Genomic DNA, 57,671 nt, shown 5'->3' with positions numbered 1-57,671 from the left:
AGTATCACGAGATGCTCAGGACCGTTGAGAGCTCAAAGCCTGATTACTCTCCCTGGCAACAGGGCCTTGCGGCAGCCTGTGCTTGCGGCGCCTTCGTCTTTTTGCTCGGCGGCGGCCCTATCGAGATGGCCTGCGCGTTCGTGGGCGCGGGTGTCGGCAACTTTGCCCGCTCCCATATTCTCAAGCAAGGCCTTGGTCAGTTCAGCGCGCTGACGACCGGCGTTGCGCTCGCTTGCGTTTCGTATCTGCTGGCATTGCTCGGCCTTGGCCAGGTCATACCGGGGGCAATGTCGCACCAAGAAGGCTATATCGGCGCCATGCTCTTTGTGATTCCCGGCTTTCCACTCATTACGGCAGGCCTCGACATCGCTAAGCTCGACATGCGAAGCGGTATCGAGCGCCTTTCATATGCCGTATCGATTATTGTGATGGCGACCCTCGTAGGTTGGATGGTTGCCGAGTGTGTTGGCCTGGCGCCGGACGACTTTGCCCCACTGGGCCTTTCGCCGCTTGCCCTTACGCTCCTGCGCGTGGTGATGAGCTTCGTTGGCGTATTCGGCTTCTCGGTGATGTTCAACAGCCCGGTAAAGATGGCCGCGGCAGCTGGGTTGATCGGCGCCGTGTCCAATACCCTGCGTCTGACCCTTGTCGATGCGCCGACGATGATTCCCTTCCTGGGCCTCAGCACGGGAATGCCTCCCGAGGCAGCAGCGTTTATCGGCGCGCTGGTATCGGGGCTGCTCGCAAGCTTGGCTGAAGTCAAGCTCACCTACCCGCGCATCGCCCTCACGGTGCCTTCGATTGTCATTATGGTGCCGGGCTTGTATCTGTATCGCTCGATGTATTACATGTGCACCTTCGACACGGTCAATATGCTCGGCTGGTTTGTGCGCGCAGTGCTCATCGTAGCGTTTCTGCCCGTTGGACTGGGTGTGGCGCGTACGCTCACCGACCCTCGCTGGCGCCACACCAGCTAATTGGTGCAAAGGGGACAGGTTACTTTGCACCCCCAATGAGTTGCGGTGAAATAGGGACTGAATTGCTGCTTAAAGGGTCAAAACAGTCCGTATTCCACCGCAACTTATGGGGTCGGGGGGGGGGGGATTATTGGTGCCCTGCATCTCCATAAACTCAACGCTTACGAAGCGCGCGCCGTTCGTGTTAGGGTAGTTCCACCACATAAGTAGTCGCAGACGCACGTACCACGGGCGGGCGAGATGAAGTCCCAACAGCTCCATCTTGCCCGCCCGTTTTTGTTGCGTGGTGCCGCGGCGTAACACAGAAAGGACAATGCCCTTTATGCCTATCAACAAACGAGAGAGCCTGCTGTTCACCTTTATCATGTGCTTTTGCATGGTGCTCTGGATGAGCATCTACAACGTTGCCCTGCAGCATGGGGCCATCAACGGCGAGGTTGTTGCCGCCGCGTGGCTCGGCTTCCCCGTTGCCTACATTTTTGCCATGTGCTGCGACTGGTTTGTTGCCAGCCCCCTTGCCAAGGGTTTCGCCTTTAAATTCCTGGTCACGCCGGGCAAGAGTTCGCCGCTTGCCATGACGCTGCCGTCAGCTCCTGCATGGTCGTTCCCATGGTCATCATCATGTCGCTGTACGGTGCCTGTGAGGGTCTGACGCACATGCCCGGCGGCATCCTTGCGAACCTGTATTCCGTGCCCGCGATCTGGATGATCAACATCCCGCATAATTTTGTGATGGCGCTGCCGTGGAACCTTTTGGTAGCCGGTCCGATTTCCCGCTTCGTCTTCCGTCGCGCCTTCCCTGTGGGGACGGTTTTCGAGGAGGAGCATGCCGAGCTCTTGGAGCAGGCTATGGCTCCTGAGTGCGAGTAGCTCGCTTAGGGATCTGCTGAGCGCGGGCGACTTGCTTGGTTGGAGCCCAAAGCGTGGATAGCTCTCTCGGCGACATCGCGGGCGTGAGCGGTGCGCATGACCGGAGGGCCCGTGCTGCTCCGTTGCCCGACGTGCTAGCGCGCAGAACAATCTGTTGGTGCATTCGGCGGCTGCTGAAGCGTTTCGGCAGCCGCTTTTTATACGGAGTTTAAATACAACAGTCTGTTGTATTACGTAGAGTGGTATATCTCTAGCGGGAAAAATGCGAGAGACGGAGCATTATGGCGTTGCTAGTAGGACTGGACGTAGGGTCGACGACGACCAAAGTTTACGCGATGCACGAGGATATGACCGAGGCGTGGTGGGGATATCGCCGCCACGGGGCGTGTCAGACAGCGAGCGTGCGCGCCATGCTCGGCGAGCTCGCCGAGCGCTTTCCCCATGAGTCGCTGCGCGTTGCGGTGACCGGCTCGGGTGCGCGCGATATCGCGACCGCGCTGGGCGCCTCGTACGTTCAGGAGGTGGTCGCCAACGCGCTCGCGATCAGCAGGTTCTATCCGCAGACGCGCTGCGCCATCGAGCTGGGCGGCCAAGACGCCAAGATGATCTTCTTCCGCACCAACGATAAGGGAGACATCGAGGTTGCCGACATGCGCATGAACGGCTCGTGCGCAGGCGGTACCGGTGCATTTATCGACGAGATGGCAAAGCTCATGGGGGTCGGCACCGAATCGGGCGAGTTCGAGCAGCTCGCAAGCCGGGGAACGACCGTCCACGAGGTCTCGGGCCGCTGCGGCGTGTACGCAAAGACCGATATCCAGCCGCTGCTCAACGAGGGCATTCCTGCCACCGACCTGGCGCTTTCGGCGCTTCACGCGGTCGCCCGCCAAACGATCGGCGGTCTGGCCCAGGGTATCGACATCGAGCCGCCGGTAATCTTCGAGGGCGGTACGCTCGCCTACAACCCCACACTGGTCCGCGTGTTCCGGGAGCAACTGAATCTATCGGACGATCAGGTTATCGTCCCGCGCGATCCGCAGATCATGGTCGCGCGCGGTGCCGCCCTGTCGCTGACTGACATGTTCGCATCGTCCCAACCGATCGACCTTCCCGACGCTTTTGTCCGGCTGGATAAGCTCGAGACGGTCGCGCCCGCAAGCGGGGAGGGACGTCTTGCCCAGCCCTTTTTTGCCACACCTGCCGAGCAGGCGGATTTTACGGCACGCCATGGCAAAGAGACGCCGGCAAAGGGTCCGGATGCGTATGCGCCCGGAGAGACGGTGCGTGTGGCGCTCGGTATCGATTCGGGGAGCACGACGACCAAGTTCGCCCTGGTCGATGAGGCGGGTGAGCTTGTCGATTCGTTCTACGCGTCTAATAACGGCAGACCGCTCGACGTCGCCCAACAGGGTCTTGTCAGCTTGAAGAACCGCTGGGAGACAGCGGGAGTCACGCTTGCGATCGATGCCGTGGGCACCACGGGATACGGCGAGGAGCTTTTCGCGCGCGCGTTCCACGCCGACTACCATACGGTCGAGACGGTCGCGCACGCCCGCGCCGCGTGCGCATGCGTTCCCGATGCGACCTTCGTGCTCGACATCGGCGGACAGGATATGAAGGCCATCTGGCTCAACCACGGCGTGCTGACCGATATCGTCGTCAACGAGGCGTGCTCTGCGGGCTGCGGCTCGTTCCTCGAGGGTTTTGCCAAAAACCTCGGAATAGCCGTTGAGGATATCGCGACCGAGGCATTTTCGTCCAAAGCCCCCGCCGTTCTCGGCAGCCGCTGCACGGTGTTCATGAACAGCAGCGTCGTTTCCGAGCAGCGGCGCGGTAAGGGTCCGGGCGACATCATGGCCGGTCTCTGCCGTTCGATTATCGAGAACGTGTTCACCAAGGTCATTCGCGTTTCAAATCTCAACCGTCTGGGCGACAAAGTCGTCGTCCAGGGCGGCACGTTCCGAAACGACGCGGTGCTGCGCGCATTCGAGCAGTATCTGGGCAAACCCGTCACGCGTGCGCCCCACCCGGGGCTGATGGGCGCTATCGGTATCGCCCTGCTCGCGCGCGAGGAATGCCGCAAGGGCGACGCCGGCACGTCGTTTATCGGGCTCGATGCCGTGGAGCGCTTCGAGCATCGCGAGTTCGGCGGCGTTACCTGCCGTCGGTGCAACAACCGCTGCCAGCGCGCGGTCGTGGCATTTGGCGACGGCTCGCTTTACGTCACGGGCAATCGCTGCCCGCGCGGCGGCGCCATCTCATGGGATGAGCTCGTGCGCGAGGTTCCCGCGGCGGAGGAGCTGCGTCCGCAGGGTGCTTGCGAGGCACAGGCACCCGGCACGGGGCGCGACCGGACCGCGGCTGCCCCCAATCTCTTTGTCGACCGCGAGAAGCTGCTGTTCGAGTCGTACCCCACGGTTCCCGTCTGCGGGGGGCGCGATGTCACGATCGGCATTCCCCGTGTGCTCGAGTTCTGGGACGCCATGCCGTTCTGGTCGACGTTCTTCAGCACGCTCGGCTTTAAGGTGCGCGTCTCGGGACGCAGCACCAAGGCGATGTACGAGCGCGGTCTGGCGCACGTCACATCCGACACCGTGTGCTTCCCGGCCAAGCTCGTCCACGGGCACATCCGCAATCTCGTCGACGCCGGCGTCGACCGCATCTTCATGCCCATCATCACGACGGTGCCCACCGAAAACACCGCCTCTACCAGCGAGTGGATGTGCGCCGTCGTAAAGGGATACCCCTACGTGATGCGCAATTCCGATAACCCGGAGGAGCGTTTCGGCGTTCCGTTCGATACGCCGCTGTTCCACTGGTACGACGAGGGCGACCGAAACCGCCAGCTCAAGGCGTGGTGCAAGGAGACCTTCGATATCGATGCCGACCTGGTTGCCAAGGCGACCGAGCAGGCGGACCGCGCGCAGGAGACGTTTGAGAACCAGCTGCAGCTGCGCGGCAGGCAGGTGCTCGAGAACGTGCGCGAGGACGGCGGCTACGCGGTGGTGATCGCTTCGCGCCCGTACCACAACGACCCGCTGGTCAACCACGGGCTGCCCAAGCTCTTCTCTGAGCGCGGCATCCCCGTGCTGACGCCCGATGCGGTGCCGGGGGTCTGCAACGTCGATCTTTCCAACAGCCGCATCGACATCGTGAACAACTACCATGCGCGCATGCTGTCGTGCGCGGTCATCGTCGCATCGACGCCCGAGCTCGAGCTCGTGCAGATGGGCAGCTTCGGCTGCGGCCACGATGCGTATCTCACCGACGAGATCGCGCGCATGATGGGTGAGATGGGCTCCAAGGTTCCGATGATGATCAAGCTCGATGAGAGCGACGTCGCCGGTCCCATGGGCATTCGCGTGCGTTCGTTTATCGAGTCGGTCAACCGTCGTCGCGCGGAGGAGCGTGCCGAGGGCGCCCGGGTGCACGCGGTCCATCCGCTCGACGACCCGTATAAGGTCAAGTACACCAAGCGCGACCGGCACGACAAGATCGCGCTGGTCCCCAACACCTCCCATGCGTTCTGCAGGCTCATGACCGCGGCGATGCGCAATCAGGGCGTGCGCGCCGAGGCCCTTGATATCGGGCGCGAGGATGCCATCCGCCTGGGCAAACGCTATGTGCACAACGACATCTGCTTCCCCGCGCAAATCGTGATCGGCGAGGCGCTCGCGGCACTCGAGAGCGGTAAGTACGACCCGCACGACGTCGCCGTGGTGACTGGCAAGTATATCGGCGACTGCCGCCTGACGCACTACATGCCCCTGCTGCGCCGCGCGCTCGACGACGCGGGATACGACTATGTCCCGGTGCTCACCAACGACGACGTCGATGCCCACAATGCGCATCCGGGCTTCAAGCTCGGCCTTGGCCCGAGCATCCAGATCGCCTACGGTCTTCCCATGATCGATGCCCTCGAGGCCATGCTTAGGCGCATCCGTCCCTACGAGCTCGAGAAGGGCGCGGCGGACGCTGCGTTCGACCGCGCGCTCGATGAGGTTATCGAGGGCATGGAGCGCTCCGGGCTGAGAGGCCAGGCGACGGGCTTCAAACGCGCGCTTGCGATCATGGACGCCGTTCCGTACGACCGCTCGAACCCGCATCCGACCGTTCTCATCGTGGGCGAGTACCTGCTCAATTTCCATCTCGGCGCCAACCACGAGATCGAGCGCTACCTCGAGGACAACGGGCTCGAGGTCATCGAGGCGCGCATGACCGACGTGATCCGCAAGACCTATTTCTACAAGCATGCGCAGTCGCGCGAGTTCCACGTCGACCTGTCGCTGCCCGAAAAGGCCTGGTACGCCACAGCGGACAACCTGTTCGAGCTCGCGCACGACCGTTGCGACCGCCTGGGCGCGGCGAGCCCGCTCTACGAGCCGCCGACGCGCATGCCCGAGCTCGTGCGCGCGAGCGATAAGATCCTGCACCATACGTTCGATGCGGGCGAGGGCGTGCTGATTCCGGCGGAGATCCTCGAGCACGCCAAGCGCGGCTGCCGCAACTTCGTGATCCTACAGCCGTTCGGGTGTCTGCCCAACCATGTCGTGGGGCGCGGGCTCATCCATGCGCTCAAGGAGCAGTATCCCACGGCGCAGTTCCTGCCGCTCGACTACGATCCCGACGTGAGCTTCGCCAACGTGGAGAACCGTCTTCAGATGCTCATCATGAACGCCAAGGCGCAGGGGTGCGGTGAGGCGCATGGCGAGACCGCGTAAGGACGCCGATGCGCCCGATGCACGCACCCGTATCATCGAGGCGTTTTGGGAGCTCATCGAGAACAACAGCATCTTCGAGCTGTCGGTTGGCGAGGTGACCCGCGCCGCCCAGTGCAATCGCGGAACGTTTTACTACTATTTTCACGATTTCGATGAACTCGTCGCCATCGCCATAGCCCAGCTGCTGCAGGATAACGAGCTCATCACCGATGCCCTCTGGCATTTTTCGAGCAAGGGCGACCTTTCGGCGTTCGACCGGCGCGACGTCCGCTGCCTGCTGCGGCGCATCGTCATCACCATGAGGGCGGGTGCCGCCGAGCAGGTCGTGCAGGGCATCCATACGATCATCATCGACCGCGTGAGAGAGATCGTCCACCCCGACGGAGAAGAGCTCAAGGCAGATTCGAGCTTTGCGGTGGGCTTTCTGGTCTCGGGCATCATGGGCTTTGTGATGGCGGTCGGCTTTGCCCGGGAGGGCGGCGAGGAGATAGACCTCGAGCGGCTGGGGGACAGCGCGTGCGCGTACCTGAGGGCGGTCGCCATGCAGACGGTGGAAACGGTCGCGCAAGTCGAGGGCGTCGATACATCCGAACTGCTCGAACGCGTCTCCAAGGAGGCCGATGCCTATCGCGCATCGCGTGCGACGAGTCCCGACGTGGTGAAAGACGCCTAGGGTTTCTCTTGCGGGGCGCCTGTCGCGCATCGCGCGGTGAGTCCCGCGATGCGGTCATAACCTGCATTCATGTGAGCCGGGTTTATAGATATTCCTCCAGCTGTTAACATAGACAACCTGTGGGTAAAGAGACAAAAGCGCCGCCGACGGGCGGGCTTTTGATTTCGATGAACTCATGTAAGGAAACGAGCATGTTAGATAGATTTACCGATCGCGCGCGTAAGGTCATGTCCATGGCCAAGCAAGAGGCGCTTGATCTTCATTCAAATAAGGTGGGCACCGAGCACCTGCTGCTCGCGCTTGCCAAGGAGGACGAGGGCATTGCCGCCGAGGCACTGCGTTCGCTCGACATCTCCTACGATGACATCATGGATACTCTCAAAGAGGTCCAGACCACGGTTCCCGAGCCCAGCGAGGAGACCGAGGCGGCCAAGCTCGCCTTTACGCCGCTCGTCATTAGCGTGATGGAGCGTTCGTTCCGCGTGGCGCGTGAGAACAACCAGACCTACGTGTCGACCGAGCACTTGCTGATCGGCATCGTCGAAGAGGGCAACGGCATGGCCATGGACATCCTCATGCGCCTGGGTGTGTCGTCCGCCTCCATCAAAAAGGCTATCGAGAAACTCACCGCCAAGGACCAGGACAAGAAGCGTCCGCTCGCCGGCGCCGGTGCCGGTCGTCCCGGTGCGGGCCTGCCGTTCTTTAGCGGCTCGGATGCCTCTCAGCAAAAGGGGAGTGGCACCGATACACTTAAGCAGTTCGCGACCAACCTCACGCAGAAGGCGCGCGACGGCGAGCTCGACCCTGTAATCGGTCGCGAAAAGGAAGTCCAGCGTATGATGGAAATTCTTTCGCGCCGCACCAAGAACAACCCGCTCATTCTGGGCGACCCCGGCGTGGGCAAGACGGCCATCGTCGAGGGCCTGGCTCAGCAGATTGCAGCCGGCAACGTGCCCGAGAACCTCATGAACCAGAATATTTGGACGCTCGACCTGCCGGGCCTCGTGGCGGGTGCCAAGTATCGCGGCGAGTTTGAGGAGCGCCTCAAGAACGTGATCCAGGAGGCCACCGAAGCCGACGACGTCATCCTGTTTATCGACGAGATGCACACCATCATCGGTGCCGGTTCTGCCGAGGGCTCCATCGACGCGAGCTCCATGCTCAAGCCCGTGCTCGCGCGCGGTGCCTTCCAGATTATCGGCGCCACCACGGCCGAGGAATTCCGCAAGTACCTCACCAAGGACCCGGCCTTCGAGCGTCGCTTCCAGACCATCGATGTCGAGGAGCCGAGCGTCGAGGACACGGTCAAGATCCTGACCGCGCTCAAGCCGCGCTACGAGGAGCACCACCATGTGCGCTATACGCAAGGTGCTATCGAGGCCGCCGCGAACCTTTCCAACCGCTACATCCAGGATCGCTTCCTGCCCGATAAGGCCATCGACCTCATCGACGAGGCCGGCGCCCGCGCTCGCATCGCCGCGAATCGCGCGCCCGAGCCGGTGCGTGAGGCCGAGCATCGCGTGGAGGAGCTTAAGGCCGCCGCGCAGGAGGCCACCGAGAGCGACGACATGAACAAGGCCGCCGAGATCACCGAGCAGCAGAAGGCCGCCGAGATTGAGCTCGCCGAGGCCAAGGCCGCCTGGACCGCCGAGCTCGACGCCAGCCCGCTCACCATCGATGTCTCCCAGATCGCCGACATCGTGTCCGTGACTTCGGGCGTGCCGGTGTCTTCGCTTACCGAGAGCGAGAGCCGTCGCCTGCTGCAGGCCGAAAGCGTGCTCAAGACGCGCATCATCGGTCAGGATGAGGCTGTCGAGGCAGTTGCCAAGGCCGTGCGCCGCAGCCGCTCGCCGCTCAAGGACCCGCGTCGCCCCGGCGGCAGCTTTATCTTCCTGGGTCCCACCGGCACGGGCAAGACCGAGCTCGCCAAGACGCTCGCCGAGTACCTCTTTGGCAGCAAGGATGCGCTCATCAGCTTCGACATGTCCGAGTTCGGTAGCGAGTTCGAGGTCTCCAAGCTCATCGGTAGCCCTCCGGGTTACGTCGGTCACGACGAGGGCGGCCAGCTCACCAAGGCCGTTCGTCGTCACCCGTACTCGGTCGTGCTGTTCGACGAGATCGAGAAGGCGCACCCCGATATCTTCAACATCTTGCTGCAGGTGCTGGAGGAGGGCCGCCTGACCGATAGCCAGGGCAAGACGGTCGACTTCCGCAACACCGTGATCATCATGACGTCCAACGTGGGCGCTCGCGAGATTGCGCAGGATGCGAGCGTGGGCTTTGGCACCACCGGCGAGCAGGGCCTCACGTCGAGTGAGATCCGCGGCCGCGCGATGGGCGAGCTCAAGCGCCTGTTCCGCCCCGAGCTGCTCAACCGTATCGACGACATTGTGGTGTTCCAGAAGCTCTCGGGTGAGAATCTCACCAAGATCGCGCACCTGCTGGTGGACGACCTGCGTCAGCGTTTGATTGCCAACTGCATGAACATCAAGCTCACCGATGCGGCCTATGACAAGATCGTGGCCGAGGGCACCGACCTCACCAACGGTGCGCGTCCGCTGCGCCGTGCTATTCAAAAGCTCATCGAGGACCCGCTGTCCGAGGAGCTTCTGGCCGGCGAGTGGGGCGAGGGCGATACCGTCCTGTGCGACGTGGCCGATGGCAAGTTTGTCTTTAGCCACGGCACGGGCGAGATCCCGGCACCGCGTCCGGCGGGCACGCTCGGTGGCGATACCGCCCCGGCGGCACCGCACACCGGCAACGCCGCGTCCGTGAGCGGCGGCGTGACCTCGGGCCCCGGCGGCATGATGCAAGCCGGTTCCGGCGCGCTGTAGGGCGTGGCGACAATTTGATACGCGCAATCGAGGCGCTCTGGCAAGGGCGCCTCGATTTGTAGAACTGCGAAGTTGTGACCGTTACGCTATGCGGTCCACCGTTAGCCGATGATGCGAGGGCGCTCGGCGTTTTCGACTGGTTTATGCACGTAAAGTCTGGGAATATACAAGTCGCATGTCTTACTGTCTAACCAGTTGCGCCAAGGAGGCACCATGGACTACAAGATTACCGGCTACGAGCCCGCCCAGCTGTTCCATTTCTTTGAGGAGGTCAGCGCGATCCCCCGTGGGTCTGGCAACGAGAAGGGCATCAGCGATTTCCTGGTCGCGTTTGCCAAGGAGCGCGGTCTCGATGTGTATCAGGATGAGGTCTACAACGTCATCATTCGCAAGCCCGCATCTGCCGGCGCCGAGAATGCCCCGACCGTGATGCTGCAGGGCCACATCGATATGGTGTGCGACAAGTTGGGCTCCGTTGAGCACGACTTTACGACCGATGGTATCGACCTGGTCGTCAAGGACGGCGTCCTCACCGCTAACGGTACCACTCTGGGCGCCGACAACGGTATTGCCGTCGCTCTGATGCTCACTGTTCTCGATGACGATTCGATCGTTCACCCCGCCCTCGAGTGCGTATTCACCACCGACGAGGAGACTGGCCTGGTCGGCGCCGAGACGCTCGACAAGTCCCAGATTAGCGCCCGCACCATGATTAACCTTGACTCCGAGGAAGAGGGCGTTGCTACCGTCAGCTGCGCCGGCGGTGTCGTCGTTACCTACACCTGCCCGATCGCGCGCGAGCACAAGACCGGTAGCACCCTCACGCTCGACATCTCCGGCCTGCTGGGCGGCCACTCCGGCAGCGATATCAACCTGGAGCGCGGCAACGGCAACCTCATCATGGCCCGCATCATCGACCGCCTGATGGTTGCCGGCGAGCCCGCCATCGTTAGCTTTAACGGCGGCACCAAGGACAACGCCATCAACCGTGAGTGCAAGGCTGTTCTGGTCTACGCCGACCACGCTGCCGCCGAGGCCGCGGCCCAGATCGCAAAGGGCATCATCGCCGACGTTACTGCCGAGCTCGAGGTCTTCGACCCCGGCTTTACCTGCACGGTTGAGATTGCCGACAACACTGAGGTCGAGGCCATGGACGAGAAGTCCGCACTTGCCCTTATTCGCGCTCTGCGTCTTGCCCCCAACGGTGTGATCCGCCGCAACGTCGCCACCGACGGCTCCGTCGAGGTTTCCTCCAACATCGGCGTGGTTGCCACCTCTGACGACCAGGTCAAGATCATGCTGTCCCCGCGCTCCTCGATCACCTCGCTGCAGAACGAGTTCAAGGACCGCCTGCAGACGCTGGCCGATGTCCTGGGCTTCGACGCCAAGTTTGAGTTCGAGTATCCCGGCTGGAGCTATGCTGAGCATTCGCCGGTCCGCGACGTCTTTGTCGAGAGCTATCGCGAGCTCTTTGGCTCCGAGCTGCGAATCGAGTCCATTCACGCCGGCCTTGAGTGCGGCCTGTTTGCCGAGGCCCTGCACGGCCTGGACGCCATCGCCGTGGGCCCGACGCTCTCCGATGTCCACACCCCGGACGAGAGCATGGAGCTCGCTTCTGCCGAGCGCTTCTACGAGCTGCTCATCGACGTCCTCAAGCGCCTCGCTGCGTAAAGGTTGCGCTAGCAGCAGTCCGAGCCACGTGCTAGCGGATTGCAAATGACATTACGAGAGGGGGCACCCGGTCTTTGCGACAGGTGCCCCCTCTCTCTTCTTTTGGGAAATGGGAGATTACAGACACCTAGCCCATATCCGCCTTGATGAGGTCGAGGGTGCGCTGGCAGTTTTCGCAGACGGGGCCGAGCATATGCTCGCGCAGGTCCGCCATGCCGGGCAGGTCGGCGTATTCGTTCATGACCTCTTCCATGCAAATGGGTACCTCGTAGGCGAGGTCCATCATGGTCGCAAAGCAAAACTTCTCGGATAGCCCGGCATCGGTGAGCGCCGCCTCCAGCGCGGGGTCGCCCATACCGTGGTATCGGCGGATAGCACCTGGACCGATGCGCCCCACACGATTTTCGCCGCCAACGCTCATGGCGAGGCGCGCTCGGCGGCGCATGCGCTCATACGCTAAACCCGACGCGACATCGTACATACGAGCCATCATGGCTGCGCCGTCGTTTCCAAGGAGCAGGGAATAGTTTTTCGCGTGCGCATCCGGTGCGCCGATAATGGCGTTGAAGAACAGTACCTGCGTAAACAGATACAGGTTAAGTTGATGGTGGCTCGTATTTACGAGGAGCTCTTGAATGTCGCGTGTGGTCGGGCCGCCGTCTGCCGTGTACTTTTGGGCGGGCATCACCCCAAGTGCCTGACAGAGGTCTTCTTGATGTAGGCGCCTGATCGTTCCGTCTTTGACTTTCACGCGGTCATAGCGCTCAACAATGAGGGCAGGTTCGTCCTCAAACATACGATATTCGACGTTTGCCGTTGCGATACCGGCGCGCTGGGCGCTTTTCATGCAGACAAACTCATTAAGAGCCTCAAGTTTAAATCCGATAACGCCATTTTTGAAAATATGCGTCGTGGGCGAGGAACCCACGCATTCGCACCAGCGACCGTCTATGAGGGCGAGAGCGAACTTGCCCTGATTGCCCCCAAGTGACCAACTTTCATCTAGACCCATCCACGATGCCTCGTGGTCATCTCTGATCGACTTGAGACGGAGAGCAATATCGTGGTCGTCTATAGGGCGGTATTCGCCGTCGCGATGCAGGACGGCGTCGACGTCTTCTTCGGCACAAAACTGTACTCCGCCCGGACAGTCGAGTCCGATATGGCTGAGCAGAGCAACGGAATTGTTGGGCCTGGTGTCGAATTCGACGGCGATCGCTTTTCGCTGGTCCTCGCTGTCGGGCAGAAGACCAAACAAGTACGGATTCATGACCTGTTGGCCGTATATGCGATTTGATACGGGTATGTTTGTCGATAGAGCTGGCCCGTCATAGTCTCGATCGTAGACAAAGTTGACAAGACCGTTCTCATCTTGTGTGAGCGTTCCCGCAGGTACGCCGCAAATAATGGTCCGAAGCGTTTTGCTGGCCACTTGCTACCTCCCTTTGGGTCTGGTTTGGGCAGATGGGTTTGCGGCAATCGAGACTCCGAGATTGGACATGGCGAAATCGGCGAAGGCCTTGTCGTAGAGCTCGGACGTAAAGGGGACATCTGCGAGAGCCGGAATGGCTGCGTTGCGACGGTTGCGATGGTGAAAACGTTGAGCGTGATGGCGCCTGGGGGTGCTACGAGGTTGCAAATCAGCATGCGGGGCGTCGACTGGTTGCTCGTTTTTCGATTCGTCGATATCCCCTTGAGCGGCGAGTGCCAGTCCAAGAGCACCGAAAACCGCCAGCAGCTTGTCGAGCCGAATGCCCGTGGCATCTCCCAGCTCGAGCGATGCGAGCAGGCGCTCCGAAACACCGGCCTTTTTAGCGAGGGCGGCACGGGTGAGACCCTGAGCCTCGCGTGCCTGGCGCACGTAGATGCCAGCTTGGCGCGGTGTGGTGATGGGAAGGGTATCCACGGTGATCTCCTAACGTGCAGACTTTTGCATATCAGTATGACATGCAAAAGTCTGCACGAAAAGGCCTCATACAAAACTCTGCATGAGGCCTTGTGCTGGCGTTGAGTTTTGAGCGATTGTGTTTGGCACTACAGCGCCAAAATCCCCAGATGCTCAAGCAAGATCTTAAGCCCGATGAGGACGAGTACGACGCCACCCACGATGGCGGCGGGTTTTTCGTAGCGCGCGCCAAAGGTGTGGCCGATCGCTACGCCGGCAACGGAGAAGAGAAAGGTCGTGATGCCAATGAGCGACACGGCAGGAACGATATCGACCGAGAGCGCGGCATACGAGATACCCACGGCGAGCGCGTCAATCGAGGTGGCGATGGCAAGGATTAGGTACTCGCCCAGGTCGATCTTTTCGGCATCCTTGACGTCGCCTTCGTCCTCATCCTCGTCTTCGGTAAAGGCCTCCCACAGCATTTTGCCGCCGATGAAGGACAAAAGGATAAAGGCAATCCAATGGTCGATGGGTCCGATGATGCCCATGAATTGACTGCCGAGCGCCCATCCGATTATGGGCATGCCGGCCTGAAAACCGCCAAAGAACAGGCCGAGCACCACGGCGACTTTAAGGTTGGTTTTCTTCATGCCAAGGCCTTTGCAGATGGAAACGGCAAAGGCGTCCATCGAAAGGCCAACGGCGAGCAACACGAGCTCTGCGAGTCCCATAGTCTGGCTCCCTCTCTGCGGGCGGGCCCGCGTGTACCTCTTGGGAGAGTAACAAAAAAGACCCGTGGCGTACGCGTTGCGCGCACAGCCACGAGTCTCGTTCATTAAGGCAAGCCAGGCCGCATCGGCCAGTGTGTTGACTTGCCGCGCCACCGGAGGCGAACCCGATCACGCGACTACTCCCTCATTTATGCGAATCCCGATGCTACCACATAAGCAGCCCATTTGGGTTGGGCTCTCAGCTGTGTTCGCTCATTCTGTAAGCATCGGATTTCGCAAGCGCCGCAGGGACAAACCGTGAGAAACTATTTAGCGTTTATGGAGCGTATACGATGGGAGCGATGCCTTGGATAAGAACGAGCTGCAAAAGCGTATGGAACAGGCTATTCGCCTGACGGCACCTGGCCAGCCGATCCGCACCGCCCTCGACATGATCATCGCCGGTCACCTGGGCGCCCTTATCTGCGTCGGCGACACCGAAAACGTGCTCGCCGCCGGCAACGACGGCTTCCCGCTCAACATTTCGTTCACCTCGAACCGTCTATTCGAGCTCTCCAAGATGGACGGCGCCATCGTCATCGATGGCGACCTCACCCAGATCCTGCGCGCCAACTTCCACCTCAATCCCGATCCCTCGCTCGCCACGAGTGAGACGGGCATGCGTCACCGTACTGCCGCTCGCATGTCGGTGCTCACCGATGCCATCGTGATCTCGGTCTCGGCCCGTCGTGCCGTCGTTAACGTGTACGTCCACGGTAAGAGCTACGAGATTCAGCCTGTCACCACCATCATGAGCTCGGTCAACCAGCTCGTCGCCACGCTTCAGACCACCCGTCAGTCGCTCGACCGCTCCCTGCTGCGTCTGACGGCCCTCGAGCTCGATGACTACGTTACGCTCGCCGACATCACCGGCATTTTCTCGAGTTTCGAGATCATGCAACAGGCAAAGACCGAGCTTAAGGATTGTATCGTCAAGCTGGGCAACCAGGGCAAGCTCGTGCAGATGCAGCTCGAGCAGCTCGCTGGCTCCAGCATGGATACCGAATACGACCTGATGATCCGCGACTATGCGAGCGATTCCTCCGAGGCAAACGCCGAGAAGATTCGCGCCGAGCTTAGCCGCATGACGCCTAAGGACTTGTCCGACCCACAGCATGTGGCGGCGGTTCTGGGTTACGACGACCTGGACGAGGACTCCGTCATGACGCCGCTGGGCCTGCGCACGCTTTCGCGCGTGTCCGTCGTGCGCGACGGCGTGGCCGAGAAGATCGTCGACGAGTACGGCTCGCTGCAGGAACTCATGGACGACATCAGCGAGGATCCGGAGCGCTTGGGCGACTTTGGCGTCAACAACCCTGCCATTCTTGCGGACTCGCTGTACCGCATGAAGGGCACCAAACAGGGGAACGCATAATGGCGCCCGTATGCGCCGTGGTCGTTGCCGGCGGCAGCGGCCAGCGCTTTGGAAATCCCGGCGGCAAGCAGCTCATTAACGTGGCGGGCCGTCCGCTCATGAGCTGGTCCATCCGCGCGTTCGATCGTAGCGATAAGGTCGGCCAAATCGTCGTGGTTTGCCCTGCCGAGCGCCGTGCCGAGATGCGCCGCCTGGCCATCGACCCGTTTGACTATGACACGCCCATCAGCTTTGCCGATGCCGGCGATACTCGTCAGGATTCCACCCGCGCCGGCGTGCACGCGGTGCCGGCGGGTTTCGAATATGTCGCTATCCACGACGGCGCCCGTCCGCTCATTACCACCGAGGCTATCGACCACGCTATCGACGTGCTCGTGAACGACCGTGCTCTCGACGGTGTCGTGTGCGGTCAGCCCGCGATCGACACGCTCAAGATCGTCGACGGCGATAATATCGTCGAGACGCCGCCACGTGAGCTCTACTGGGCAGCGCAGACGCCGCAGATCTTTAGCGTCGATGCTATGAAGCGCGCTCACGCCGCTGCTATCGCCGAGGGCTTTATCGGTACCGACGATTCATCGCTGGTCGAGCGCATGGGCGGACGCGTCCGCTGCGTCCAGAGCCCGCGCGACAACCTTAAGGTTACGGTGCCCGAGGACCTACGTCCCGTAACCGCGATTCTGCTTGGCCGTATGGCCGAGGGAGAGGATCTTCCCCATGTTCAGTAACCTGCGCATTGGCCATGGCTACGACGTCCACCGTTTGGTGGAGGGGCGTCGATGTATCATCGGCGGGGTCGACATTCCCTACGAGTGCGGCCTGCTGGGCCACTCGGATGCCGATGTGCTCGCGCACGCCTTGGCCGACGCCATTCTGGGTGCCTGCCGCGGGGGAGACATCGGCAAGCTATTCCCCGACACCGACCCTGCCTATGAGGGCGCCGACTCGATGGTGCTGCTTGCCCGCGTGATGGACTATGCACGCGAGCTGGGCTTTGAGTTTGTCGATGCCGATTGCACCATTGCCTGTCAGCAGCCTAAGATCACCCCGCACCGCGATGCCATGCGCGCCAACCTTGCCCATGCCCTGGGCGTTGACGTCGAAAACGTGGGCGTCGCCGCTACCACGACCGAAAAGCTCGGTTGGGAAGGCCAAGGCGAGGGGATCGGCGCCTGGGCCGTCTGCCTGCTACAGAAAACCGTTAAGGAGTAACGAATGCGTATCTACAACAGCGCTACCCATAAAAAGGAAGAGTTCCAGCCCATCGAGTCCGGCAAGGTCCGCATGTACGTGTGCGGCCCCACGGTCTACGACAACATCCACATCGGCAATGCCCGCACGTTCATCAGCTTCGATGTGATTCGTCGTTGGCTCATCGCGAGCGGCTATGAGGTCACGTTCGCCCAGAACCTCACCGATGTCGACGACAAGATCATCAAGCGCGCCAACGAGCAGGGCCGTACGGCCGCCGAGGTCGCAACGGAGTTCTCGGATAAGTTCATTGGCGTCATGCGCGCTGCCAACGTGCTCGATCCCGATGTGCGCCCCCGCGCCACCAAGGAGATCGGCCCCATGATCGCCATGATCAAGACGCTTATCGAGCAGGGCCATGCCTATGCCGCCGATAACGGCGACGTGTACTTTGCCGTGCGCAGCGATCCCAACTATGGCCAGGTCTCGGGCCGCAACATCGATGACCTTATGGTTGGTGCACGTATCGAGGAGAACGAGGACAAGAACGACCCGCTCGACTTTGCCCTGTGGAAGGCCGCCAAGCCCGGCGAGCCCAGCTGGCCGAGCCCTTGGGGCGAGGGTCGTCCCGGTTGGCACACCGAGTGCGCCGCCATGGTGCACCGCTACCTGGGCACCCCGATCGACATTCACGGCGGCGGCTCCGACCTTGCCTTCCCGCATCACGAGAACGAGTGCGCCCAGGCCACCTGCGCCTGGCACCAGGGCTTCTCCAACACCTGGATGCACACGGGTATGCTGCTGGTTGACGGCGAGAAGATGTCCAAGTCGCTCGGAAACTTCTTTACGCTGGCCGAGGTGCTCGAGCAGCACTCTGCCGCGGCCCTGCGCCTGCTGATGCTGCAGACGAGCTATCGCTCGCCGCTCGATTTCTCCTGGGAGCGCCTGGAGGGTGCCGAGAATTCGCTCACGCGTATTGCCGGTACGGTCGAGAACCTTCGTTGGGCTGCGAACCATGCGACGGCCGATGCCGATGCGGCTGCCGCCGAGGCGTTTGCCGCCAAGGCCGCCGAGACCCGCGCCGCCTTTAAGGAGTGCATGGACGACGACTTTAACACCGCCGGTGCCATGGGTGCTGTCTTTGGCTTTGTCACCGAGTGCAATCAGTATCTGGAGCAGGCGGGCGATGCTGCCGACAAGGCCGCAGTCCTGGCTGCCGCCGATACGCTGGCCGAGCTGCTCGATACGTTTGGCGTCGAGCTTCCCGAGCCCAAGGTCGAGTTGCCGCTGGGCCTGCTGGGCGTTGCCGCCGGCTTGGTTGCTTACACGGGCGACGACGTGGACGAGGCCGCTGCTAAGATTCTCGAGGCTCGCGCCGAGGCCCGTGCCGCCAAGAACTGGGATCTGGCAGATGCCATCCGCGATCAGCTCAAGGACCTGGGCCTGACGATCGAGGATACTGCCGCGGGCACCCGTATTAAGACTCTCTAATCCCTTCGGGTTTCCCAAGCGCCCGACCTTGCCGTTCAAACCGTCGCTCGCGTACTCAAGTACGCGTCGCTCCTCTTTCACGGCAATCTCGGGCACTTGGAAAACCCGTACCGACCGCTTGGGCTATTCGTCTTAAGCGGTCGCTTCTTTTGTCTTGTTTGAAAAATGTTTTAAGGAGGCCGCTTTATGGCCGACAATCGCAAGCGTGCGCCTCGTGGCGGCAAACAGGCTGCTTCTGGCTCGCGTCCGGGTCGCCGCAACGACCGCACTGCCGCTCCCAAGGGCCAGCGCGAGCGCTCCCAAGCTCAGGCTGCACGTCCGCAGCGAGATCGCAACCGCGACAACGTTCAGGTCCCCAAGGGCGAGTTTATCGAAGGTCGCCGTGCTGCCGCCGAGGCGCTGCGTACCGGCTTTCCCGTCAAGTGCGCGCTCATTGCCGAGGGCGGGGAGCGCGATGCCGCCCTGTCTCGTCTGGTCGATGACCTCAACGCCGCGGGCGTCCGCATTAAGTATGTGCCGCGCGCGCAGCTCGATGCGCTATCGAGCCATGGCGCTCACCAGGGCATTGCGCTCGAGGTGGGCAACTTCCCCTATGCCGATGTCGCCGATATTCTCGACCGCGCGGGCGACGGTCCGGCGCTCGTCATCGTGCTCGACCATGTGACCGACGACGGCAACTTTGGTGCCATCGTGCGCTCCGCCGAGGTCGTGGGCGCGGCAGGCGTCATCATTGCCAACAAGCGCGCCGCCGGTGTGACCGTCGGCAGCTACAAGACCTCTGCCGGCGCCGTCATGCACCTGCCTATCGCGCAGGTTCCTAATATCGCCCGTGCGCTCGACGACCTCAAGGCCGCTGGCTTTTGGGTGGGCGGTGCTTCCGAGCACGCCGAGGGCAGCTGCTGGGATGCTCCCTTCGAGGGCCGCGTGGCGCTCGTCATGGGCTCCGAGGGCGATGGCATCTCGCGCCTGGTGCTTGAGAAATGCGACTTTTTGACCAAGCTTCCCCAGCGCGGCATGACCGAGAGTCTCAACGTTGCCCAGGCGACAACGGCGCTGTGCTTTGAGTGGCTGCGCCGCAACGCCGGCGAGCTCATGGGGGAGGAGTAGCGCATGTCCAAAAAGAACCGTGCCAAGTCCAAGGCCAAGCGCTTTGGCGAGGGCTCGGCCAAGCCGATTGTTTCGGCCGCGACCTACGGCGTGGGCGGCAATGCGTTTGCGCAGGCTATCGCCGACCCAGTCTCGACGGTGCACTCCAACAAGCCCGAGCTGCTGGTGGTCGACGGTTACAACGTGATTCACTGCACGCCGCGCTACGAAAAGCTCGTGTACGACCATTCCGACGATCCGTATTCCAGCGACGTTCACGATATGGCGCGCACGGCGCTCATTAATGACGTAGCTGCGTTTGCCCAGGGCCGCTACGAGGCCGTGATCGTATTTGACGGCGCGGGCAATATCTCCAGCGAGCGCTCCAACCTACCGGCCCGCGGTGTGCGCATTGAGTTTTCGCCGACGGGTGTTTCGGCCGATACCGTGGTGCAGAAGCTCTGCATCGAGGCACGTGAGGAAGGCCGCGCGTGCTCCGTGGTATCGAGCGACGGCACGATCCAGGCCGTCGTCATGGGTAAGGGCGTCACGCGCATCTCGAGCCGTATGCTGGTGGACGAGATCAAACAGATCGATAACGACGTTCACGAGGCAGAGGAAGCTCCGCAGATCAAGATGACTCTGGGCAGTCGCCTGAGCCCCGATGCCCTGGCCAAGCTCAAGGCCCTGCGCGGACGGTAGGGAAGTTGGCGGGGCAATGCTGCCTCGCTAACTCCATTCAGCGATGTCGATCATTCTTTCGAGGCGCCACGTTAGCGCCTCTTTTAGATATGGCAGCCTTGCCGTGAGCGCGTCGTTTCTGGAAAGAATCTCGATTGCCTCGTCAACGAAGCCTTCGAGTTTGTCGCCGTCAAACCAGTTCATATCCTCAACAAGCAACATTTGTTTCGCGGGACTTGAATGGAACTGCGCGCTGGCAAAACTGTGCTCTCCTGCCCTAAGCTCCTCTAGAGATATGTTGCACCAGAGCGATGAGCCCGAATCGAAGATGGGGGCTGGTCTGCAGGTTAGCGTGTTGACGTTTCGCACAAGGCCAAAGTTACGCCAATGACGGTCATAGTTGGCGATGATGTCGTCACATACGATCATGCGGTCAAGGGCATCCTTAACGCCTGTCACCCCGAGCTCCTCGCAGTTTGCTACGTATCGCTCGTAGTCGGTTAGCCGTTCATCTGCGTTTGCGTGCTGGTTTACATAGAACGCAGGGATATACTCTTCTTCATCAGTTAAGAAGACATCGCATATGCTCAGGGCGGAAGTGCCCGTGCCCTCGAGCGAGTAAGGTACATAATCGCAGGCGTTTAGGATGCGACGGTGGAGCGCGGTCGCCACCAGCTCGTTATAAGGTTCCTGGTTCAGGTGCGCTCCTGCCTTATGCAGAATTCGACGCCCGCCCTCGCACGTCCAGTACTTTTGAAGATTGCCGTCCGAGGTGTTATCGGGCTTTGCGGCAGCCGCTTTTCCCTCTGGGGCAAAGGGCGCAATGGACAGCGAGACGTCATCAAAGGCGTTATTGAAGAAGTTGATATCCTCCCACGCGAGACCGGAACCTTGGGGCCTAATCCAATACTGGTCGGATAAGGAGAGGCCGAGATTTCGCTGGACGAGTTCATCGGGAACATCGACTGCGGCTTCTGCAAGCAGGGAGGCTAGCCCAATGCGTGCGAGCGGGATACCGCGGCCGCGCCACCAGATGCGGAAGGAGTCTAGCAATATGGGGCTATTAGGGCCAAATACTCCAATAGGGGCGTGGGCGTAATCGATGTCGGCACCGATGTGGGTAAAGTCTTTTCGCGATGTGCTGTAGACCAGCTGAGCGACTTCGTACGTGCGGTTCATGAGGGTGAACGCGATCTCGCTCTTACCGTGGCCGCGGCGGGGACGTCCCCCCGTTTTGGTCACAGAGCGGAGTCGCGTGTCGACGCTGTCTTTGTCGATGAGCCATACACCAGAAGCCTTGCGGGCCTCAAGTGCTCCGTTTTTTATGAGCTCCTGCACCCTGCGCGGAGTGATGCCGAGCAGCTCGGCGGCTTCTTTGGTAGTAAGCATCGCGAAACCCTTCGCCAGAACGAATAGTTTTATATATAGCAATTGTAATTAAAACTATTCGTTCTGGCGAATGGTTTTAAGATTGAGGGCGCACTGACAGAAATGAACGGGCCTGGTATGCGTTGTTGCTGGATTTTGCATATTTGTATAACGCCGTGCGGCCTGTTGCGCCCCGTCCGCAATTCCTTTATTCTTAACTGGCTTCGCGTGAAAGCGCCAAGTGTGCCAGTGTGGCGCAACGGTAGCGCAACTGATTTGTAATCAGTGGGTTGCGGGTTCGATTCCTGTCACTGGCTCCATGAAAGTTTCGGGCTCTGTCTCTATATGGGACAGGGCCCGTTTCTATTTATGTCGATAAGTCAGTAGGTTTGGTGCCAACCAAGCTTCAGGTTTGTCTCAATCTGTAACACGAAGAGGCTGAAAACCGTTCTAGCTGTTACAGAATGAGACGTAAGCTGGGGTCTCTGCGTAATATCTCGATCTGTAACAGATGGGGGAGGAATAACCCTCTTACTGTTACAGATCGAGACAAAGGCCGGACCGGTCCCAGTCATCCTGCCCGAGCGAGGATTTCCGGACATACGAGCGTGGAATATCTCCCGCCTGGAGGCTGAGCGTGGATAATCTCCCACTTTGGGCTCGAAGCCACGCCAAAAGTGGGAGATTATCCACGCTCGATTCTGTCTGGGAAGCCCGATCTCGACCTATATATAGGTGCAAATGAGTCGTTATCGAAGTAATATTCTACAGGCTCACTCCACTACGCCAAAGTGTTCCCTCGGGAAATGTCACCGCAATATGCAAATTCACCGTCCTTCATATCCAAACTCAGCAAAACGGCAGGTCAAAGCTATATGGATACGCCCGGAGCCGTGTATCTAGAGGTTTTCGTTGACAGCCCCCAAGGTGGCATCGTATTATCTTCTTCGTTCGCGGGGGCGGCGGTCCAAAAGACCAAAGGACCTGCGGATACTTGAACGATTGGGAGTTTGCCCGAGTGGTTAATGGGGACGGGCTGTAAACCCGTTGGCTCTGCCTACATAGGTTCGAATCCTATAGCTCCCACCCGTCAAGTGCCTGTATAGCTCAGTCGGTAGAGCACTTCGTTGGTAACGAAGAGGTCACCAGTTCAAGTCTGGTTGCAGGCTCCATCCGGCGGTGTAGCTCAGTTGGTTAGAGCACACGGTTCATACCCGTGGCGTCACTGGTTCGAATCCAGTCACCGCTACCATAGGTAACACGGTGGCTTCTCAATAGTATGTTGAGAGGCCACTATGGTATAAAGGCAAAGTCCCGTCCGGGGACGACCTGTTTAGAGGAGGGCTTTATGGCCAAAGAGAAGTTTGAGCGCACTAAGCCGCATGTTAACATCGGCACCATTGGTCACGTCGACCACGGCAAGACCACGCTGACCGCTGCCATCACCAAGGTTCTCTCCGAGACCGAGGGCTGCAAGGCTGACTTCACTGCGTTCGAGAACATCGACAAGGCTCCCGAGGAGCGCGAGCGCGGCATTACGATCTCCGTCTCCCACGTCGAGTACGAGACTGCTGCCCGTCACTACGCTCACGTTGACTGCCCGGGCCACGCTGACTACGTCAAGAACATGATCTCCGGTGCTGCTCAGATGGACGGCGCTATCCTGGTCATCGCCGCTACCGACGGCCCCATGGCTCAGACCCGCGAGCACATCCTGCTCGCCCGTCAGGTCGGCGTTCCCTACATCGTCGTTTTCCTGAACAAGTGCGACATGGTCGACGATGACGAGCTCATCGACCTCGTCGAGATGGAGACCCGTGAGCTCCTCTCCGAGTACGATTTCCCCGGCGACGACATCCCCGTCATCCGTGGTTCCGCTCTGGGCGCTCTCGAGGGCGACGCCAAGTGGATGGACGCTATCCGCGAGCTCATGAAGGCCGTCGACGAGTACATCCCGACGCCTGCTCGTAACAACGACCTCCCCTTCCTGATGGCCGTTGAGGACGTTATGACCATCTCTGGCCGTGGTACCGTTGCTACCGGCCGTGTCGAGCGCGGTGAGCTCAAGCTCAACGAGCCCGTCGAGATCGTCGGCATCAAGGATACCCAGAACACCGTCGTTACCGGTATCGAGATGTTCCGTAAGTCCATGGACTTCTGCGAGGCTGGCGACAACGTCGGTCTGCTGCTCCGCGGCATCAAGCGCGAGGACATCGAGCGCGGCCAGGTTCTCTGCAAGCCTGGTTCGGTTACCCCGCACACCAAGTTCACCGGCGAGATCTACGTTCTGACCAAGGAGGAGGGCGGCCGTCACACCCCGTTCTTCGATGGTTATCGTCCTCAGTTCTACTTCCGTACCACCGACGTTACCGGTACGGTCAAGCTCCCCGAGGGCACCGAGATGGCTATGCCTGGTGACCACATCACCATCGAGGGCGACCTCATCCACCCGATCGCCATGGAGGAGGGCCTGCGCTTCGCTATCCGCGAGGGTGGCCACACCGTCGGTTCGGGCATCGTCTCCACGATCATTGAGTAAATTAGCTCTTTGATATAGCTGACTTAGAGAACCCGGCACTTATATGGGTGCCGGGTTCTTTTCTGCAATGGATATTGAGCCGTTGCTGGTGTCGAGAGGATCGATAATGGTCCTGGATGCACTGTCGATTAGCTCTCGATGGCTTCATTGATGTGTTCCAAATATGAATGGATCCACCGAGAACCAATTGACTCGAGGTTTTCATTGACAGCACTTATATGGAGCTGATAAAGTAACAACTCGTGCCCGTACGGGGCGGAAATGAAAGGTTCAGGATACATGCGTACTCTAGTTACTCTTGCGTGCACTGAGTGCAAGCGCCGCAACTATACGACCACCAAGAACAAGTCGACCATGCCTGATCGTATGGAGATCAAGAAGTATTGCCCCTGGTGCCGTCACCACACGCTGCACAAAGAGACTCGCTAGTCTCTAGTCACATACGCCAGTAGTTCAATTGGTAGAGCATCGGTCTCCAAAACCGAGTGTTGAGGGTTCGAGTCCTTCCTGGCGTGCCAGTCATTATTCCGTAAGCTCCCACTTGGGGGCTTACGGTTTACTCATGTATAAGCGCATTGCGCGGAGGTAACCCAAATGGCCAACAAGAAGAACAAGAAGAAGGCTCAGCAGCCGGCACCTGCCAACAGCGCTGCCGCCAACTCCAAGGTTGAGGCCAAGAAGGCCGTTGCCAAGAAGAACGAGAAGGCTGCGAAGTCCAAGAAGAACGAGAAGCCTGGTTTCTTCGCCCGCACCAAGAAGTATTTCGCTTCGGTCAAGTCCGAGATGAAGCGTGTCACGTGGCCCGATAAGAAGGAGCTCGTGAACTACTCGGTCGTCGTTTGCGCTTCTCTGGTCGTCGTCGGCGTCGTCATCGCTCTGCTCGATGCTGGCTTTGGCGAGGCTCTTGCTCTGTTCTCTGGATTGAGGGGCTAAACCATGTCTAAGCGTTGGTACGTCGTTCACACTTACTCCGGATACGAGAACCGCGTAAAGTCCGATCTCGAGCATCGTATCGAGACCATGGGCATGCAGGACCGTATCTTTGATATCGAGATTCCTATGGAGCGCGTCATCGAGATCAAAGAGGGTGGCAAGCGCGAGACCAAGGATTCCAAGATCTTCCCGGGTTATGTCCTGGTCCGCATGGAGATGGATGACGATGCTTGGACGTGTGTTCGCAACACGCCCGGCGTCACCGGTTTCCTAGGCGGCAACGGCAAGCCCGCTCCGCTTTCCCGTGACGAGTACAACAAGATGACTCGTCGTCCCGGTAAGGGCGATTCGCCCAAGCGCACCTCGGTTGATATTCAGGTCGGCACGTCCGTCCGCGTCACCGATGGCCCGCTTACCGACTTTGATGGCAAGGTCTCCGAGGTTAACACCGAGGCAGGCAAGCTTAAGGTCACCCTGATGATCTTTGGCCGCGAGACGCCGGTTGAGCTCGACTTTAACCAGGTCGCTGTCATCGCTTAAGTTTTCGTCCGTTCGCGCGAGCGTGCTTCTTCTGTGACTGCTCATCTCAGGAGTGCTTCTAACACGTGCGTGCTTACGATATAGCAAGTACTTCACACTCGTGATTCGAAAGGAATGACCATGGCTGAGAAGAAGGTTGCCAACGTCATTAAGCTCCAGATTCCTGCTGGTGCAGCTAACCCCGCTCCTCCCGTCGGCCCCGCCCTGGGCGCTGCTGGCGTGAATATCATGCAGTTCTGCCAGGCCTTTAACGCCGAGACGCAGGACAAGAAGGGCGACATCATCCCCGTTGAGATCTCTGTCTACGAGGATAAGTCCTTCTCCTTCATCACCAAGACCCCGCCGGCGGCTCACCTCATCAAGAAGGAGCTGAACCTCAAGTCTGGTTCCGCTAAGCCCCAGGCCGACAAGGTTGGTCAGCTCTCCCAGGAGCAGCTCACCAAGATCGCCGAGATCAAGATGCCGGACCTCAATGCCAACGACATTGACGCCGCCAAGAAGATCATCGCCGGTACCGCCCGTTCCATGGGCGTCACCATCGCTGAGTAGCGATTTCTTATGGTAACGACGGGTGCTCCGACCGGGGCGCCCGTTAAATGTGTGCAATAGGGCACACGATACGATGTGGGAGGGCTCACGCCCGTTTAACCACAGGAGGTAATGCACATGGCTAAGCATGGTAAGAGCTATAACGCCGCTGCCGAGAAGATCGACCGCGCCACGCTCTACACCCCCCTTCAGGCTGCCAAGCTCATCAAGGAGCTCGACACCGCCAAGTTCGACGAGACCGTCGAGGCTCACTTCCGTCTGGGCATCGATACTCGTAAGGCTGACCAGAACATCCGTGGTTCCATCTCCCTGCCCCACGGCACCGGCAAGACCGTTCGTGTTGCCGTTTTCGCCGAGGGCGAGAAGGCCCGCGAGGCTGAGGCTGCCGGCGCCGACATCATCGGTTCCGACGAGCTCGTCGCCCAGATCCAGAAGGGCGAGATCAACTTCGACGCCGCTATCGCTACGCCGAACATGATGGCCAAGGTTGGCCGCATCGGTAAGATCCTTGGTCCCCGTGGCCTCATGCCGAACCCCAAGCTCGGCACCGTGACCATGGACGTCGCCAAGATGGTCTCCGAGCTCAAGGCTGGCCGCGTTGAGTACCGCGCCGACCGCTACGGCATCTGCCACGTGCCCCTGGGCAAGAAGTCCTTCTCTGAGCAGCAGCTCGTCGAGAACTACGCTGCCCTGTACACCGAGATCCTGCGTGTCAAGCCCTCTTCTGCTAAGGGCAAGTACGTCAAGTCCATCTCCGTGTCTTCCACCATGGGCCCTGGCGTCAAGGTCGATCCTGCTGTCCAGCGTGACTTCTTGGCTGAGTAACTGCTAGTTACTGCCTGAGTACAGCAAGCATTGCTAAAGAAACCCGGTTCTGCCTTGTGCAGGACCGGGTTTCTTGCTATCGCGTCAAAAGCACCATAAAGGGGACAGTGTCCCCTTTATGGTGGTTACCAGGGTGTTCTGGCTGTTGAAGACTCGATGGCTTCGTGGCGTTTGAGCTCGCGGCGCATGGTTTGTGAGTTGAGCCAAGCTGCTTGCCAGCCGCGGATGGGGTAGTGCGTCTGGTCGAGCTCAAACTGCGTATAGCCGCAGGCGTTGATGATCGTCGTTCCACACACATGCTGACGCTCGCGCTGAAAATCGCAACCGTAGCTTTGGTGCACATGCCCGTGCACCATGTAGTCGGGATTCCAGGATTCGAGTGCTGTGTTAAAACACTCGAATCCTCGATGCGGCAGATCGTCCAGATCACCCATACCGGCGGCGGGTGCATGGGTAAGCAGAATGTCGCACCCGCCGACCATCCTAACCTTACGCGACAGCTTACGCATGCGCTTGGACATCTCGCGTTCGGTGTACATGTTGGCGCCGTCGCGATAACGCATGGACCCGCCAAGGCCCGCAATGCGAATCCCTCGGTACGTGTACACGCTGTCCTCTACGCAGATACATCCACCCGGTGCATGACGTGCGTAGCGGTCATCGTGATTGCCGCGCACGTAGATGAGCGGTTTGTTGATGACCGTAACCAAAAACTCAAGATAGTCCGGGTCCAGATCGCCGGCGGACAAAATCAGGTCGACTCCCTCAAAGCGTTCCTTGCGAAAGCACTCCCAAAGGCATCGTTCTTCGGTATCGGCTATGGCAAGGATTTTCATAGGGCAGGGACTTTCGGCTCATCGTCGAGCTGCGGAATGGTGCCTACCACGTTGTCCGCCAGCCAATTCATCTCGACAATCTGCGTGCTCGGCAGCGGAGGGAAGCCTTCGATCTGTACCACGCCGTTCTGGCTGTGGAGCTCGCCGCCAAAGGGGTTGATGGATCCCACAACAATGCCGTTGCGGAGCAACTGCACGAGTTTGCGCGTTTGGTAGGGTAGGCCCGGAGCGTAACGGATGTCGATAACGCCGGAGCTCATGCCATACCAGTAGTTGACAGCGCGCACTTGGTTGTCGTCGCTGGTCTCGTCCCACGTGCCGTGAAGAAGGCTGCGAACGATGAGCTCGTAGTAACGGCCCCAGTTCCATACGGGCATGGCGATGCCGGTGACTTTGCCGTCGACCAAGCGGTGAAGCCCGTAGGCCGTTGGGTCTTCGAGCGACTTTGACATGTCAGCGCCGGTCATGACGCTTACGCCTTCGCGGCACATGGCTTCGGCAAGACCACCGGCGGGAACATCGCCCCAGGTGAGGATGACCTGCGCGCGCGGGTCGAGCAGCGAGGCGCCAATCGCAAAGGCGTTGATCTCGCTGAGTGCGCCCGAGGCGAAGACCGACGCGTGGTAACCGATGCGGTGGTTGTCCGCCATGCTGGCCGCAAGGGCGCCCAGCAGAAACTTGGCCTCGTACATCTTGCCAAAGTACGAACGGACGCTTTGATGGGGAAGGCCGATAGAGCAGTTGAGGAACCGAACCCGGGGATACTCAACGGCAGCCCTGAGCGTGTATTCCATCAGGCGGTGCGAGGTCGAGAAGATGACGTTTGCTCCATGTTTGACAGCCGTTTCCACGGCGGCGTAGAACACATCCGGATCGTGACAGTCCTCGAACGCCTCGGTGCGCACGATACCGCCAAAGTGCTCATCGAGATACTGACGCCCTTGGTCGTGCAGGCTGTCCCAGCTCGACGTCGCACAGGGGAACTCATGGATAAAGGCGATGCGCAGGGGGTTGGCCGTCGAGTAGACGGTCTTGCCCATAAAGAAGTTGAGCACGCCAGAGGTGGACTTGGCGGGCGTCTCCTCCTCATCGACGCTCGGCGCTTCGACAAGATCGACCTTGTCCTCGTCATTTTTGCCGGCAATGACCAGCTCGCGCCAAATCTTGCACAGGCGGTTTACGACGATATCCGTCGGCGTATCCAGCAGGCGGTCCTGGTTGTACACATTGAGGTAAACGAGCATGGCGTCGGCGGGCGTAATGTCCAGGTGGTCGCCGCCTGCGCGAAGGTAGGCGCGCTTAAAGAGCAGGAAGGTGTGGCGCAGGTAGTCGACCTTTTTCTGCGGCCATTTTTCGATAAGGTTCCGACCGAGCATCTTGGCGAGCGTCTCGTAGCTTCCCTCACGCGAGAACTCGATTTCGTATAGGGGGCAGACGCGCCAAAACGCGCAGAATTCACCGTACAGGCGGCTTTCGACGGAATCCCATGTGCCGGGGTAGAGACGGGTGACCCTGGCCGAAACCGTTGGAGCGTCCAGGAATTTGAGGACACTGACGCGTTTGTTGCCTTCCTGGACATAGAACCGATGCATGAACTCGGTGACGATGATGGGATCGCGATAGCCCTCGGTTACCTGGATGTCGTAGAGGTTGGACCACTTGCGGGCGAACTCAGTGTTAAACGGCAGCAGGGGCATAAAGTTGCATGAAAAGGCGGACTGACGGCCTTTGGTGACTGTGCCGACGACCATTTCGAGCGGAATATCCCTTAGGCCGACATTCTCTCGCTGACCTAAGGGGAGCTGGGCAACGAGGCTGTCGAGGTCCGTAAGGTACGGGTGCTCGCTTTGGCTGATGGCGCGACGGCGTCCCTGCTCGCCGCGCTTGCGTGCTTGACGATAGGCCTCTTCCATGATGTTGCTCCCTTAGTCGTTTAAACAACTATATGAACCATGGTACCACGAATGAAAACCACCACAAAGGTGCCTGTCCCTTTTTGGCGGGTTAGGCGATGATGGGGGCGATGGCACGGATGCAGGCGTCGGCTGCCGTGAAAGTAGTGCTGTCGTCGCTGACGATAAAGATGATCTTTCCTTTGATGCCAAAGTCGCCGATTTCGCTAAAGAGTACGTAGGGCTCCTTGTCAAAGCCCGAGATGGGAAGCACGGCGGCCTTGGTGGCGCTGGTCAGCTCGTCTGCCAGCACGTCAAGGGAAGCCCACTTGGACGTGTCCTTTACGGCAACGGGCACGGCCACGCGCCCAAAGGGCACCAAATGCACGAGTGTGTTCTTGGAAATGTTGGAGTTGGGCACAATGATGGTCTGTCCACAGGCATCCTCAATCGTTGTATGGCGCCAAGTGATGTCTTGGACCACGCCGGATACGCCGCCGACCTCGATATTGTCGCCGGGCTTGATGATGCCCATAAAGGTCACCTGCATGCCGCCGATAAGGTTTGACAGCGTGTCCTGAAAGCCGAGCGAAATGGCGATGCCGCCGACGCCAAGAGCGGCAACGAGGGCGTTTGCGTTAATGCCAAAGCAGTTGTCGAGGATAAAGCTGCCGCCGATCATCCAGATGACGGCGCGCGCGATGTTGATGAAGATACTCGATGCCGGAAGCGGGTTATCGTCTCGGTTAAGCAGATGGTTCAGGGTCTTGGATACGACCTTGGCGGCGACGGCGGTGCCTATCGCCAAGATGACGGCCCAGATGATGTTGTGGACCCACCGTTGCTCAAAGAAATGAAGAATCGGCTCAAACAATTCCATGTAGGGAAAACCTCCTAATGATCGTCCAACCATGATACCCACCAAGAAGCCCGTCCGATCACATCGGACGGGCTTCTGTGCTCGATATAAGGTTTACGCGGCGGGGCTGTAAGGCCCGGCGGTGTAGCTTAGCGTCGACGCTTCCAGATAATGCCGAGCATGATGACGATGATGCCGCCGATAAGGCACGCGCCAACTACTGCCAGCGTGCGGTCTCCCGTTGCGGCAAGCTTACCGGTCGTCTTCTTGGTGATGACCTTCGTGGTCGCCGTGTCCGTCTTAGACGAGGGCTTAGGCGTCGGGGCCGGTGAGGGCGTGGGGTCCACGGCTGCGGAGCCGAAGCCGATGGTGCCGGCGAGCCCGGCCATCTTGCTCTCCCAGCCGTTCTGCCCGATCAGCGCCCTTAGCGCTGACTCGCAGGTACCCCACTCGGTGTGCTTGGTGGCGTTTGCGAAGGTGGGGAAGTCGGTCGTGTTGGTAATGATGTAGTTGTTGGTGGCGACGGTATAGGTCTTGGTGGGATCGAACGTGCTGCCGTCTTTGGTGAGTGTGGCACTCACAATGCGCTTGCCTTCGGGCTGCGTCCAATCAATCGTCACATTGATGCCGCCAAAGGAGAGAACGCTGCCAGAGTCATCGCGCCACTTGTACTTGTTTTGCGCCTCCTGCTCGGTGTGACCGGCCGCCACATAAGCCTGCTGAAGCTCGTAGCTGTCGTTGCAATCGTCGCTGATTTGTAGCGAGTGCTCGAGCGCTGCGAGGAAGTCCGCGCCGGTCATGGTCCAGGTCTCCACGGTGTTGCCGTAGGGCGAGATGGCGATGACGTTGCCGGCGGTCACGTTGCCCGCCGCGATGCCGCCGCGGATGCCGCCAGCGTTTTCGATAGCGAAGTCCGCGCCCGTCAGGGCAAGATAGGAGCCGCAAATCACGTGGCCGATGGTCTGGGCCTTGGTGGTGTCGCCCTCCTTGCTGGGGCGGAAATCGGTGGTGCGCACCATTTCCCAACCATGCGTGCCTGCGGCGTCCTCGCCGTAGAAATAGTTGGTGGTGGATGTGCCGAGCACCTTGTTCGATTCGTTTTCAAAGTCCTCGTCGAGCGGCTTGATTTTGTTGCGGACGGCTTCAAGGCGGCTTTGGTAGTCGGAGCCCTTGTCGGGGTCTGCCAAAAGGTCGTTGACGTTCTTGGCGGTGTAGAGCTTCTCGTCGCTACCGTCTGCAGGGACCGTGACCGTGTCATCGTCGGTCGTCTCGGTGTCATTCGTGTTGTACTTGTACGGAATGGAAAGCAGCCCCACCTCGGCAAAGGCGCTGCCTGCCTCGACAACGTGGATCGTCTTGCCGTCGGCTCCCGTCACCTTCTCGTTAAGGTTGATGTGCTCGTGGCCTGCGATAAGGGCATCGACGCCACGGAGTCGCGTGGCAAAGGTCTTGGCGTCGAGCGTGTGCGCGATACACACAACAACATCGCAGCCCTCCTTGCGCAGCTGCTCTGCCTCGGTATTGATGGCGTTCGCGGCACTCGAGAAGCTGGTGCCCGCGACCAGGTCCGCGCGCAGCGAGGAACCTAGCGACTCATCCATGGCTCCGACGACGCCGACCTTGATTTTGTAGTCGAATGTGGAGTGATCCTCGCTATCCTCCCAGGTGCGATCGAGCGTCTTCGTGATGCTCGAGCTCCATACGCCGTTCGAGGACGTTGCATTCGCGCAGAGCATGGCGAAGGGCGTGCCGGTGGTGCTGTAGCCGGTCATGGTGCGGAGTTTGTCCGCGCCGTAGCTCCAGTCGTGGTTGCCTGGCGTGGTTGCGTCGTAGCCGTCGGCGTAGAAGGTGTCCATGAGCTCGGCGATGCTCTTGCCCTCGCTCATGGTGGCGAAGGACTGTCCGTGGAAGGTGTCGCCCGCATCGAGTAAAAGATCGGGGGCGCTGCTTTGGGCGCTATAGAAAACCGCCAGTCCGTCAAAGCCCACAGTGCCGGTGCCCTTGCTTGCGTTGTAGCTGTACTTGTAGCTGCCGTGGATATCGTTGGTGTGCATGACGGCCACGGAGCCGTCAATAGCGGCGGGCAGGTTTCCCGCGAAAGCGAGGCTTGGGATGCCTGCGAGCGCGCCGGCAAACAACGCGGCGGCCAACGCAAAGCGGGGGAGTCTTTTCATGGCAGTTTCCTTAGTCCTTAGCCAGAATGTCTGGTTGAATATCGGATTATCGACATAATATGCGAAAACCGCCGCAAGGGCCTCTGTCCCTTTGCGGCGGTTTTGGCGTTTGCGCAGATAAAACCTACCAAAATAAACCTGTCCCTTTTTGGCAGGTTTTAGCTTAGCAGCATGCGGTCGTTGGCGAGCTCGCCGCCCGAGACCTCCTCGAACTTCTGCAGCAGGTCGGCCACGGTGAGCGACTTCTTCTCGTCGCCGGCCACGTCGTAGATCACATGGCCCTCGTGCATCATGATCAGACGGTTGCCCAGACGGATGGCGTCGTTCATGTTGTGCGTGACCATGAGCGTGGTCAGGTGGTTCTCGTCGACGATCTCCTCGGTCAGGTTGAGCACCTTAGAGGCCGTCTTGGGGTCGAGGGCCGCAGTGTGCTCGTCGAGCAGCAGCAGGCGCGGCCTGGTGAGCGTGGCCATCAGCAGGGTGAGTGCCTGGCGCTGGCCACCCGAGAGCAGGCCGACCTTGGCGTTGAGACGCGTGTCCAGACCAAGGTCCAGGCGCTTGAGCAGCTCAACGTACTCATCTTTCTCGGCCTTGGTGACGCCCCACGAAAGGCCGCGACGCTGGCCGCGACGCTTGGCGAGGGCCAAGTTCTCGGCAATCTGCATGTCGGCAGCGGTACCGCGCATGGGGTCCTGAAACACGCGGCCCAGGTACTTGGCGCGCTGCGACTCGCTCAGGCGCGAGATGTCGGTGCCGTCGAGCTCGATAACGCCCGAATCGAGCGGGTACACGCCGGCGATCATGTTGAGCAGCGTGGACTTGCCGGCGCCGTTGCCGCCGATCACGGTTACAAAGTCGCCGTCATTCAGGGTGAGGTCGACGCCGGTGAGCGCGCGCTTCTCGGTGACGGTGCCCTTGTTAAAGGTCTTCTTGACATGCGAGAGCTTAAGCATCTGCCTCATCTCCCTTCGTGTAGGAGCTGCGGAGCTTATAGCGCTCCCAAACCACGGGCACGCACAGGGCCACAGCGACAATTACGGCGGAGAGCAGCTTCATGTCGTTGGCGTCCATGCCCAACTGCAGCACGATGGCGCGGATAAGGAAGTACACCACGGAGCCAAAGACGGCGGAGGCAAGACGGACGCTAAACTGCGTGAGGCCGCCGGGCAGCAGACGGCCGAGCACCTCGCCGATAACAATGGCGGCAAGACCGATAACGATGGCACCGGTGCCCATACCAATGTCGGCATACTTTTGGCTCTGGCAGATGAGCGCGCCCGAAAGGCCGATGAGGGCGTTGGAGAGCACGAGGGCGATCATCTTGGTGGAGTTGGTGTTGACGCCCAGAGCGCGGATCATGTACTCGTTGTTGCCGGTGGCTCGCAGCGCCGAGCCGATCTCGGTGCCAAAGAACCAATACAGGATGGCAACGATAGCCACGGCGAGCAGGATGCCCAAGATGATGGCAACGGTGGACTGCGGCAGACCGGTCATATTGCTGACGGCGGAGAACACGGTGCCCTTGGCAAGAATGGGTGTATTGGACTTGCCCATGATGCGCAGGTTGATGGACCACAGGCTGATCTGGGTGAGGATTCCGGCGAGGATCGCAGGAATCTCAAAGACGGTGGTCAAAATGCCCGTGACGGCACCCGCGATGGCGCCGGCGCACATACCGGCCAGCACGGCGAGCAGCGGGTCGACGTTGTTATTGACGATGAGCACAGCGCAGACGCAGCCGCCGAGGGCAAAGCTGCCGTCGCAGGTCATATCGGGAATGTCGAGTAGGCGGAACGTGATAAACACGCCAAGCACCATAATGCCCCAGAGGACGCCCTGCGAAACGGCGCCCTGCAATGCAATGAGCATGCTTCATACCTCCTAGGATAGGGTGGACACGTGATTCACCATAATAGCGGTAACAATGCATAGAAGAGCTGCGGACAGACGTTTTGTTTTACCTGAAACAAGCAGGGCGGACGCCGGTCTACAGCGCCCGCCCCTGTGGCTCAGATATTGAATAACGCGGCTAAAGCGCGAGCACGGGCTCTAGACGCATGCCGCGTATGGCATTACGCGTCCAGAGCGGAAAGGTCGATGCCCAGGGCCTCGGCCATTTCGTCGTTCTTGACGACGACCAGGTCCTTGCTCGAGAGGTGCTTGATCGGCATGTCTTCGGGCTTGGCCTCGCCCTTCAGGATCTTAACGGCCATCTCGCCCGCGGCGTAGCCCAGGTCCTCGTAATTGATGGAGAGGGTGAACAGGCCGCCGGCCATGCACATACCCTCCTCGCCAGTCACGAAGGGAAGCTTGTTTTCCTTGCAGATCTGGCCGACCTGCGAGGCACCCGCGGCGATGGTGTTGTCGGTGGGGGAGTACAGCGCGTCGACCTTGCCCACGGCAGACTCGACGACGGACTGAATCTCGTTGGAGCTCGAGACGGTGAAGTCAGTGTACTCGAGGCCAAGCTTGTCGAGCTCCTTCTTGGCGGCCTTGATTTGGACGTCGGAGTTGGACTCGGCGGTGCAGTAGAGCAGGCCGACCTTCTTTACGTCGGGCAGGACCTTCTGCATCATCTCGAGCTGCTCGGCGACCGGGGTGAGGTCGGAAGCGCCCGTGACGTTGGTGCCGGGCTTGTCGTTGTCCTGGACCAGGCCGGAGGCGGCGTAGTCGGTGATGGCGCAGCCCACGATGGGGATATCGGCCGTGGCGCCGGCGGCAGCCTGCGCGGCGGGCGTGGCGATGGCATAAATCAGGTTGACGTTGTCGCCCACAAACTTGTCGGCAATGGACTTACACGTGGACTGGTCGTTCTGGGCGTTCTTCTGGTCGATCTTGACCTTAAGGCCGCTCTTCTTGATGGCCTTGACGAAGCCGTCGTTGGCGGCATCGAGCGCGGAGTGCTCGGTGAGCTGCAGAACGCCGATGGTGTAGTCGGAACCGGCGGCAGCGGAGCCGGAACCAGAGCTGCCGCCGCATCCGGCGAGCGGGGCGAGCGCGAGCAGGCCGGCGGAGACCAGAAGGCTCCTGCGACTGATGGTGATGTCCTTCATATCATTACCCCCAGTATAAAAATGGCTGGAAACACTGCACTGGGACAAAGTGCAAGTGGGACTATAGTAGCGCTGATGTCCATTTTTACAACAGCCTGGCGGGTTTTTTAATACAGAATCGGATGGGCGGTACGGGTAGTCGAATGGGCGGCGGAGGGTCTTATGCGGCGGAGGAGGCGTCGTCCTCGTCCAGGGCGGCGAAGAGCTTCTTGCCGTCGAGGAGACGTGTGGTGACGTTTCTCATTCGGCCGATCTCTACGGTACGCAACGTGTCATCGGCGCCTCGCGCGTCATAGACCGTTCCCAGCAGATACGAGATGCCGTCTCGTTGCTTGATGGCAAAGGGCCGGAGTGTCATCCGCGCCACTTCGACCTCTCCGCGTGCCGTGACACTCGAAATATCAAAACTCACCGTGGTTCCGTGGTCGATGGCCTGCTCGATGAGCTCGCAGGCATCGATGCGCTTGACGGGCGTGCGTGTGGCCTTGGTGGATTTGTCGCCTGCGCTTGGAGCAGGCTCGGGTGCATCGAGGTAGCCGCGAACGTCGGCACTCGCCATGGCGACCAGGTGCTGCGCCATGCTCTTTCGAATGGCGATGGGCGTGGAGCGGTTGCGCATGACCATGCCGTGGAGCCGGATGATCTCTTCGTCGGTGAGCGGACGGGTCAAGAGTCGATAGCCCACGCCGCGCTTGTACTCAATTTCGTATCCGGCATGGCGAAGTGCGGAGATGGCGGTGTAGATGCTGCGCCGCGCCGCGGAGATGGGCATGCGGGCGGGGTCGTCGGGATGGGCGAGGCGCTCGACCAACTCGTCGGATAGCAAGGCTTTGTCTTCGCCGGTGTTCTCGCTCAAGAGCTGCAGGATACGTACGGCGCGATAGGCTGCCATCGAGGCGGCGCCTCTGGTCGTGGTCTCGTAGTTTTCAACAACTGATTCGGTCATAGTGCCCACGTCCTTTCCGGTTTTGGCGATGACGGCTCAGAGCCTAGGGCGTGGAGTCTGGCCAAGGACGCATGACGCCTTGGACGGTCGATGGCTGCCGGCAAACGGTGGGTCGAGTTTTCAACAGCCCTGCTCAACTAACCAAAAGCTTGCCAAAAGCTTGACGGATGCTGTTGAAAAAAGCGCCCCTCGGCTGTTGCCGAGAGGCGCTGGCGCGATGTTACATGCGCGTTTTGTGGCGTTGATGCGATTAGAAGTCGGCGTTGCCCACGGTGCGCGGGTGCGGCAGGACGTCGCGGATGTTGCCCACGCCCGTCAGATACATGACCAGACGCTCGAAGCCCAGGCCGTAGCCGGCATGCTTGCAGGAGCCGTAGCGGCGCAGGTCCAGATAGTACTTGTACTGCTCGGGGGCCATGCCCAGGTCCTTAATGCGGGCCTCGAGTAGGTCCAGGCGCTCCTCGCGCTGGGAGCCGCCGATGATCTCGCCAATGCCCGGCACCAGGCAGTCGGCGGCGGCGACGGTCTTGCCGTCCTCGTTCATGCGCATGTAGAACGCCTTGATCTCGGCCGGGTAGTCGGTCACGAAGGTCGGGCGCTTAAAGTGCTCCTCGGTCAGGAAGCGCTCGTGCTCGGTCTGCAAGTCGATGCCCCAGCTGACGGGGTAATCAAACTGGTGGCCAGCAGCGACTGCCTGCTCCAGGATCTCGACGGCCTCGGTGTAGGTAACGCGGGCAAAGTCGGAGTTGGCGACATGGTCCAGGCGCTCGAGCAGACCCTTGTCCACAAACTTGTTGAGCATATTGAGCTCGTCGGGGCAGGTTGCCATGACGTCCTTGAGGACATACTTGAGCATGGCCTCGGCGTTATCCATGTAGTCGTTAAGGTCGGCAAAGGCCATCTCGGGCTCGATCATCCAAAACTCGGCGGCGTGGCGCGTGGTGTTGGAGTTCTCGGCACGGAAGGTGGGGCCAAAGGTGTACACGTCGCCAAAGGCCATGGCAAAGTTCTCGGCATTGAGCTGGCCGGACACGGTGAGGCTTGCATGCTTGCCAAAGAAGTCCTGGCTCCAGTCGACCTCGCCGGACTCGGTGAGGGGCGGATTTTTGGGGTCGAGCGTGGTCACGCGGAACATCTCGCCGGCGCCCTCGCAGTCACTCGTGGTGATGATGGGGGTGTTGACGTAGACAAAGCCCTGCTCCTGGAAGAAGCGGTGGATGGCGGCAGCCGCGACAGAGCGGATGCGGAACACGGCGCGGAACAGGTTGGTGCGCGGGCGCAGGTGCTGCTGGGTGCGCAGGAACTCGACGGTTGCGCGCTTCTTCTGCAGCGGGTAATCCGGGGCGCTCGTGCCCTCGACCTCGATGGAGGTGGCAGAAAGCTCGAAAGGCTGGGGCGCATCGGGGGTCAGCTTGACGGTGCCGGTGCAAATGAGTGCGGCCGAGACGTTTTGATGGGCGATCTCGTCGTAGTTGTCGAGTGCCTCGCGGTTCATGACGACCTGCAGGTCGCGGAAGCAGCTGCCGTCGTTGAGCGTAACAAAGCCAAAGTTCTTCATGTCGCGGACGGACTTGACCCAGCCGGCGACGGTGACGGTCTGGCCACCGAGCGACTCGGCATCGGCATAGAGCTGCGCGATTTTGGTGCGGTTCACGTATCCTCCCATAACGGTTGAATGATAGTTATCCATACAGTTCGATATTCTAGCAGCTCGGCTCATTTGGGCTATACAGATAAGGCATTGACGGGATGGTTTTTCAAACGAAAAGCGCCCGCGGCCAAATGGTCGCGGGCGCTTAACGAGGTGCCTTTTTGGCTGTGTGGCGCGGGGCCTGGCTACTTGGTCTTGGCTACCAGCAGCGGGTCGCCAAGCTTGACGAGCGGGTTGCCGCCAATAAGCGTTCCAGACTCGCCGACATGGTCGATGCTCTTAAGACGATCGAGCTCGGAGACGATGACGGTCACGATGTCCTCGTGACCAGCGGCCTTAATGGCCTCGCGGTCGAAGCTGATGAGCGGCTGGCCTGCCTTGACCACATCGCCCATCTCGACAAAGCGGGCAAAACCCTTGCCGTTCATTTCCACGGTGCCCAGGCCAACATGGATGAACACGCGAAGACCGTCCTCGGTGATCATACCAATGGAGTGGTTGGTGACAGTGGTGGCGCCGATGCGGCCGTTGGCGGGCGCATAGATGGTGCCGGTAATGGGCTCGATGCCATAGCCCTGGCCAAGCATGCCCGAGGCGATCGTCTCGTCGGGAACCTCGTCCAGGTTGACGAGCACGCCGTTGACGGGGGCGTAGATGACGCCTTCGCGGGTAGCGAAGCTTGCTGCGGGCGGAACGGACGCCTCGCCGGTCGAGGTGAAGGTGGACTTAAGCGAATCGAGCAGACCCATAGTTGCCTCCAACTTAAATAGGCGCATATCGCGCGTATGGTTTGCCGGAAACGTTTCATATGTGTTTCGCGGCTTGGTCAACGCCCCTATTCTACGCTGCTCAGCGATACCTCTGAGCTGGGATTATGTGATATATCAGTTGGAGGGAAACTAATTGCTGGTGTGTTTCTGCGCCACGGGTTCAAGTGGGGTACGCTTGAAGGCGAAAAACAAGGGCGCATAATTTGCGCGAAGGGAGCACATATGATTGTCGAGAACCATGCGCTGTGGGGCGAGGAGCCGACCGAGGATTATCCGGCGACCTTTACGTATCTGGGTGCCGAGCCGCTGCCCGACAAGCCCAATGGCCGCCGCCCCGCGGTGATCATCTGCGGCGGAGGCGGGTTTACGCATATCGCTCCGCACGAGCAGGACCCGGTGGCGTTTGCGTTTTTGGACCGCGGCTACCAGGCCTTTGTGCTCAACTATGTCACGAGTTCTACGGGTGACGTGAGCTTTCCGCACCCCCAGGCAGATCTTGCCAAGATGGTCGCCACGGTGCGCGCGAATGCCGACGAGTGGCATGTCGACCCCAAGCGCGTGTGCGTCGTGGGCTTTTCTGCTGGCGGCATGATTTGCGCCTCGCTGGCAACACAGTGGAAGACCGGCCCCTTCGCGGCACTTGCCGGGGCGCGTCCGGACGACATTCGTCCCGATGCCGTGGTGCTGGGCTATCCATTGCTCGACTTTGCCTATGTGCGCGACATGCAGACGCGCGATCCGCGCATTGACTTGCGCGTGCCCAAGACGGGCGGCAAGACGGGGCGCGATTTGCTCAACGACTACCTGTCGATGGTGACGGGCGGCGAGGCAACTGACGAGCATCTGGCCGACATCTGCCCCACCACGCATGTTTCGCGCCAGATGCCACCGACTTTTGTGTGGGGCGTGTCCGACGACAAGACGGCGCCGATCGCGCAGGTCTACCCGTTTGCGCAGCGCATGGCCGAGGAGGGCGTTGCATGCGAGATGCACGTCTTCGACCAGGGTGGTCACGGCCTTTCGCTCGGCAACGCCAACACCGCGGTCGACAACGAGGACAAGCAGGTGGCGGTCCGCCCTTGGATTCGCCTAGCCTTCCGCTTCCTGGAGCGCCATCTGTAAGAGGACGGGCATCCCAGCCCTTCAATAACTTGCGGTGAAATAGTTCCGATCTGGGGCATCAACCAGCCCATCCAGGAACTATTCCACCGCAACTTTGTTTTTGATGTCCCGTCCGGAAACTGCACCCCAGTCTCGCCCTTCAAGGTGGGGCACGGTTTCCCATAGGGCCTCGATTTGGAAACCACATCCCGTTTCGAGCTCAAATTCTGGGTCGCAGTTTCCCCGAGGGGCCCCGTTGGGAAACTGCGACCCGTTTCGAGCGGGAATAACGGGACACGCTTTCCGCAAGGGCATCGTTTCCTACCAAACGGTGAACTGGGCGTTTTCTGTGTTCCAATGGACATCGCGAACGTAGTCGCGCACGCCCGTCGCATCTCGTGCTTCGAACAACTCAAGAATATGAGCATGTTCGTTGTTGGCTTTATTGAGCAGCTTACACGCCGTCTCCTGGTCAACAGTCTCGTAATCGCGCTTGATAAAGCAACGCTCGAGCTGTGAAATCATGTCGCGCAGACGATCGTTGCCACAGCGGTTGAAGTACGTAAGGTGAAAGTCTCGCTGAATGTCGTCATACTTACGGATGAGACCGCCTTGGATCGCGAGGTCCATGGAGCCGACGAGAAATTTCAGCTGCGTAATATCGTCGTCAGTTAGATTCGGACAGGCGAGATATGCGGCCTGCCCGTCGAGCGGCCCCATAATCTCAAAGACTTCAACGGCGTTTTGCTGATCGAACCCACGGACGCGGAATCCGCGGCGGGGGAGATTGTCCAGGTAGCCGTCGCTTGCCAGCTGGATGAGCGCTTCGCGGACCGGTGTGCGCGACACGCCCATGGCATCGCAGATCGCCTGCTCGCTCAGCCGGTCGCCGGCCGAAAGCTCGCCGGCGTCAATACGGCTCGAAATATAGTCGTATACGTGGTCCTTCAGGGGCCTTCTGAGCGTTTCCATGAGCCTATGTTCCTTAACGGTATATTTCTAAAAGCAAATACGTTTCACTTGAATAGCTCAGTTGAATTATAGAACGACCAGCTAAATCATGCTACTTTGCGCCGATACGTAAGAATACGCTTACCGAAGAATATCTACCGTTCAGGATTGTATACAATATACAAAACAGGAAAACCGCCCTAAGATAAAGCCATCGAAAGGAAGGCGGGCGCGAAGAAGTCCCGCTCTCTGCTAAGAGATCCAAGGAGGATCATCATGACCAAGTTCAGCCACGTCATCATCCGCCGCCCCGGCAAGTCCCTGAGCAATGGCATCACGAGTGCCCCCGAGCTTGGCCAGCCCATCTACGAGCGCGCCATCGAGGAGCACTACGATTACGAGCATGCGCTCGAGCAGTGCGGCGTTGACGTGTCGGTGCTGCCGGCACTCGAGCAGTATCCCGACAGCTGCTTCGTCGAAGATCCGGCCGTTATCACTCGCTGCGGCGCCATCATTACCAACCCCGGCGCCGATAGCCGCAACGGCGAGAAGGACGAGATCGAGCCGGCCGTCCGTCGCTTCTTTGACGACGAGCATGTCAAGCACATCGTTTCTCCGGGCACGCTCGACGGCGGCGATGTCATGATGGTCGGTGACCATTTCTACGTCGGTCGCTCCGCTCGTACCAACGAAGAGGGCATCCGCCAGTTCTGTGAGATTCTCGAGGGCTGGGGCCTCGAGGGTTCTGAGGTTCCGCTGGAGGAGGTCCTGCACCTCAAGACGGGCGTCAACTACATCGAGGACAACAACATGCTCGTCTCTGGTGAGTTCATCGATAAGCCCGACTTTGCCCAGTACAACAAGATCGTCGTGCCCGAGGACGAGGCGTACGGCGCCAACTGCATCTGGGTCAACGGTACGGTCATCGTTGCCGAGGGCTATCCGACTGTGCTCAAGGCCGTGCAGGATCTGGGCTACAAGACGCTCGTCGTTGACACCTCCGAGTATCGCAAGGTCGACGGCGGCCTTTCTTGCCTGTCGCTGCGCTTCTAACGCGATAGCTGTAACAGTCTGATGATCGCTTGACCGATGGCCCGGCACCCGATTCGGGACGTCCGGGCCATCTTTCGTTCGATCACATGATGAAGGGGGTGCACATACAATGGCCTCTAAAGCTCAAAATGAAGAGATTATCGACCCTAATGGCCTCGATCTCTTTCGTCTGACCATGATGGTCATTACCGCCAGTATTTGTGGCGGCATCTTTTCGCTTGCCGGCGATATGGCAGCAGGTGGGGCAAATACCGGTGCGGTTATCGTCTCGTGGGGAATTTGCTTTATTGGCGTCTTTGCGCTGATGATGGTGTTCAACGGTTTGTCTCAGGCCCGTCCCGACCTGACCGGCGGCATCTATGCATACGCTGCGGCCGGTTTTGGCGATTACATTGGATTCAACTCCGCTTGGGGCTACTGGATCAGCGCATGTCTTTCCAACGTGAGCTTTGCGCTCTTGCTGTTTAGCGCGCTGGGCTATTTCTTCCCTGCGTTTGGCGCGGGTAACAACCTGCTTTCTATCGTTTGCGCCAGCGTGTTTTTGTGGTTCCTTACCGCCCTTGTGCTTCGTGGCGTTAAGGAGGCTGCGGGCATTAACACGATCGTCACGTTGGCGAAGCTGGTGCCGCTGGGGCTCTTTGTGCTGAGTATCGTGCTCCTGGGTAAGTTCAACGTCGATATCTTTATGGACAACTTCTGGGGAGAGCCGGCTGGTCCTGGCTTTGGCGAGCAGGTTGTCTCGACCATGATCGCCCTTGTCTGGGTCTTCACGGGCATCGAGGGCGCTGTCGTTATCTCGGGCCGTGCAAAGTGCGTGCGTGACGTCGGCCGCTCGACGGCGCTCGGATTTGCGGCTGTATTCACGCTGTATCTGATCATCTCGATGCTGTCGCTCGGCATTATGCCGCGCGAGGAGATGGCACAGCTTGCAACGCCCTCCATGGCGGGAATTCTCGAGTGCGCAATCGGTCCGGTTGGTGCTGCCATCGTAAACCTTGGCGTTATCCTTTCGTTGGTCGGCGCGCTGCTGGGCTATGTCATCATTGCGTCCGAGACGCCGTTCGAGGCGGCGCGCCAGGGATCCTTCCCTCTGGCGTTTGCCAAGACGAACAAGCACGACGCCCCGGTGGTAACGGTTCTCGTGAGCTCCGGCATCACGCAGCTCTTCTTGATCGTGTCGTATGTGGCGGCGAGCACCTACCAGTTCTTCTATAGCTGCGCGGTCAACACGATTCTGGTTCCGTATGTCTGCTCGGCTGCCTATTACATGGTGATTGGCTGGAAGAACGAGCATCTGGACGGGCCGCATGCGCCCAGCGTCGGCAAAGCCCGCTTCTTCGGTACGCTCGGCTTCATCTACACATTGTTCCTGGTGTGGTCGACGGGTCTTCAGGGCGTTATGATCACGACGATTCTTTTTGCTCCGGCCATTCCCGTTTATATGCTGGGCGAGCGAGGCCGCGGTAAACCGGTGCTTCCGCATCTGCACGACAAGCTGATCGCAGCGGTGGTCATTGTCGTGGCAATCATTTCGCTGTATCTGCACTTTGCCGGCATTGCGCCGATAGTCTAAGACTGCGGCAGGCTTCATCGCTTGGTAAGCCGACGGAGGCATCGCGTGCCGGTGTCGTCCGGTAATCCATAACTGACGTGGGCCTCTGTAACGTGCCTTTGTGAGCGCCCACCAAGCCCGCGCAGGTGACATTTGTTGCCAGCGCGGGCTTTTGCTGTTGCGGCGAAATGCTGCCGGCAGCTGGGGACGTTCCTATTGTGCCGGCACCCTGGGACACTCCTTGGATGTTCCGCATGCGACGGAGGGAACGGATCATTTTGTCGAGGGGCGGGCGGCTGTTTTGGTCCTCGGGGAAACCGCGTCCCGTTTCGAGAGCAGATTCCGGGCCGCAGTTTCCCCGAGGGCCCCATTGGGAAATTGCATCCCAGTCTGAGCGTCGATTCCGGGCTGCAGTTTCCGCTAGATGCCTCAACCGGAAAGCCCATCCCGTTTAGGTGTTCCGGAGTGGGATTCGGTTTCCGCTGCAGGCCCGTCTGGGAGGCAATGGCCCAGAATCCCCCTTGCACCGATCTGTCGATTGAACATCGTTGCGTGTTCGCGCTATCATGCATGGTTAAAATTGGTTAGCCATGGCAAACGGTTAGCCATGGTGAACATAAATACAACGCCCTGTGGGCGCCGGGGGAGGAACACGGACGTGAAGCTCGATACACTCGAGATTGGAAAGGACGCCGTTGTCGCATCGGTGGCATCGGACGATCAGGCACTCCGACAGCATATTTTGGATATGGGTCTAACGCCGGGCACCGAAGTCACCATGATGAAGTACGCCCCCATGGGCGACCCGCTCGAGATTCGCCTGCGTGGCTACGAGTTGACACTGCGCAAGGACGATGCCGCTCGCATCGAGCTCGTGGGTATTCACGACACCGATACGGGTCCGCGCGCTAACGCCGCAATCGGCACGACGGAGCATCCGGCTCTGGGCGAGGGGACGTATTCGCCCCGTGCGGCAAAGACGGCCGTGCCCGAGGGCGCGCCGCTGCACTTTGCCCTCGCCGGCAACCAAAACTGCGGCAAGACCACGTTATTCAACCAGCTGACGGGCTCCAACCAGCACGTCGGTAACTTTCCCGGCGTGACGGTCGACCGCAAAGATGGAACCATCCGTAACCATCCCGAGGCGAGCGTTACCGACCTGCCTGGCATTTACTCCCTGTCGCCGTACACAGGCGAAGAGGTCGTGAGCCGTCAGTTCATCCTCGACGAGCGTCCGGACGCCATCATCGACATCATTGACGCTACCAATATCGAGCGTAATCTGTACCTGACACTGCAGCTCATGGAGCTCGACCGTCCTATGGTCATCGCGCTCAACATGATGGACGAGGTGACCGCCAACGGCGGCGCCGTAGACGTCAACTTGCTCGAGAGCCTGTTGGGCGTGCCCGTTGTCCCCATTAGCGCTGCCCGCAACGAGGGCATCGGCGAGTTGGTGGACCACGCCCTGCACGTGGCACGGTTCCGCGAGCGCCCTGGTCGCCTGGACTTTTGTGCGCCCGACGGTCCGGACGGCGGTGCGCTGCATCGCTGCATCCACGGTATTGCTAACCTGATCGAGGACCATGCCGTGACGGCGCACATTCCGGTGCGCTTTGCGGCGACCAAACTGGTCGAGGGCGATGAGCTGGTAACTGAGGCGCTTCACCTGGATCGCAATGAGCTCGACGCTATCGAGCACATCATTACCCAGATGGAGGGCGAGGCCGGCACCGACCGTCTGTCTGCGCTGGCCGATATGCGTTTTAGCTTTATCGGCGACGTGTGCGGGCGTTGCGTCGTCAAGCCGCACGAGAGCCGCGAGCACGTGCGCTCCGTCAAGATTGACCGCATCCTGACAGGTCGTTACACAGCCATTCCGGCGTTCCTGGTGATCATGGGCCTCGTCTTTTGGCTGACGTTTGGCGTGATCGGCGCGGCGTTGCAGGGACTCATGGAGGACGGTATCGCTACCATCATCGCCTCGGCCGATGCGGGCCTCAAGGCGTTCGGTACCAACGACGTGGTGCGCTCGCTGGCTGTCGACGGCGTGCTTACGGGTGTGGGTAGTGTACTGACCTTCCTGCCGATTATCGTCGTGCTTTTCTTGTTCCTCTCCATCTTGGAAGACTCCGGCTACATGGCGCGCGTGGCCTTTGTCATGGATAAGGTGTTGCGTCGTTTTGGCCTGTCGGGCCGTAGCTTCGTGCCCATGCTCGTCGGTTTTGGCTGCACCGTGCCGGCTATCATGTCGACCCGTACGCTCCCATCCGAGCATGACCGCAAGATGACCGTCATGCTCACGCCGTTTATGAGCTGTTCGGCAAAGTTGCCGGTCTACGGCTTGCTGTGCGGGGCGTTTTTCCCGCAGGCGACGGTTCCCGCCATGGTCTCGCTCTATCTGATCGGTATCGTGGTCGGCTGCATCGCGGCTTTGGTGCTCAACCGCACGGCATTTAAGGGCGACCCGGTGCCGTTTATCATGGAGCTTCCCAATTACCGCCTGCCGAGCGTCAAGACGACGGTGATGCTGGCATGGGATAAGGCCAAGGACTTTATTACCAAGGCCTTTACCATTATCTTTGCCGCTACGGTGGTCATCTGGTTCCTGCAGACGTTCGATATCCGCTTTAACGTGGTCGCCGACCAGTCGCAAAGCCTGCTTGCCGGCCTGGGTAGCATCATCGCGCCGGTGTTGGCCCCACTCGGCTTTGGCGACTGGCGCGCCTCGACGGCACTCGTCACGGGACTTATTGCCAAGGAGAGCGTCATCTCGACACTCACGGTGCTTTTGGGCGCGACCTCGCCCGCGGCACTGTCGACCATGTTTTCGCCGTTTACTGCCTATGTGTTCCTGGTCTTTACGTTGCTGTACCCGCCGTGCGTGGCTGCGATCGGCGCCGTCAAGAGCGAGCTGGGCGCGCGCTACGCCGTTGCCGTGTTCGCGTTTCAGGTGGCAGTCGCCTGGATCGTGGCGTTTGTCGTGCATTCGGCGGGCATATTGCTGGGGTTGGCTTAGGGGCGCGTTGATGCTCCGCGCTTTTGGGCGAGCAACAATTCAACAAAATATGAGCCAGAATACCGGTAATTGTCGGCCTGCGGGGACTGTCCTACGCTGCAGGTTGCCGTTCGCTGCCTATTTGCTGCCGTTTACGGATTCGTAAATACTTGCAATCGTCGGTCGATTTAACCGCATTACGCGATGCCGATGCACATTTTTTGTGCCCCTTTCTACAATCACTTTGTGTCTATTGCCGAGCATGTCTTCCGTTTCGCCTGTGTGGGGACGTGGGGTGCAATAGTCGTTTGTGGAGGCTCATTGAGGAGGGAATTGATGAAAGAAAAATTCCAATCGTTCGGAAAGGCAATGCTCGTTCCGATTACGCTCATTGCCATTTCCGGTCTCTTTTTGGGTATCGGTAGCGTTTTTACGACCGAACTGACCCTTGTGTCCCTTGGCGTTAATTGGGACTGGTATGCCGCTTCGCCGCTCTTTACGTTCTTCTCGGTATTTAAGGGTCTCGGCGAGGTAATCATTGGAAACCTCGGTGTTTTGTTTGCCGTCGGCTGCGCCTTCTCCTTGTCTCGCAAAGAGAAGGGCTGGGCTGCCTTTTCTGCCCTTGTCTGCTATCTCACCATGCTCAAGACGGTTGAGATTCTGCTTGGAGCAGCTGGCTTGGCTGCCGACAATACAACGGTGGAAGCTCTTCAGAAGGTCGGCCTTACGTCCATTCAGGCGAGTGAGCAGTCCGCACTCTACACTACCTCGCTCGGCTTTTTTGGCTACAGCTCTGGTGTCTTTGGCGGCATTATCGTGGGCTGCCTGGTCGCCTGGATCACCGGCCGTTTTTACAAGACCAAGCTTCCAACGGCGCTGGCGTTTTTTTGCGGGCAGTCGAACGGTTCCCATTGTATCGCTGGTCGCCGGTGGCATCCTGGGCGGCATCATGTACTTCGTCTGGCCCGTCATCGGTGGATGCTTCTCGGGTATTGCGACGTTCGTGAAAGGCTCCGGTCTGGTCGGTACGTTTGTCTATCGCTGGGTGCTCGAGAGCCTTGTGCCGTTTGGCTTGCATCCGCTGCTCGAGACGCCCATGTATTGGACTGAGCTTGGCGGCTCCATGGTCGTCGATGGAACGCGCGTGGTGGGCAATAGCGCCATTCAGCTTGCACAGCTCGCTTCTCCCAGCAGTGACAAGCTCTTGGTTAGGGCCTTCATGGCTGGCTATGGCATTAACGATTACGCGTTGTTCCCGGGCATCGCCCTTGCTATGTGGTCTTGTGCCAAGCCCCAGAACCGCAAGAAGGTTGCTGGTCTTTTAATCCCCACAGTGATTTCGACTGTTTTCTTTGGCGTTACGGAGCCTATTCTCTTTACGTTCCTGTTTGCCGCCCCCTGGCTCTACTTTGGCGTTTACGCTCCGCTTTCCGGACTGGGTGAAGTTCTCTCGGAGGCAATGGGCGTTTCGGTGTACCAGGGAAATATCAAGGACCTGATCCCATTCTTATTCCGCCCCGAGAAGCTTAATCTGCTTCCGTACCTTATCCTGCTCCCCGCCTTTTTCCTGGCAGCTTTCTTCCTCTTCCGGTTCTTTATTACTAAGTTCGATATCAAGACGCCCGGTCGAGACGATGGTGACGATATTGAGTTGATCAACAGCAGAGCTGAGTTCGAGGCAAAGGCCGCTGAGGCAAAGGGCGAGTCTGATAGCACTCCCGAGAAGGCAGTCCAGGGCCGTGCGACCAAGGACAGCGCGCTTGCTGTTGGCATTGTCGAAGCGCTTGGTGGAGCCGACAACATTGATGATCTTGACAACTGCATCTCACGTCTTCGCGTGATTGTCAAGGATGGTTCTAAGGTTGCAGACGACGAGGTGTTCACCAAGAATCTTGAAGCTATGGGCGTTATCCGCCTGAGCGACAAGGCAATCCAGGTCATTTACGGTCCTCGTGTCGGCGAAGTCGCTTCTGAGGTGCACGAAGTTCTCGGTGACGAGTAAAACGCGCAAGTGGCTTTCAATTGCATAGCGCAATTCCAGGGCTTGGCTTCCTATCGCATGATTTAGGGGGCCAAGCCTTCTTGTTTTAGATTGTCAAGGCAGATACTCAATAGTTCTTCGAATGCGAGAATACAACTCCCGGTAAAGCAGTTAGGCATAACGTTCTTAAGATCCATTGGGTGATCGTCACGTATCGTAAAGATTGCGTCTGCCGTCTTGGCGAGCTCACTGTCTTCGTTGCCGGTAAACGCGAGGGTCGTAATGCCCGCGTCGTGGCATGCCCTTGCGGTTTCCAGGATGGCTTCTGTCTGGCCCGATTTGGATATGAGCATCATGCAGCTGAGCGTATTTCGGTTGGATTCGACAAACTGATCGGTTTCTAGGAAGTCCTGTATGACGGCCAAAAAGCCAAGTCCAACGAGCTTGGTCGCCATGTACTGCGCAACGATGCGTGAGAAGCCCTCTCCGTTTACTCCGATCATTCTGTTGCGATGCAGTGCGGCGATGAATACGTCTACATCTCCGGTGTGACATACGAAGTGGACGCTACTGTCTTTGAGTGATTGATTCATTTCGCGGGAGACATGCTGAAGGTGCTTGAGATCGTACATCATTTCGCGGTAGCCACGGTAGCCGAGCTTTTTCGAAAGCCTGATGACTGTCGTCATGCTGGTAAAGCATGCCATGGCGACGGGTTTTATGCCAATATCATCGAGGGCGTCGATATTGTTGAGTAGGTATTCGAGTACGCTTTGCTCGGTTTCGGATAGCTTTGCGGCTGAGTAGAGCTTGGAAATCTGCTTTTTATCAACCATCGGTGCTTCCTTCCCGCCGGACGTGTGTGGCCGCTTCCGTTGCGTAAATAATAACTCCTTGGGGAATTCCTTTCCCGCCTTGCAACCGGGGCGGGAAGCGGCCCTCCATGCTGGATACAATATCCAAACACAGGCGAACCATGCAATATTGAATGTGCTAATTGGGGGTTTCGATATGAAACTTACGGTCATAGGTGGCGGTGGCGTCCGCTCCATGTTTTTGGCAAAGAGCATAGCCCAGCAGGCGTCATCGCTTGGAATCGACGAACTTGTGTTTATGGACAATGATCCCGAGAAGCTGCGCATCTACGGTGGCCTTGCCGCCCATGTCTCGGGCATGCTTTGCCCCACGCTTAATTTTTCACTGACGGGCGATGCAGTCGAGGCCGTTAAGGACGCCGATTACGTGATCACGACGATTCGCGTCGGTGGGGACCATATGCGCGTTCGCGATGAGCGCATTGCTCTTTCGCATGGGGTTCTTGGCCAAGAGACGACTGGCGCAGCCGGCGTGTCTTTTGCCATGCGCTCCGTCCCTGCGCTTGCTTCGTATTGCGAGTTAATCAAGAAGTACGCAAAGCCGGACGTCAAGGTGTTTAACTTTACTAATCCCGCTGGCGTCGTATCTCAGGCCCTACGCGATATGGGCTATGATTTTACTTATGGCATTTGTGATGCCCCCTCGGGCATGTTGCATCAGTTTGCCGAGTATAAAGGCGTTGATCCCGCATCGGTTCAGGGCGAGTGCTATGGACTCAACCACCTCTCGTTCTTCCGCAATGTGACGGTTGACGGCGAGGACATCATGTCCGACTTGATCCACGACGACGGGGCATATGCTCATACAGATCTTAGGTTCTTCGAGAAGGACCTCGTCCTAAATCGCGGATGCGTGCCAAATGAGTACCTATACTATTTCTACTATCGCGAGCGCGCCGTTGCCAACGTTCTCTCTTCGCCCCAGACGCGCGGCGAACTAATCGAAGAAATTAATCGAGAAATGACGAGCGAGCTTGCATCTATCGATATTGAGAACGACTTCGAAAAAGGCCTCGCGTGCTTTGAGAAGTGGTATGGAATGCGCGAAAACAACTACATGGCGGCCGAGACGGGTATTCATCGCGACAAGCCGTGGACGTTTGACGTGTACGGCAAAGATGCTGGCGGATACGCAGGTGTCGCGCTCCGCTTCATGGATATTGCTCGCTCTGGCAAGACGCAGCAGATGATCCTGTGCACCCCCAACAATGGCGCCATCCCCGGCCTTCTCGATACAGATGTCATTGAGTCAACGTGCGATATCTCCACCGATGGCTGCGTGCCGCATCGCGTCGAAGCCGATTCTGTGCCCGCGGGAAACCTCGAATTGATTCGTCGCGTCAAGTACTACGAGCGCACCGTGGCGCGTGGCATCGTTAACCGATCGAAGCGCGACATTGTCGAGAGCCTCGCGATGCACCCGCTCGTTAATTCGTACTCCTTGGCGAAAGATATCGCCGCGCAGTACTTTGAGCTTAACCGCGACTACATCGACGGCTGGACAGACTAGTCTGGACGTTAAAACTAGAAATTATGGATGGGCGGACCGGCGTTTATATTGGCGCCCGTTCGCCCTGCTTAGTAAGAAAACGGGTATAGAGTGAACTTGCGAGAGAACTTCAATGTCTTTCTGGAATCGGGCGATCGGGCGAAGGAATGCCGGAGTGGCTGCACGATGGCGTTATATATCCCCTTGTTTGTTATGAGCGCGCTTCAAATTGGTGTATCAAACGTTGCAACTGAGCTCGCCTATATCAATCCGTCCATTACGCTTATTTGCACTGTGGTCGCGGCCTTTTTAAACCTGCTTCTATCGAATGTGGCTTTTTCATTATTTGCCGTCGACCGGTCCAAAGAGACGGTGCAACCTGCTCGAACCCCTCCGGTTTATCTCTTGGCCTCGACGGTTCCCCTCCAGATTTCTGGGGCGCTGCTAATTTATTTGGTTCACTTGATTTTATCGGCAATTGTAGTGTTTGCCTCGCTTGCGAGCAGTCAGCTCGGGGTGTTGTGTTCGCTTGTGGTGGCAGTAATCGTGACGCTTCTTTCCGCGTCGTTCGTATTCGTGTTAATTGAAGATGCGGACGTGGAGCAGAGGGGACTACGAGGCATTCGGTTTGCACCACGCTACATCATGCGTTCGGTCACGGTGCTTCGTTCCTCCTGGAGAGAAATCGCGCGTCCCGCAACGCTGCTGGTGGCATGGAACCTGGTTGCAAGTTGCGCTATCCAGGTTCTTGTTGGATGGGTAGTTTCGAGTGCGGCGCTGCCGTCGGCACTTTCAGTGACGGCGCTTGTGCATGAGGGACTTTATTATGGGGCGTTTGCTTATATGCTGCTTTTGCTAGTTCATTGTGCGGTTGCGAGTTGGCTCGAAATTGACGTGCTCATGGGGGTGTCCTTGTGCGTATCCGAGCAGGCGCGATAGCCCGAAGATGAAGCCACGTTTTCGACATTGAGTTCCTGCGTACCTTGCTTTCTAAGCAGAATTGGCGCGCCGTCTGTTAACAATCGTTTTCCAAGAATTCTTTTGTTGCTCATTTTATAGACTTCTCATTGCTATAATCGCCCACCGCTCAAGATAATCGGAGAGGTTTTCCTATATGGCTCAAACAAAGCAAGACGGCATCACGCTCAAGCAGTGGCTCCCACTCGTCGGGCTCACCTGCTGCGCGTTCGTGTTCAACACGTCGGAGTTCATGCCCATCGGCCTTCTGACTGATATTGCCGCGTCGTTCTCGCTCACCGAGGCCCAAGCTGGTATCATGATCTCGGTCTATGCCTGGGGCGTCATGCTGCTGTCGTTGCCGCTCATGGTGTTCGCTTCGCGTTTCGAGTTCAAGCGGATGCTGCTGGGCGTGCTTGCCGTGTTCTCGCTGGGCCAGTTCCTGTCCGCCTTGGCACCGACCTATCCCATCTTAGTCTGCGCGCGCCTGGTGGTTGCCTGCGCGCACGCCGTGTTCTGGTCGGTCGCTTCGATTATGGCGTCGCGCCTGGTTGACACACGCCACGGGGCGCTCGCCATCAGCATGATCGCCACGGGCTCTTCCATCGCACAGATCTTCGGCCTGCCGCTCGGCCGCGCCATTGGCCTGGCCGTGGGCTGGCGTATGACGTTTGCCGTGGTCGGGGCGCTGTCTGCTGTCGCGGTCGTCTACCAGGCCACGGTGTTCCCCACCATGCCGGCGGGCGAGCGTTTTACGCTCAAGCAGCTGCCCGAGCTGCTCAAGAACCCGTTCCTCATCGCGCTCTACGCGGTCACGGTCTTTATGGCGACCGGCTATTACGCAAGCTACAGCTATATCGAGCCCTTCCTGGCGCAGGTCGCGCACGTCGATGCGGGCGCCATCACCATGACGCTGACGGCGTTTGGCTGCTCTGGTCTGCTCGGAAGCTGGCTGTTTGGCCGCCTGTTCGATGGGCATCGCTTCCCGTTCTTGGCTATCACGCTCTCCGGAGTGCCGGTCGCCTTGCTACTTATGGGTCCTGCCGCGTCGTCGCTCGCCGCGGTTCTTGGCGTTTGTGCGCTATGGGGCTGCTGCGCCACGGCCTTTAACGTGGCGTTTCAGGCCGAGCTCATCAAGTACACGCCGGCGGACTCGTCGGCCGTCGCCATGTCGATCTTCTCGGGCCTGTTTAATCTGGGTATCGGCACGGGTACCGCGATCGGCGGAGCCGTGGTTTCGGGCCCCGGTATCGCCTGGATCGGCTACGCGGGCGGTGCGATCGCTGCCGTGGGCGTTATCCTCGCCATCACGGTGATGTTCCCAGCCATCCGCCGCGCCAAGCCCGTCGCCTAATCACGTTCCCTCATCAGTTGCGGTGGAATACGGACTGCTGGGTCCAATAAACCCGGCAAACAGTCCGTATTCCACCGCAACTTGGAAAGGGGCCGGGGCAGCTAAAAGAGCCCCGTCCCAAATTAGCTACCCTGCTGGGCATACAATGGATGTCGTTGTGTTGAGCTTACCGGGAGGTTGCTATGTGGGCATACGAGACGACGTTCTATCAGATTTATCCGCTGGGCTTTTGCGGAGCTCCGCGCGAAAACGCCGCGCCCGTTACCGAGGATGAGCTCGCCCAGGCTGTCAACGCCGCGCCAAACCCCGATGCGCCCATCATGAAGATCGCCCAATGGGCCGACTACCTGCAGGAACTCGGCGTTGGCGCTGTGCTCATCAACCCGCCGCTCGAATCTGATAGCCACGGTTACGATACGCGCAGCCTGCGCCACATCGACCGCCGCCTGGGTGGGGACGCCGACTTTGCCGCCGTATGCGACACGCTGCATGCCCACGGCATCCACGTGGTGCTCGACGCCGTCTTCAACCATGTGGGCCGTGGCTTTTGGGCCTTCCGCGATGTGCAGGAGCGCAAGTGGGACTCGCCCTACAAGGACTGGTTCCACATCAGCTTTGATGGCGACTCGTGCTACGGCGACGGCTTTTGGTACGAGGGCTGGGAAGGCCATTTTGAGCTCGTGAAGCTCAACCTGCAAAACCCCGCCGTGGTCAATTACCTGCTTGAGTCCGTGCGCCGCTGGGCCGAGGTCTTTGGCGTCGACGGCCTGCGCCTGGACGTCGCCTACATGCTCGACCGCGATTTCATGCGTCGTTTGCATAGCTTTGCCCGTGAGCTCAAGCCCGGCTTTGTGCTCATTGGCGAGACGCTCCACGGCGACTACAACCAGATCGTCAACGACGAGATGCTCGACTCCTGCACCAACTACGAGTGCTACAAGGGCCTGTACTCCAGCTTTAACTCGGTCAACATGTTCGAGATCGCCCATTCGCTGCACCGCCAGTTTGGCGGCGACCCCTGGTGCATCTACCGCGGCAAGCACCTGCTGTCGTTTGTCGACAACCACGATGTGCCGCGCCTGGCAAGTATCCTCACCGACAAGTCGTGCCTGCGTCCCTCCTATGGCATGCTCTTTGGCATGCCGGGCATCCCGTGCGTCTACTATGGCAGCGAGTGGGGAATTGCTGGCGAAAAGGGCGGCCCCGATGGCGACTGGGCGCTGCGCCCTGCGCTCGATGAGCCTGCGCCCAACGAGCTGACGGCGTTCATCACGCAACTCGCACACCTTCGCTCGGCCGACGACGCGGCTGCCCGTGCTCTCAACTACGGTGCCTATCGCAACGTGGTGATCCAGAACAAGCAGCTGCTGTTCGAGCGCGCCTGTGACGGCGCGACGGTACTCGTGGCGGTGAACGCCGTGGGCGAGCCTTACACCTTTGGCGCCGGCGAACTCAACGGCTCCTTCGTCGACCTGCTTGCCGACGATGCTCCCACGGTCGAGCTGACGGGCACCCTTGAACTTGCACCCTACGAGGTGCGCTATCTGTTGAGAGCCTAGCCCATGGCCGTGTCTGACGAGGACTATCAACATATTGAGCATGGGTTTGAGCCTGTGTTCGACCAGCGCTCGCGCGTTTTGGTGCTGGGGTCGTTTCCCTCGGTGCTCTCGCGTGCCAATGCCTTCTACTATGGCAATCCGCAGAACCGCTTTTGGCGTGTGATGGCCGCGTGCCTCGGTGTATCCGTGCCGTCCAACGAGGGCGATCCTTTGGCAAACGGTGAGCCCGCGACGCTCGATGCCTCCATTGCCGCCAAGCGGGCCATGCTGCTGAACGGCGGCGTGGCCCTGTGGGATGTGATCGAGAGCTGCGACATTAAGGGCTCGAGCGACGCCAGCATCAAAAACGTCGTTCCGGCACATATTGAGCGCATTACGGGCAATGCGCCTATTGAGCTGGTGGTGTGTAACGGAGGTACGGCGGGGCGCCTCTATAAGCGCTATCTAAAGGAGCGGACAGGCCTGCCCGCTGTCGTATTGCCGTCAACTAGTCCCGCTAACGCGGCTTGGCGTCTGGAACGTCTTGTTGAGCGTTGGCGCGAAGCCGTTGACTGGATCGCACGGTAGTCTAGATCCTTGATTGAGCATGGGTGCCGAGGCGTTTCATGATGGCATGCCAGATCGGTGTGGGCAGCGCGGGCCTGGCGCGCACCATGCCGTCGGTGCCGACGTTGGCGGCATTGCCGCCGCCAAGTCGCTGTGCATGCTCGACGGAGCAGCCCATGCGCACAGCGCCCACAAGCTTATCCATCGCTTCCGAAAAAGGTCGGCGCAAGAGTCCCATGCGCGGAGAGCGACGAAGCGCCGCAATGCCGCTGCCGGCGCAGATGGCAACGCCGCCACACCACAATTGGTCATGGCGCTCGCATACCTTGTGCAGACGAACGGCGGTCCCACGCGCCTGTTCAGCGCCCTGTCGTGCGGCTCGGATCACGGCATAGACACGCGTTCCCGTACCGCCAAAGCGCTCAAGCGCCTGCTCGATAGCAGTCAACGTCTCATCGTCAGCCACATCTTCAATGGCCAGCACGATGCCATCGGCAACGCTGCCGGCGTCATTTGCCTTCAAGTCGACTGGGCGGGGGAGTGCAGTGCCGGAAAGCTGTGCATAGGCGGCGATGGCATCCTGCAGGTCCCAAAGCAAAAACTCAAGATCGGCGCTATTGGGAATGCTGATATACGCGATGGTTTGCAGCGTTTTTGGTACATCGCCGCGCGCGGTCGGCTCCATGCCATCTCCTTTCCGGCTCGTTTCCGTTTAGGTTACACCGTCTGGCGGCGCCCCGCCGCGCTATCCTAGTGCAACCCTTACGAAAGGAACGCCATGCGACTGCCCATGAATACCTCGCTTGCCACGCTCAAGCCCTCCGGTATCCGCCGGATCAACGCGCTCGCCGCCCAGCACCCGGGGTGTATCGCGCTTGCGCTTGGCGAGCCCGATTTTCCCACGCCCGATGTGATTAGTGCCGAGGTGACCGCCGCACTGGACCGCGGTGACACGCACTATCCGCCCAACAACGGTCGTCCCGCCCTGCGTGAGGCGTTATCTGCCTACATGGGGGACGCGGGCCTTACGTTTTCGGCCGACGAGGTCATCCTGACCGACGGCGCGACCGAGGCCCTGTCGGCAACATTCATGGCTATGCTCAACCCCAGCGACGAGGTCATTATCCCCACGCCTGCCTTTGGCCTGTACGAAAGCATCGTCGTGGCCAACCACGCCAAAGCGGTCTTTTTGGATACGGAGCCTGCGCAATTTCAGATTGACGAGGATGCGCTTCGTGCTTGCGTGACGCCGGCGACCAAGGCCATCGTCATCTGCTCGCCCAACAATCCTACGGGCTGCATCCTTGACGCGGCATCGCTCGACGCCGTGGCACGCGTGGCAGAGCAGGCAGGCATCTACGTGGTCTGCGACGACGTATACAACCGCTTGGTCTACGCGGACGGCTACGAGCGCTTCGCCCAGCACCACCCGGAGCTGCGTGAGCAGACGGTAGTCATCGAGAGCTTCTCCAAGCCCTGGGCTATGACCGGCTGGCGCCTGGGCTGGCTCGCAGCAGCGGCACCCGTCATCGCCGAGATCGCCAAGGCTCACCAATACCTAGTATCGAGCGCCGTCTCCTTCGAGATGGACGCCGCGGCCCGAGCCCTGACCGTCGACCCAACCCCCATGCTCGAAGTCTACCGAGCCCGTCGCGAACGCGTACTCGCGGCCTTAGACGCCATGGGCCTCGACGTAGTAGAGCCCGCAGGAGCCTTCTACACTTTCCCAAGCATCAAAAAGTTCGGCCTAACCAGCGAAGACTTCTGCATCAAAGCCATCAAAGAGGCCAACGTAGCCCTAGTCCCGGGCGACTGTTTCGGCACCGAAGGCCACGTCCGCCTCAGCTACTGCGTCTCCGACAAAGACCTAGACGAAGGCCTCCACCGCCTGTCCACCTTCGTTTCAACCCTGTAGCCATCAGGGACGCAACACATCAGCCCACCGACTTAAGGCTTATGAGTGGGGGCGCCGGCCAACGGGAAACCGGGCTGCCCCAAAGTCACCGCGGGCCGCGCCGCCGAAGGCCAGGCGCAAGCTTTTCGTAGATTCCGCACGAGCCGAAGAGCACTAAATGTGCTCTTCGTGCGAGCC

The 57,671-nt window shown here is 59.6% G+C and carries 47 protein-coding genes, 5 tRNA genes and 1 pseudogene (1 of these 53 running past the window's edge); 36 read left to right on the top strand and 17 right to left on the bottom strand.

The genetic code is table 11. The features are described 5' to 3' along the window. The 7 genes from I2D41_RS06140 to I2D41_RS06115 form a co-directional block, all read left to right on the top strand. A protein-coding gene (locus I2D41_RS06140) for a threonine/serine exporter family protein (RefSeq protein ID WP_225093848.1) crosses the window boundary here: on the top strand, positions 1-977 show its 3' portion. 592 nt of this gene lie to the left of the window's left edge; 977 of the gene's 1,569 nt are visible here — the last part of the coding sequence; its start codon lies beyond the left edge, outside the window; its stop codon occupies positions 975-977. A gap of 322 nt (positions 978-1,299) precedes the next feature. Beyond that, a complete protein-coding gene (locus I2D41_RS10050; RefSeq protein WP_229042199.1) occupies positions 1,300-1,629 on the top strand; it encodes a hypothetical protein in 330 nt (109 codons plus the stop codon). Next, entirely contained in the window at positions 1,587-1,847 is a 261-nt protein-coding gene (locus tag I2D41_RS10045; RefSeq protein WP_229042197.1) for a hypothetical protein, read from the top strand. Before I2D41_RS10050 ends, I2D41_RS10045 begins: the two co-directional genes overlap by 43 nt. A 281-nt stretch (positions 1,848-2,128) precedes the next feature. Further along, a complete protein-coding gene (locus tag I2D41_RS06130; RefSeq protein WP_195363897.1) occupies positions 2,129-6,568 on the top strand; it encodes an acyl-CoA dehydratase activase in 4,440 nt (1,479 codons plus the stop codon). Then, positions 6,552-7,241: a TetR/AcrR family transcriptional regulator gene (locus tag I2D41_RS06125; RefSeq protein ID WP_195363896.1), complete on the top strand. Its 690-nt coding sequence runs from the start codon at positions 6,552-6,554 to the stop codon at positions 7,239-7,241. Before I2D41_RS06130 ends, I2D41_RS06125 begins: the two co-directional genes overlap by 17 nt. A gap of 191 nt (positions 7,242-7,432) precedes the next feature. Beyond that, complete coding sequence (locus tag I2D41_RS06120; protein WP_195363895.1) at positions 7,433-10,075, top strand: ATP-dependent Clp protease ATP-binding subunit; 2,643 nt, start codon at positions 7,433-7,435, stop codon at positions 10,073-10,075. 213 nt (positions 10,076-10,288) lie between these two features. Further along, on the top strand, positions 10,289-11,746 hold the full coding sequence (locus tag I2D41_RS06115; RefSeq protein ID WP_152068524.1) for an aminoacyl-histidine dipeptidase: 1,458 nt from the start codon (positions 10,289-10,291) through the stop codon (positions 11,744-11,746). A 127-nt stretch (positions 11,747-11,873) separates the two neighbouring features. Here I2D41_RS06115 and I2D41_RS06110 read toward each other — a convergent pair whose 3' ends face one another. From I2D41_RS06110 to I2D41_RS06100, 3 genes are all read right to left on the bottom strand, one after another. Further along, the gene (locus tag I2D41_RS06110) at positions 11,874-13,178 is read right to left on the bottom strand and encodes a type II toxin-antitoxin system HipA family toxin (RefSeq protein ID WP_195363894.1); all 1,305 of its coding nucleotides are present in this window, start codon (positions 13,176-13,178) and stop codon (positions 11,874-11,876) included. Positions 13,179-13,181: 3 nt separating this feature from the next. Further along, positions 13,182-13,652 carry a helix-turn-helix domain-containing protein gene (locus I2D41_RS06105; protein ID WP_195363893.1) on the bottom strand — a complete coding sequence of 157 codons (471 nt, stop codon included), beginning with the start codon at positions 13,650-13,652 and terminating at the stop codon, positions 13,182-13,184. Positions 13,653-13,780: 128 nt separating this feature from the next. Beyond that, positions 13,781-14,365, bottom strand: a complete 585-nt coding sequence (locus tag I2D41_RS06100) for a manganese efflux pump MntP (RefSeq protein ID WP_195363892.1) — start codon at positions 14,363-14,365, stop codon at positions 13,781-13,783. Positions 14,366-14,738: 373 nt separating this feature from the next. On the opposite strand from I2D41_RS06100, the gene disA reads away from it, so the two are divergent. The 6 genes from disA to I2D41_RS06070 all read left to right on the top strand — a co-directional run bounded on the left by disA (position 14,739) and on the right by I2D41_RS06070 (position 20,249). Continuing rightward, positions 14,739-15,779 (top strand): DNA integrity scanning diadenylate cyclase DisA, encoded by a 1,041-nt coding sequence (disA, locus tag I2D41_RS06095; protein ID WP_369796797.1) that lies wholly within the window; start codon positions 14,739-14,741, stop codon positions 15,777-15,779. After that, positions 15,779-16,507 (top strand): 2-C-methyl-D-erythritol 4-phosphate cytidylyltransferase, encoded by a 729-nt coding sequence (gene ispD, locus I2D41_RS06090; protein ID WP_195363891.1) that lies wholly within the window; start codon positions 15,779-15,781, stop codon positions 16,505-16,507. The genes disA and ispD overlap by 1 nt, the downstream gene beginning before the upstream one ends. Then, complete coding sequence (gene ispF / locus I2D41_RS06085) at positions 16,497-16,991, top strand: 2-C-methyl-D-erythritol 2,4-cyclodiphosphate synthase (protein WP_195363890.1); 495 nt, start codon at positions 16,497-16,499, stop codon at positions 16,989-16,991. Before ispD ends, ispF begins: the two co-directional genes overlap by 11 nt. A 3-nt stretch (positions 16,992-16,994) precedes the next feature. Further along, a complete protein-coding gene (cysS, locus tag I2D41_RS06080) occupies positions 16,995-18,461 on the top strand; it encodes a cysteine--tRNA ligase (protein WP_195363889.1) in 1,467 nt (488 codons plus the stop codon). A 186-nt stretch (positions 18,462-18,647) separates the two neighbouring features. Continuing rightward, complete coding sequence (gene rlmB, locus I2D41_RS06075; protein WP_195363888.1) at positions 18,648-19,568, top strand: 23S rRNA (guanosine(2251)-2'-O)-methyltransferase RlmB; 921 nt, start codon at positions 18,648-18,650, stop codon at positions 19,566-19,568. Positions 19,569-19,571: 3 nt separating this feature from the next. After that, positions 19,572-20,249: an NYN domain-containing protein gene (locus I2D41_RS06070; protein WP_195363887.1), complete on the top strand. Its 678-nt coding sequence runs from the start codon at positions 19,572-19,574 to the stop codon at positions 20,247-20,249. Positions 20,250-20,276: 27 nt separating this feature from the next. Here I2D41_RS06070 and I2D41_RS06065 read toward each other — a convergent pair whose 3' ends face one another. Beyond that, positions 20,277-21,617, bottom strand: a complete 1,341-nt coding sequence (locus tag I2D41_RS06065) for a DNA-binding protein (RefSeq protein ID WP_195363886.1) — start codon at positions 21,615-21,617, stop codon at positions 20,277-20,279. Positions 21,618-21,841: 224 nt separating this feature from the next. Between I2D41_RS06065 and I2D41_RS06060 the strand changes: the two genes are divergently transcribed. From I2D41_RS06060 to rplA, 11 genes are all read left to right on the top strand, one after another. Next, positions 21,842-21,916 (top strand) — tRNA-Thr (locus I2D41_RS06060). A 684-nt stretch (positions 21,917-22,600) separates the two neighbouring features. Continuing rightward, positions 22,601-22,682 (top strand) — tRNA-Tyr (locus tag I2D41_RS06055). Positions 22,683-22,692: 10 nt separating this feature from the next. Then, positions 22,693-22,768, top strand: a tRNA-Thr gene (locus I2D41_RS06050). A 3-nt stretch (positions 22,769-22,771) separates the two neighbouring features. Beyond that, positions 22,772-22,848: transfer RNA gene (locus tag I2D41_RS06045), tRNA-Met, on the top strand. A 96-nt stretch (positions 22,849-22,944) separates the two neighbouring features. Next, positions 22,945-24,135, top strand: coding sequence for an elongation factor Tu (gene tuf / locus I2D41_RS06040; RefSeq protein ID WP_035137538.1), 1,191 nt, complete (start codon positions 22,945-22,947; stop codon positions 24,133-24,135). A 279-nt stretch (positions 24,136-24,414) separates the two neighbouring features. Next, on the top strand, positions 24,415-24,564 hold the full coding sequence (rpmG, locus tag I2D41_RS06035; protein ID WP_022093895.1) for a 50S ribosomal protein L33: 150 nt from the start codon (positions 24,415-24,417) through the stop codon (positions 24,562-24,564). A gap of 13 nt (positions 24,565-24,577) precedes the next feature. Then, a tRNA-Trp gene (locus I2D41_RS06030) sits at positions 24,578-24,653 on the top strand. A 76-nt stretch (positions 24,654-24,729) separates the two neighbouring features. Then, positions 24,730-25,068: a preprotein translocase subunit SecE gene (gene secE / locus I2D41_RS06025; protein WP_022093894.1), complete on the top strand. Its 339-nt coding sequence runs from the start codon at positions 24,730-24,732 to the stop codon at positions 25,066-25,068. A gap of 3 nt (positions 25,069-25,071) precedes the next feature. Further along, positions 25,072-25,608, top strand: coding sequence for a transcription termination/antitermination protein NusG (gene nusG / locus I2D41_RS06020; protein WP_195363885.1), 537 nt, complete (start codon positions 25,072-25,074; stop codon positions 25,606-25,608). 120 nt (positions 25,609-25,728) lie between these two features. Further along, a complete protein-coding gene (gene rplK / locus I2D41_RS06015) occupies positions 25,729-26,157 on the top strand; it encodes a 50S ribosomal protein L11 (protein WP_022093893.1) in 429 nt (142 codons plus the stop codon). Between the two features lie 117 nt (positions 26,158-26,274). Then, the gene (gene rplA / locus I2D41_RS06010) at positions 26,275-26,982 is read left to right on the top strand and encodes a 50S ribosomal protein L1 (RefSeq protein WP_022093892.1); all 708 of its coding nucleotides are present in this window, start codon (positions 26,275-26,277) and stop codon (positions 26,980-26,982) included. A gap of 125 nt (positions 26,983-27,107) precedes the next feature. Here rplA and I2D41_RS06005 read toward each other — a convergent pair whose 3' ends face one another. From I2D41_RS06005 to I2D41_RS05960, 10 genes are all read right to left on the bottom strand, one after another. Beyond that, positions 27,108-27,818, bottom strand: coding sequence for a metallophosphoesterase family protein (locus I2D41_RS06005; protein ID WP_117799696.1), 711 nt, complete (start codon positions 27,816-27,818; stop codon positions 27,108-27,110). Next, the gene (locus tag I2D41_RS06000) at positions 27,815-29,731 is read right to left on the bottom strand and encodes a BMP family ABC transporter substrate-binding protein (protein ID WP_195363884.1); all 1,917 of its coding nucleotides are present in this window, start codon (positions 29,729-29,731) and stop codon (positions 27,815-27,817) included. Before I2D41_RS06000 ends, I2D41_RS06005 begins: the two co-directional genes overlap by 4 nt. A gap of 91 nt (positions 29,732-29,822) precedes the next feature. Next, a complete protein-coding gene (locus tag I2D41_RS05995; protein WP_195363883.1) occupies positions 29,823-30,590 on the bottom strand; it encodes a mechanosensitive ion channel family protein in 768 nt (255 codons plus the stop codon). Between the two features lie 128 nt (positions 30,591-30,718). Beyond that, positions 30,719-32,743: a bifunctional metallophosphatase/5'-nucleotidase gene (locus I2D41_RS05990; RefSeq protein WP_195363882.1), complete on the bottom strand. Its 2,025-nt coding sequence runs from the start codon at positions 32,741-32,743 to the stop codon at positions 30,719-30,721. A 158-nt stretch (positions 32,744-32,901) separates the two neighbouring features. Further along, positions 32,902-33,696, bottom strand: coding sequence for an ABC transporter ATP-binding protein (locus I2D41_RS05985; protein WP_055250279.1), 795 nt, complete (start codon positions 33,694-33,696; stop codon positions 32,902-32,904). Then, complete coding sequence (locus I2D41_RS05980) at positions 33,689-34,612, bottom strand: ABC transporter permease (protein WP_006234992.1); 924 nt, start codon at positions 34,610-34,612, stop codon at positions 33,689-33,691. Before I2D41_RS05980 ends, I2D41_RS05985 begins: the two co-directional genes overlap by 8 nt. 203 nt (positions 34,613-34,815) lie before the next feature. Next, the gene (locus I2D41_RS05975; RefSeq protein ID WP_117745795.1) at positions 34,816-35,796 is read right to left on the bottom strand and encodes an ABC transporter substrate-binding protein; all 981 of its coding nucleotides are present in this window, start codon (positions 35,794-35,796) and stop codon (positions 34,816-34,818) included. 160 nt (positions 35,797-35,956) lie between these two features. Continuing rightward, a complete protein-coding gene (locus I2D41_RS05970) occupies positions 35,957-36,742 on the bottom strand; it encodes a hypothetical protein (protein ID WP_195363881.1) in 786 nt (261 codons plus the stop codon). Positions 36,743-36,992: 250 nt separating this feature from the next. Beyond that, a complete protein-coding gene (gene asnS / locus I2D41_RS05965; protein WP_271741661.1) occupies positions 36,993-38,396 on the bottom strand; it encodes an asparagine--tRNA ligase in 1,404 nt (467 codons plus the stop codon). A gap of 182 nt (positions 38,397-38,578) precedes the next feature. Next, entirely contained in the window at positions 38,579-39,142 is a 564-nt protein-coding gene (locus I2D41_RS05960; RefSeq protein WP_022093882.1) for a PTS sugar transporter subunit IIA, read from the bottom strand. Between the two features lie 243 nt (positions 39,143-39,385). Between I2D41_RS05960 and I2D41_RS05955 the strand changes: the two genes are divergently transcribed. Continuing rightward, positions 39,386-40,285, top strand: a complete 900-nt coding sequence (locus tag I2D41_RS05955; protein ID WP_195363880.1) for an alpha/beta hydrolase — start codon at positions 39,386-39,388, stop codon at positions 40,283-40,285. Positions 40,286-40,585: 300 nt separating this feature from the next. On the opposite strand, the gene I2D41_RS05950 is transcribed toward I2D41_RS05955, so the two are convergent. Then, on the bottom strand, positions 40,586-41,236 hold the full coding sequence (locus tag I2D41_RS05950; protein ID WP_117775869.1) for a GntR family transcriptional regulator: 651 nt from the start codon (positions 41,234-41,236) through the stop codon (positions 40,586-40,588). 255 nt (positions 41,237-41,491) lie between these two features. Between I2D41_RS05950 and I2D41_RS05945 the strand changes: the two genes are divergently transcribed. The 5 genes and pseudogenes from I2D41_RS05945 to I2D41_RS05930 all read left to right on the top strand — a co-directional run bounded on the left by I2D41_RS05945 (position 41,492) and on the right by I2D41_RS05930 (position 48,820). Then, positions 41,492-42,268 carry a dimethylarginine dimethylaminohydrolase family protein gene (locus I2D41_RS05945; protein WP_117583089.1) on the top strand — a complete coding sequence of 259 codons (777 nt, stop codon included), beginning with the start codon at positions 41,492-41,494 and terminating at the stop codon, positions 42,266-42,268. A gap of 109 nt (positions 42,269-42,377) precedes the next feature. Beyond that, the gene (locus tag I2D41_RS05940; protein WP_195363879.1) at positions 42,378-43,841 is read left to right on the top strand and encodes a basic amino acid/polyamine antiporter; all 1,464 of its coding nucleotides are present in this window, start codon (positions 42,378-42,380) and stop codon (positions 43,839-43,841) included. Between the two features lie 586 nt (positions 43,842-44,427). Further along, complete coding sequence (gene feoB, locus I2D41_RS05935; protein WP_195363878.1) at positions 44,428-46,839, top strand: ferrous iron transport protein B; 2,412 nt, start codon at positions 44,428-44,430, stop codon at positions 46,837-46,839. Positions 46,840-47,022: 183 nt separating this feature from the next. Continuing rightward, positions 47,023-47,655, top strand: a pseudogene (locus tag I2D41_RS10225) (PTS transporter subunit EIIC); the annotation flags it as partial. A gap of 112 nt (positions 47,656-47,767) precedes the next feature. Continuing rightward, positions 47,768-48,820 (top strand): PTS transporter subunit EIIC, encoded by a 1,053-nt coding sequence (locus I2D41_RS05930; RefSeq protein ID WP_411161268.1) that lies wholly within the window; start codon positions 47,768-47,770, stop codon positions 48,818-48,820. Between the two features lie 62 nt (positions 48,821-48,882). Here the strand turns inward: I2D41_RS05930 and I2D41_RS05925 are convergent, their stop codons facing one another. Then, positions 48,883-49,635, bottom strand: coding sequence for a MurR/RpiR family transcriptional regulator (locus I2D41_RS05925; protein ID WP_195363876.1), 753 nt, complete (start codon positions 49,633-49,635; stop codon positions 48,883-48,885). Positions 49,636-49,810: 175 nt separating this feature from the next. On the opposite strand from I2D41_RS05925, the gene I2D41_RS05920 reads away from it, so the two are divergent. From I2D41_RS05920 to I2D41_RS05900, 5 genes are all read left to right on the top strand, one after another. Beyond that, entirely contained in the window at positions 49,811-51,184 is a 1,374-nt protein-coding gene (locus tag I2D41_RS05920; RefSeq protein WP_117646072.1) for a family 4 glycosyl hydrolase, read from the top strand. Positions 51,185-51,280: 96 nt separating this feature from the next. Then, positions 51,281-52,102 (top strand): hypothetical protein, encoded by an 822-nt coding sequence (locus tag I2D41_RS05915; protein ID WP_195363875.1) that lies wholly within the window; start codon positions 51,281-51,283, stop codon positions 52,100-52,102. 175 nt (positions 52,103-52,277) lie between these two features. Next, entirely contained in the window at positions 52,278-53,474 is a 1,197-nt protein-coding gene (locus tag I2D41_RS05910) for an MFS transporter (protein WP_195363874.1), read from the top strand. 182 nt (positions 53,475-53,656) lie between these two features. After that, on the top strand, positions 53,657-55,033 hold the full coding sequence (locus I2D41_RS05905; protein WP_195363873.1) for an alpha-amylase family glycosyl hydrolase: 1,377 nt from the start codon (positions 53,657-53,659) through the stop codon (positions 55,031-55,033). A gap of 3 nt (positions 55,034-55,036) precedes the next feature. Continuing rightward, complete coding sequence (locus I2D41_RS05900; protein WP_195363872.1) at positions 55,037-55,600, top strand: uracil-DNA glycosylase family protein; 564 nt, start codon at positions 55,037-55,039, stop codon at positions 55,598-55,600. Between the two features lies 1 nt (position 55,601). Here I2D41_RS05900 and I2D41_RS05895 read toward each other — a convergent pair whose 3' ends face one another. After that, the gene (locus I2D41_RS05895) at positions 55,602-56,264 is read right to left on the bottom strand and encodes a hypothetical protein (RefSeq protein ID WP_195363871.1); all 663 of its coding nucleotides are present in this window, start codon (positions 56,262-56,264) and stop codon (positions 55,602-55,604) included. Positions 56,265-56,357: 93 nt separating this feature from the next. Between I2D41_RS05895 and I2D41_RS05890 the strand changes: the two genes are divergently transcribed. After that, positions 56,358-57,494 (top strand): pyridoxal phosphate-dependent aminotransferase, encoded by a 1,137-nt coding sequence (locus tag I2D41_RS05890; RefSeq protein ID WP_195363870.1) that lies wholly within the window; start codon positions 56,358-56,360, stop codon positions 57,492-57,494. Positions 57,495-57,671: the final 177 nt, after the last annotated feature.

Source organism: Collinsella aerofaciens (assembly GCF_015552075.1).
GTDB lineage: Bacteria > Actinomycetota > Coriobacteriia > Coriobacteriales > Coriobacteriaceae > Collinsella > Collinsella aerofaciens_Y.
The sequence above is the reverse complement of the archived record's forward strand: the minus strand, read 5'-3'. Positions and strand labels throughout refer to the sequence as shown.

Excerpts from the sequence above, each read along its gene's own strand:
- I2D41_RS10045 (WP_229042197.1), top strand. The coding sequence starts at position 1,587 with ATGGTCATCATCATGTCGCTGTACGGTGCCTGTGAGGGTCTGACGCAC.
- I2D41_RS10050 (WP_229042199.1), top strand. The coding sequence starts at position 1,300 with ATGCCTATCAACAAACGAGAGAGCCTGCTGTTCACCTTTATCATGTGC.
- I2D41_RS05980 (WP_006234992.1), bottom strand. The coding sequence starts at position 34,612 with ATGCTCATTGCATTGCAGGGCGCCGTTTCGCAGGGCGTCCTCTGGGGC.
- I2D41_RS05940 (WP_195363879.1), top strand. The coding sequence starts at position 42,378 with ATGGCCTCTAAAGCTCAAAATGAAGAGATTATCGACCCTAATGGCCTC.
- I2D41_RS05920 (WP_117646072.1), top strand. The coding sequence starts at position 49,811 with ATGAAACTTACGGTCATAGGTGGCGGTGGCGTCCGCTCCATGTTTTTG.
- ispF (WP_195363890.1), top strand. The coding sequence starts at position 16,497 with ATGTTCAGTAACCTGCGCATTGGCCATGGCTACGACGTCCACCGTTTG.
- I2D41_RS05950 (WP_117775869.1), bottom strand. The coding sequence starts at position 41,236 with ATGGAAACGCTCAGAAGGCCCCTGAAGGACCACGTATACGACTATATT.
- I2D41_RS05945 (WP_117583089.1), top strand. The coding sequence starts at position 41,492 with ATGACCAAGTTCAGCCACGTCATCATCCGCCGCCCCGGCAAGTCCCTG.
- I2D41_RS05900 (WP_195363872.1), top strand. The coding sequence starts at position 55,037 with ATGGCCGTGTCTGACGAGGACTATCAACATATTGAGCATGGGTTTGAG.
- cysS (WP_195363889.1), top strand. The coding sequence starts at position 16,995 with ATGCGTATCTACAACAGCGCTACCCATAAAAAGGAAGAGTTCCAGCCC.
- rplK (WP_022093893.1), top strand. The coding sequence starts at position 25,729 with ATGGCTGAGAAGAAGGTTGCCAACGTCATTAAGCTCCAGATTCCTGCT.
- I2D41_RS06005 (WP_117799696.1), bottom strand. The coding sequence starts at position 27,818 with ATGAAAATCCTTGCCATAGCCGATACCGAAGAACGATGCCTTTGGGAG.
- rplA (WP_022093892.1), top strand. The coding sequence starts at position 26,275 with ATGGCTAAGCATGGTAAGAGCTATAACGCCGCTGCCGAGAAGATCGAC.
- I2D41_RS06000 (WP_195363884.1), bottom strand. The coding sequence starts at position 29,731 with ATGGAAGAGGCCTATCGTCAAGCACGCAAGCGCGGCGAGCAGGGACGC.
- I2D41_RS05985 (WP_055250279.1), bottom strand. The coding sequence starts at position 33,696 with ATGCTTAAGCTCTCGCATGTCAAGAAGACCTTTAACAAGGGCACCGTC.
- I2D41_RS06120 (WP_195363895.1), top strand. The coding sequence starts at position 7,433 with ATGTTAGATAGATTTACCGATCGCGCGCGTAAGGTCATGTCCATGGCC.
- I2D41_RS05930 (WP_411161268.1), top strand. The coding sequence starts at position 47,768 with ATGTACTTCGTCTGGCCCGTCATCGGTGGATGCTTCTCGGGTATTGCG.
- I2D41_RS05970 (WP_195363881.1), bottom strand. The coding sequence starts at position 36,742 with ATGACCGAATCAGTTGTTGAAAACTACGAGACCACGACCAGAGGCGCC.
- nusG (WP_195363885.1), top strand. The coding sequence starts at position 25,072 with ATGTCTAAGCGTTGGTACGTCGTTCACACTTACTCCGGATACGAGAAC.
- I2D41_RS05960 (WP_022093882.1), bottom strand. The coding sequence starts at position 39,142 with ATGGGTCTGCTCGATTCGCTTAAGTCCACCTTCACCTCGACCGGCGAG.
- I2D41_RS05995 (WP_195363883.1), bottom strand. The coding sequence starts at position 30,590 with ATGGAATTGTTTGAGCCGATTCTTCATTTCTTTGAGCAACGGTGGGTC.
- I2D41_RS05925 (WP_195363876.1), bottom strand. The coding sequence starts at position 49,635 with ATGGTTGATAAAAAGCAGATTTCCAAGCTCTACTCAGCCGCAAAGCTA.
- I2D41_RS05975 (WP_117745795.1), bottom strand. The coding sequence starts at position 35,796 with ATGAAGGACATCACCATCAGTCGCAGGAGCCTTCTGGTCTCCGCCGGC.
- I2D41_RS06070 (WP_195363887.1), top strand. The coding sequence starts at position 19,572 with ATGTCCAAAAAGAACCGTGCCAAGTCCAAGGCCAAGCGCTTTGGCGAG.
- I2D41_RS05890 (WP_195363870.1), top strand. The coding sequence starts at position 56,358 with ATGCGACTGCCCATGAATACCTCGCTTGCCACGCTCAAGCCCTCCGGT.
- I2D41_RS06125 (WP_195363896.1), top strand. The coding sequence starts at position 6,552 with ATGGCGAGACCGCGTAAGGACGCCGATGCGCCCGATGCACGCACCCGT.
- tuf (WP_035137538.1), top strand. The coding sequence starts at position 22,945 with ATGGCCAAAGAGAAGTTTGAGCGCACTAAGCCGCATGTTAACATCGGC.
- ispD (WP_195363891.1), top strand. The coding sequence starts at position 15,779 with ATGGCGCCCGTATGCGCCGTGGTCGTTGCCGGCGGCAGCGGCCAGCGC.
- I2D41_RS05895 (WP_195363871.1), bottom strand. The coding sequence starts at position 56,264 with ATGGAGCCGACCGCGCGCGGCGATGTACCAAAAACGCTGCAAACCATC.
- disA (WP_369796797.1), top strand. The coding sequence starts at position 14,739 with ATGGAACAGGCTATTCGCCTGACGGCACCTGGCCAGCCGATCCGCACC.
- I2D41_RS05905 (WP_195363873.1), top strand. The coding sequence starts at position 53,657 with ATGTGGGCATACGAGACGACGTTCTATCAGATTTATCCGCTGGGCTTT.
- rpmG (WP_022093895.1), top strand. The coding sequence starts at position 24,415 with ATGCGTACTCTAGTTACTCTTGCGTGCACTGAGTGCAAGCGCCGCAAC.
- I2D41_RS06065 (WP_195363886.1), bottom strand. The coding sequence starts at position 21,617 with ATGCTTACTACCAAAGAAGCCGCCGAGCTGCTCGGCATCACTCCGCGC.
- feoB (WP_195363878.1), top strand. The coding sequence starts at position 44,428 with ATGGTGAACATAAATACAACGCCCTGTGGGCGCCGGGGGAGGAACACG.
- I2D41_RS06100 (WP_195363892.1), bottom strand. The coding sequence starts at position 14,365 with ATGGGACTCGCAGAGCTCGTGTTGCTCGCCGTTGGCCTTTCGATGGAC.
- secE (WP_022093894.1), top strand. The coding sequence starts at position 24,730 with ATGGCCAACAAGAAGAACAAGAAGAAGGCTCAGCAGCCGGCACCTGCC.
- rlmB (WP_195363888.1), top strand. The coding sequence starts at position 18,648 with ATGGCCGACAATCGCAAGCGTGCGCCTCGTGGCGGCAAACAGGCTGCT.
- I2D41_RS06115 (WP_152068524.1), top strand. The coding sequence starts at position 10,289 with ATGGACTACAAGATTACCGGCTACGAGCCCGCCCAGCTGTTCCATTTC.
- I2D41_RS05955 (WP_195363880.1), top strand. The coding sequence starts at position 39,386 with ATGATTGTCGAGAACCATGCGCTGTGGGGCGAGGAGCCGACCGAGGAT.
- I2D41_RS06130 (WP_195363897.1), top strand. The coding sequence starts at position 2,129 with ATGGCGTTGCTAGTAGGACTGGACGTAGGGTCGACGACGACCAAAGTT.
- I2D41_RS05910 (WP_195363874.1), top strand. The coding sequence starts at position 52,278 with ATGGCTCAAACAAAGCAAGACGGCATCACGCTCAAGCAGTGGCTCCCA.
- I2D41_RS05990 (WP_195363882.1), bottom strand. The coding sequence starts at position 32,743 with ATGAAAAGACTCCCCCGCTTTGCGTTGGCCGCCGCGTTGTTTGCCGGC.